This is a genomic window from uncultured Ralstonia sp. (assembly GCA_913056305.1).
Lineage (GTDB): Bacteria > Pseudomonadota > Gammaproteobacteria > Burkholderiales > Burkholderiaceae > Ralstonia.
Map to the genome: position 1 here is coordinate 1 of CAJXMR010000007.1, position 55,166 is coordinate 55,166.

Here is a 55,166-nt window from a genome sequence, read left to right on the forward strand (position 1 = left end):
TGCTGCCGAAGGCCGACCCGGTGCACAAGGTCACGATCATGCCGCGCGGCTGGGCCGGTGGCCTGACCTGGCAGCTGCCGGAGCATGACAAGCACTACGCCTACAAGGACACGATGCTCGAAGAGATCGCCATCCTGTTCGGCGGCCGTGCTGCGGAAGAGGTGTTCCTGGGTGCGATGAGCACCGGTGCTTCCAATGACTTCGAGCGCGCCACCAAGATGGCCCGCGACATGGTGACGCGCTACGGCATGAGCGATTCGCTCGGCACCATGGTCTACGTCGATACCGAACAGGACGGTTTCTTCGGCCGCATGGCGTCGAAGACGGTGTCCGAAGCCACGCAGCAGAAGGTCGATGCGGAAATCCGCCGCATCGTCGACGAGCAATACACGCTGGCCAAGGGCCTGCTGGAAGAGAATCGCGACAAGGTCGAGGCGATGACCGCCGCGCTGCTCGAGTGGGAAACCATCGATGCCGACCAGGTCAACGACATCATGGACGGCAAGCCGCCGCGTCCGCCGCGCTACGGTTCGAGCGGTGGTGGCAGCACGCCGCCCAACGGTGGCACGCCGGCTGGCGTGACGCCGGGCAATGTGCCCGCCACGGCCTGATGCTTGAATGATGGGGTCGTCCGCGAGGACGACGCAGGAGAGCCGGTGCACGCGCACCGGCTTTTTTGTTGGCGCCATTTTCTGGCATGCTTCGGGCGCTGCATTCGGATTTACGTACCTTGTCTGCTTCCATTCCGACCACGACGCACTTTCAGTGCGGCCGCTTTCGCTACGCACGTGACCGGCGCCCGCTGGTGATGGGTATCCTCAACGTCACGCCCGATTCGTTTTCCGATGGCGGCCAGCATGCCACGCGCGACGCCGCGCTGCGCCATGCCGAGCTGCTGATCGCCGAGGGCGTCGACATCATCGACATTGGCGGCGAGTCGAGCCGGCCGGGTGCCGAGCCGCTGAGCCTGCAGGCAGAGCTGGACCGCGTCATGCCGATCGTCGAGGCGCTGCGCGAGTGCGGTCAGCCGCTCTCCATCGACACCTACAAGCCCGAGGTGATGCGCGCCTCGCTTGAGGCAGGTGCTGACCTGATCAACGACATCTGGGGCTTCCGTCGCCCCGGTGCGATCGAGGCGGTGACCAAGGGCGATGCTGGCCTGTGCGTGATGCACATGCAGCGCGACCCGGAAACCATGCAGGAGGCGCCCAGCTACACCGACCTGATGTCGGAAGTGGAAGCGTTCCTGCGGGCGCAGGCCGAAGCGTTGCTGGCGGCAGGCGTCGCGGCCGAACGGATTTCGCTGGACCCAGGATTTGGCTTCGGCAAGACGCCGGATCACAATCTCACCATGCTCAACCGCCTGGAGTGCTTCGAGCGGATTGGGCTGCCGCTGCTGGTGGGGCTGTCGCGCAAATCGACGCTGGGCGCGGTGCTGGGCGGCAAGCCGCCGGCCGAGCGTGTCACGGCGAGCGTGGCGGCAGCGTTGCTGGCGGCGGAGCGGGGCGCCTTCATCGTGCGGGTGCATGATGTGCAGCCGACCGTCGAGGCCATCCAGCTCTGGTGGGCGATGTGCCATGAGCGCGTCGATCCGCCGCTCGCCTGACGCCCGTGCCGGCCTTGCGCGATCAGGGTCAAGCAAACAGATGATTGTCCGGCTGCGGCCGGCGCTTTACAAACGGAAGACCATCCTCTTCAGGAGAGACACGTAATGTCCAGGAAGTATTTCGGCACCGACGGCATCCGTGGCCGTGTGGGCGAGAGCCCGATCACCCCGGACTTCGTGCTGCGGCTCGGCTATGCGGCGGGCCGCGTGCTGGCGCATGGCGGCGAGGCGCACGGGCATGGCCGCCCGACCGTGCTGATCGGCAAGGACACGCGCCTGTCGGGCTACATGCTGGAAGCCGCGCTCGAGGCGGGCTTTACCGCCGCCGGCGTCGATGTGTTGATGAGTGGTCCGTTGCCGACCCCCGGCGTGGCGTACCTCACGCGCGCGCTGCGCCTGTCCGCCGGCGTGGTGATTTCGGCTTCGCACAACCCGTACCACGACAACGGCATCAAGTTCTTCTCCGCCACTGGCGACAAGCTGCCGGACCAAACCGAGTTGCAGATCGAGGCCGAGCTGGAAAAGCCGATGGTGTACGCGGCCTCCGACGCACTGGGCCGTGCCCGCCGCATCGACGATGCCGCCGGCCGCTACATCGAGTTCTGCAAGAGCACGTTCCCGAGCGACCTGAACCTGTTCGACATGAAGATCGTGCTGGACAGCGCGCACGGCGCGGCCTATCACATCGCGCCTCACGTCTTCCACGAACTGGGCGCCGATGTGATTTCGATCGGCAACCAGCCGAACGGTCGCAACATCAACGACGGCTACGGCGCCACCGCGCCCGCCAAGCTGGTTGAGGCGACCCGCGAGCACAACGCCGACATCGGCCTGGCCTTCGATGGCGATGCCGACCGCCTGCAGGTGGTCGACAAAAACGGCCGCCTCTACAACGGCGACGAGCTGCTCTACGTGATGGTGCAAGCGCGCCGCGCGGCCGGCCAGACGGTCCAGGGCGCTGTCGGTACGCTGATGACCAACCTCGCGGTGGAGCTGGCCCTCAAGGCACAGGGCGTCGACTTCGTGCGCGCCAAGGTCGGTGACCGCTACGTGCTGGAAGAGCTCAAGAAGAAGGGCTGGCTGCTGGGCGGCGAGGGCTCGGGCCACCTGCTGTGCCTGGACAAGCACAGCACCGGTGACGGCATCATCTCGGCGCTGCAGGTGCTGGCGGCACTGCGCCGCAGCGGCCAGACGCTGGAGCAGATGCTGGACGGCGTGCACCTGTTCCCGCAAAAGCTGATCAACGTGCGGGTGGCGAAGGGCTTCGACTGGAAGTCGCATGCCGGCCTGCAGGCTGCGCTCAAGGTGAGCGAGGCGGAACTCGACGGCAAGGGGCGCGTGCTGATCCGCCCGTCGGGGACGGAGCCGGTGGTGCGTGTGATGGTTGAGGCACAGGATGCCGAGCTCGCTGCGCGACATGCCGAACGGCTTGCCGCCACGATCCAGTAGGGTTGGCGGCTGATGCGTAACAAAGCGGCGGAAACGCCGCTTTTTTTGTGCATAACAGCCGACATTATGGCGTCCTGAGTGCGCTAGAAGAAGTTTTTGTGTTGTCACGGAACTGTCATCTTCGAGACCTAAAGTTCGGGTGTCAAAAATTTGTCATCGCTCAACCGCTCCTCTGGAGGACACATGAAACTGGTCAAGACCGCGATCGCGGGCGTTGTTTCGCTGGCTATCGCTGGTGTTGCGTTTGCAGCCGACATCACCGGCGCTGGCGCGACCTTCCCGGCACCCGTCTACAACAAGTGGGCCGACGCCTATCAGAAGGCTACCGGCACCAAGGTGAACTACCAAGGTATCGGCTCGTCGGGTGGCATCAAGCAGATCACCGCCAAGACCGTCGACTTCGGCGCATCGGACATGCCGCTGAAGGACGACGAACTGAGCAAGGGCGGCCTGATGCAGTTCCCGACCGTGATCGGCGGCGTGGTGCCGGTGATCAACCTGCCGGGCGTGAAGGCTGGCGAGCTGATGCTGAACGGCCAAGTGCTGGGCGACATCTACCTGGGCAAGGTCAAGAAGTGGAACGACCCGGCCATCGCCAAGCTGAACCCGAAGGCCAAGCTGCCGGACCAGGACATCCTGGTGGTGCGCCGTGCTGACGGTTCGGGCACGTCCTTCATCTTCACGAACTACCTGTCGAAGGTGAACGCCGAGTGGAAGGGCAAGGTTGGTGAAGGCACGACCGTGAACTGGCCGACCGGCACGGGCGGCAAGGGCAACGAAGGCGTGGCTGCATTCGTGCAGCGTCTGGGCGGCGCGATCGGCTACGTCGAGTACGCCTACGCCAAGCAGAACCACATGACCCACATCAATCTGCAGAACGCTTCGGGTGCCGTGGTGCAGCCGACCAGCGAAGCCTTCAAGGCCGCCGCTGCCGGTGCCGACTGGAACAAATCGTTCTACCAGATCCTGACCAACCAGCCGGGCAAGGACGCATGGCCGATCGCCGGCGCCACCTTCATCCTGCTGCACAAGACCCAGGAAAAGCCGGTGCAAGGCACCGAAGTCCTGAAGTTCTTCGACTGGGCCTACAAGAACGGCGGCAAGGACGCCAGCAACCTGGACTACGTGCCGCTGCCGGATCCGGTGCTGAACCAGATCCGCGCGACCTGGAAGTCGAACGTGAAGGATGCATCGGGCAAGGCGATCTACAACTGATCGTCGCTTGATGCAGGTGCGGGCGGCGGATCCTGGATCAGGCCGCCCGCGCTTTTTGAAGACTGACTCGACGGCTGACTGGTTTCCCTATGGCCACGCTTTCCGATTCCTCCGGCGTTCGCGCCCCAAGCCGCACTGGCGACTTGCTGTTCGGCGGTCTGACCCGCTTTGCTGCAATCGTCACGCTCCTGCTGCTGGGCGGCATCATCGTCTCGCTGATCATCAGCGCCTGGCCCTCGCTCCAGAAGTTCGGCCTGTCGTTCCTGTGGAATTCGGAGTGGGATCCGCCCGCCGATATATTCGGTGCCCTGGTGCCGATCTACGGCACGCTGGTCACCTCGCTGATCGCACTCATCATTGCGGTGCCGGTCAGCTTTGGCATTGCCCTGTTTCTCACTGAGCTGTCGCCGGCCTGGCTGCGCCGACCGCTTGGTACCGCCATCGAGCTGCTCGCTGCCGTGCCGTCCATCGTCTACGGCATGTGGGGCTTGCTCGTGTTTGCGCCGATCTTCGGTGAATACTTTCAAAAGCCGCTGGCCGCGACCATCGGCAAGATCCCGTTCGTGGGCGCGCTGTTCCAGGGCGCGCCGATCGGCATCGGCCTGCTGTGCGCCGGGGTGATCCTGGCGATCATGATCATCCCGTACATCTCGGCGGTGATGCGCGACGTGTTCGAGATCACGCCGACGCTGCTCAAGGAATCCGCCTACGGCGTGGGCTGCACGACGTGGGAAGTGATGTGGAACGTGGTGCTGCCATACACCAAGGCCGGTGTGGTCGGTGGTGTGATGCTGGGCCTGGGCCGCGCGCTGGGCGAGACCATGGCCGTCACCTTCGTGATCGGCAACACCAACCTGCTCTCGGACGTGTCGCTGTTCTCGCCGGGCAACAGCATTACGTCTGCGCTGGCAAACGAATTTGCCGAAGCCGGGCAGGGCCTGCATACCGCCGCGCTGATGGAGCTGGGCCTGATCCTGTTCGTCATCACGTTCTTCGTGCTGGCTGCATCCAAGCTGTTGCTGCTGCGCCTGCAGAAGGGTGAGGGTCAAAAGTGAACCAACGTCAGTCGCCCGACGCCATGAGACCTAATACCATGCGTACGCAATCGATTCCTGCCGTCCGCGCCGATTCCGAACAGACCAAATCGCGCCTGCAGGCTCGTCGCCGCAACGTCAACCGCCTTGCGCTGACGCTGTCGCTCGCCGCCATGGGCTTCGGCCTGGTGTGGCTGGCGTGGATCCTGTGGACCACGCTCACGCTGGGCATCGGCGGTCTGTCGCTGTCGCTCTTCACAGAGATGACGCCGCCTGCGAACACGCCGGGGGGCGGTCTGGCTAACGCCATTGCCGGCTCGTTCCTGCTGGTGGGCCTGGCCACGCTGATCGGCACGCCGCTGGGCATCCTGGCCGGCATCTACTTGGCCGAGTACGGCAAGACCTCGCCGCTCGCGAGCACCACGCGCTTCATCAACGACATCCTGCTGTCGGCGCCGTCCATCGTGATCGGCCTGTTCGTCTACGCCATCGTGGTGGCCCGCGTGCAGCACTTCTCGGGCGTCGCGGGTGTGGTTGCGCTGGCGCTGCTGCAGATTCCGATCGTGGTGCGCACCACCGAGAACATGCTGAACCTGGTGCCCAACGCGATGCGTGAAGCGGCCATGGCACTCGGCACGCCCAAGTGGAAGATGGTGCTGTCGATCACGCTCAAAGCCTCGTATGCGGGTGTGATCACCGGTGTGCTGCTGGCCATCGCGCGCATTGCCGGCGAGACCGCACCGCTGCTCTTCACCGCGCTGAACAACCAGTTCTGGAGCCTGGATCTGAATCAGCCGATCGCCACGTTGCCAACCGTGATCTTCAAGTTTGCGATGCAGCCGGATACCCATCTGCAGCAATTGGCTTGGGCCGGCGTCTTCCTAATTACGCTGGGTGTGCTGGGGCTGAATGTCCTCGCGCGTGCCTTGTTCACCAGAAAATGATCATGACTGCTACGTCTCTCGACATCCGCGTGCAAAGCCCGAAGATCGATGTGCGCGATCTGAACTTCTACTACGGCAAGTTCCACGCGCTGAAGAACATCACGCTGCAGATTCCGGAGAAGCAGGTGACGGCCTTCATCGGCCCGTCGGGCTGCGGCAAGTCGACGCTGCTGCGCACCTTCAACAAGATGTACGCGCTGTACCCCGAGCAGCGCGCTGAAGGTGCGATCAACATGGACGGCGAGAACCTGCTGACGTCGAACATGGACATCGCCCTGCTGCGCGCCAAGGTGGGCATGGTGTTCCAGAAGCCGACGCCGTTCCCGATGTCGATCTACGACAACATCGCGTTTGGCGTGAAGCTGTTCGAGCGCCTGTCGCGCTCCGAGATGGACGACCGGGTGGAATGGGCGCTGACCAAGGCGGCGCTGTGGGGCGAAGTGAAGGACAAGCTCAACCAGTCTGGCTACGGCCTGTCGGGCGGTCAGCAGCAGCGTCTGTGCATCGCGCGCGGCATCGCCATCCGTCCGGAAGTGCTGCTGCTGGACGAGCCGTGCTCCGCGCTGGACCCGATTTCCACCGGCAAGATCGAAGAGCTGATCGCCGAGCTGAAGGACGATTACACGGTTGTCATCGTCACGCATAACATGCAACAGGCGGCGCGCTGTTCCGACTACACCGCCTACATGTACCTGGGCGATCTGATCGAATTCGGCGAGACCGAAAAGATCTTCATCAAGCCCCGCCGCAAAGAGACGGAAGACTACATTACCGGCCGCTTCGGCTGATTGGCGCAACGCACTGAAGCGACAAGGAGAAAGCGATGTCCGATAAACATCTGTCGACGCAATTCGATACCGACCTGACCTCGATCAGCACCAAGGTGCTGCAGATGGGCGGCCTGGTGGAAGCGCAGATCGCGCGTGCCATGCGCGCGCTGGCCAACTTCGACGCCGAGCTGTGCGACCAGGTACTGGCCGTGGAGCTGGAAGTCAACGCGCTGGAAATCGAGATCGACGGCGACTGCAACAACATCATCGCGCGCCGCCAGCCGACCGCGCGTGACCTGCGTCTGGTGATGGCGATCTCGAAGACGATCACCAACCTGGAGCGCGCCGGCGACGAGGCCGAGAAGATCGCCAAGCGCACCAAGCGGCTCATGCAGGATCCGCTGGCCCACTCGCTCAACTACGCCGACGTGAAGCGCTCGGGCGAGATGGCCGCCACCATCCTGCGCCATGCGCTGGACGCGTTCGCCCGCCTGGACACCGTTGAAGCCGTGTCGATCCTGAAGGAAGACAAGGCCATCGACGAGGAATTCCGCGGCTTCATGCGCGAGCTGATCACCTACATGATGGAGAACCCGCGCACCATCTCGGTGGCGCTGGACCTGCTCTTCATTGCCAAGGCCATCGAGCGGATCGGCGACCACGCCAAGAACATCGCTGAATTCATCATCTACATCGTCAAGGGAACCGACGTCCGGCACGCTTCGCGCGAGGCGCTGGAGCGCGAGATTCTCGGCGAATAACCAGCAAGGACTGGAGACGTGAGCATGCCGAGCAGCATTCTGGTAGTGGAAGACGAGCCGGCGATCGCCGAGCTGATCGCCGTCAACCTGCAGCACGCGGGTCACTACCCGATTCGCGCCTACAACGCTGAACAAGCACTTTCGCTGATGAGCGATGTGCTGCCCGACCTCGTCCTGCTGGACTGGATGCTGCCCGGCAAGTCGGGCGTGATGTTCGCCAAGGAGCTGCGCGCCAACGAGCGCACGCGCCAGATCCCGATCATCATGCTGACCGCCCGCAGCGAAGAGCAGGACAAGATCATGGGCCTGGACAGCGGCGCCGACGATTACGTCACCAAGCCGTTCTCGCCCAAGGAATTGCTGGCTCGCATCAAGGCCGTGCTGCGTCGCCGTGCGCCGCAGCTGACCGACGATGTGGTCGCCATCAACGGCCTCAAGCTGGACCCGGCCACGCACCGCGTGACTGCGCTGTCGACCGAAGCAGAAAACCCGATCAAGCTGGACCTGGGCCCGACCGAGTTTCGCCTGCTGCACTTCCTGATGACGCATCCGGAGCGCGTGCATAGCCGTTCGCAGCTGCTCGACCAGGTGTGGGGCGACCACGTATTCGTCGAAGAGCGCACCGTCGACGTGCACATCAAGCGCCTGCGCGCCGCGCTCGCCCCAGGCGGCTACAGCAACATGATCGAAACCGTGCGCGGCAGCGGCTACCGCCTGGCGCGCAACCCTGGCCAGTAACCCGGCATCGCCGTATCGATTCGTTAGGCACACCCCGCGTCCGTCATTGCGGGGCCTGTTCCGCCCCCGCAGGTCCAGCGCTTAGAATGCCCTTATGAATGTCTTCTGGACCCGCTTTGCCTTCACGCTCGCCCTCATGGGGGGAGTCGCTGGGGTGCTGTATGCCTTCGCCAACCACGTCGTTGCGCTGGCCGTGTTCAGCGCGATGCTGCTGGCGTTGCTGCTGTATTACGTCTACCAGATCCAACGTCTGTGGCGCGTGCTCGACTCGCCGGCCTATGGCGAGATCCCCAGCGCGCTTGGCCTGTGGGGCGAGGTCTACTACCGCCTGCACCGGCTGATGAAGGGCTGGCGCACCCAGGTGCTCCAGGTCGAGCAGCAGCACAGCCGCTTCATCCAGGCCATCCAGGCGTCTCCCAACGGCGTGCTGATGCTCGACGCCGAAGACCAGATCGAATGGTGCAACGCCGTCGCTGAAGAACACTTCGGCCTGTCCGCCAAGCGTGACCTGCGCCAACGCATTACCCACCTGATCCGCCGACCGGAGTTCGTGCGCTACCTGGCGCGCGGCGAGTTCGAGGAGCCGCTCACCATGCATGACGTGGGCCCCCACAAGCAAAGCATCGTCTCCGCCCAAGTCCTGCCATATGGCGAGGACCGCAAACTGCTGGTGTCGCAGGACATCACCAAGCTGGAGAACACCGAGGCGATGCGCCGCGACTTCGTCGCCAACGTCTCGCATGAGCTGAAGACGCCGCTGACGGTGCTCTCGGGCTTTCTGGAGACCGTGCGCGACCTCCCGCTGCCCGAGGAAGACAAGAAGCGCTACCTGGACATGATGCACGTACAGGCCATGCGCATGCAGCATCTGGTGGAAGACCTGCTGGCGCTGGCCACGCTCGAGGGCAACTCCGAGCCGCCGTCGGTCACGCCGGTGCCGATGCAGCGCATGATGCTGCAGCTCCAGCACGATATCGAGGCGCTCTCGGCCGGCCGTCACACGGTCAGCATGACGTGCGATGCGGCGGTGAGCGTGTGCGGGGCGGAGCTGGAGTTGCTGTCGGCATTCAGCAACCTGGCGTCCAATGCGGTGCGCTACACCCCCGATGGCGGCAGGATCAGCCTGGACTGGAGCGTGAAGGACGGTCACGGCGTGTTCTCCGTGACCGATACCGGCATCGGCATCGCGCCCGAGCACATTCCGCGCCTGACCGAGCGTTTCTATCGCGTCGACCGCAGCCGTTCGCGTGACACCGGCGGCACCGGGCTGGGGCTGGCCATCGTCAAGCACGTGCTGTCGCGACATGGCGCAGAGCTGCAGGTGACGAGCGAGCGCGGCAAGGGCAGCACCTTCAGCGCGAGCTTCCCGCCCGAGCGCACGGTCGTGCGCAGCGCACCCGTTTCCGACGTCGAACGCGCAGCCTGATCGGCGTCGCCCAAACAAAAAGCGCACGCCAGGGAGCGTGCGCTTTTTGTTTTCCGAGTCAGGCGTGGTCAGCCCGCCTGGATCTCCGCTGCAAGTTTGGCCGTGGCTTCTGCCGCGGTTGCCGCTGCCACCGCGGCGGCTGTCTCCGCCGCTGCCGCGGCTTGCGGCGAGAAGTGGTTCAGCAGATCCATCTGGCTCACGCGCACGTGCTTGGCGCGGGTCTGGCGCCGCGTGTACGAACCATCGTCCTGCATCACCCAGGCCGAGGTGTTGTCGCGCAGATGCACCTGCAGGCTCTCCTTGATGACGCGCGCCTTGAGCTTGCGGTCGAGCACCGGGAAGGCCACCTCCACGCGGCGGAACAGGTTGCGGTCCATCCAGTCGGCGCTCGACAGGTAGACGACTTCTTCGCCGCCAGCATGGAAGTAGTAGACGCGGTGGTGCTCCAGGAAGCGTCCGACGATCGAGCGCACGCTGATGTTCTCCGACAGCCCCGGCACGCCCGGCTTGAGCGCGCACACGCCGCGCACGATCAGGTCGATCTTCACGCCGGCGCGCGAGGCCTTGTACAGCTCCTCGATGATGGTCGGCTCGAGCAGCGCATTCATCTTGCCGATGATGCGCGCACGCCGGCCGCCGCGTGCCGCGCGCGCCTCGGCGCGGATGTGCTCGATCAGGTTGGCGTGCATGGTGAACGGCGAGTGCCACAGGTGGTGCAGCTTGACCTGCGCGCCGGTGCCGGTCAGCAGCTGGAACACGTGGTGCACGTCTTCGCAGATCTGCTCGTTGGTCGTCATCAGGCCGAAATCGGTGTAGAGGCGGGCGGTCTTGGGGTGATAGTTGCCGGTGCCCAGGTGTGCATAGCGGCGCAGGCTGACGGTCTTGCTCTTGCCACCCGTTGCCTCGCGGCGCACCACCAGCAGCATCTTGGCGTGGCACTTGTGGCCGACCACGCCGTACACCACGTGTGCGCCGGCCGATTCCAACTGGTCGGCCCAGTTGATGTTCGTTTCTTCGTCAAAGCGCGCCAGCAGCTCGACCACCACGGTCACTTCCTTGCCGTTGCGCGCGGCCTTGATCAGCGCTTCCATCACCGGCGACTCATTGCCGGTGCGGTATACGGTCTGCTTGATGGCGACCACGTCAGGATCGCGCGCGGCCTGCTGCAACAGCTCCAGCACGGGCGTGAAGCTCTCGTACGGATGGTGCAGCAGGATGTCGCCCTGGCGAATCGCATCGAAAACGTTGGCGCTGGCGCTGATGGCCTTGACCGCAGCGGGCGTGTGCGGCGGATATTTCAGCACCGGCCGGTCGACCAGGTCGGGCACCTGCAGCAGGCGCACCAGGTTCACCGGCCCCTGCACGCGATAGCAGTCGGCTTCGGTCAGGCCAAACTCTTCGAGCAGCCGGCGCGCCAGGGCCGGCGACGTATCGTGCGCGATCTCCAGCCGGACCGCGTCACCAAAGTGACGCGTCGACAGTTCGCCCTGCAGCGCCTCGCGCAGGTCGGTGATTTCGTCTTCCGACACGAACAGGTCGGAGTTGCGCGTGACGCGGAACTGGTAGCAGCCGTGCACGTCGATCTGCGGAAACAGCTCGTGCACAAAACCCTGCATGAACGACGACAGCAGCACAAAGCCGTACGGGTACCCCGACAGCTCCGGTGGCATCTGCACCAGGCGGGGCAGGGCGCGCGGCGCCTGCACGATGGCCAACTCCGCCTCGCGGCCGAACGCATCCTTGCCCGAAAGCTCGATGATGAAGTTCAGGCTCTTGTTGAGCACGCGCGGGAAGGGGTGCGCCGGGTCCAGTGCCATCGGCGTCAGGATCGGCACCAGCTCGCGCTGGAAGAAGCCACGGCACCACGCGCGCTGGGCGTCATTCCAGTTGGTGGTCATGTGGAAGAACACGCCTTCCTTCTCGAGCAGCGGCAGGATCTCGTCCTGCAGCATGGCATACTGTTGCGCCACAAGCTGCCGCACCCGCCCGGTCACCATGCTGAATGCCTGCTGGACCGACAAGCCATCGGGCGTGATGGCCGAAGGGTTGTCGCGCATCTGTTCCTTCAACCCTGCGATGCGGATCTCGAAGAACTCATCCAGATTGCTCGATACGATGCAGATGAACTTGAGCCGTTCCATGAGCGGAACGGCCGGATCGGCGGCCTGCGCGAGCACGCGTGCATTGAACTCGAGAATGCCGACTTCTCGATTGAGCAGGTCGCCGGTCGGCAATGTCGACATGGTAATTTCTTGCAAATGACGGTCCGGCCACTTTTTCATAGTCTGGTGTCAAACTTGTGACACATTAAAATTGTCACGTTCGGGACACAATAAAGACATATTTTGTTGCCCAACGTAAAGAACAGCAATCCCCCCGCGTCTTATTCCGCATTTCATACATGAACGCCACCCCCCGTCTGCTGGCTGCTGTCGATATGGGTTCCAACAGCTTCCGGCTGATGATCGGCCGCGTTGACGAAACCGTCACCGCGAGCGGCAACAGCAGCAGCCAGATCTTCCAGGTGGACGCACTGCGCGAACCGGTACGCCTGGCAGCAGGGCTTACGCAAGATAAATACCTGGACCAGCCCGCGCGCCGTCGTGGTGTCGATGCGCTGCGCCGCTTCGGCGACCGGCTGCGCGATTTTTCGCCGGATCACGTGCGCGCGGTGGCCACCAACACGCTGCGTGTGGCCAAGAACGCGCAGGAGTTCCTGATCGAGGCGGAGGCCGCGCTCGGTTTCCCCATCGAGGTGATTGCGGGCCGCGAAGAGGCGCGCCTGATCTATCTTGGTGCATCGCATGACGCGCCCGCGTGCCAGGGCAACCGGCTCGTGGTCGACATCGGCGGTGGTTCGACCGAGTTCATCATCGGCAACGGCTACAAGCCCAAGCTGATGGAGTCGCTCTACATCGGCTGCGTTTCGCACAGCCGCCATTTCTTCCCCAATGGCAACGTCGACGATTACGCGATGAAGCAGGCCGAGCTGGCCGCGCGTCGTGAGATCCAGGTGCTGGTGCAGCACTACCGCACGGCGGGGTGGAACCAGGCGGTCGGCTCGTCCGGCACGGCGCGTGCGCTGGCGGAGTTGATCGAACTCAACGGCTTCAACGACAAGAGCAACGAGCACGGCATCACGCGTGAAGGGCTGGAGCGCCTCAAGCGCGCGCTGGTCAAGGCCGAGAACACCAACCGCCTGAAGCTCACGGGCCTGAAGGCCGATCGCATCCCGGTGTTGCCGGGCGGCTTGTCGATCATGCTCGGCGTGTTTGCCGAGCTCGATATCGATCGCATGGACGTGACCGACGGCGCGCTGCGCCTGGGCGTGCTGTACGACCTGCTCGGCCGCAGCCATCATGAGGACATGCGCACGGTGACGATCGAGCAGTTCATGCGCCGCTACAACGTCGACCGCTCACAGGCGCACCGCGTGCGCGATGCGGCAATGGCGCTGCTCGCACAGTTTCCCGATCCGCCCGATGAACGCCGCGACGACAACCTCGCGCTGCTCGGCTGGGCCGCGAGCCTGCATGAGATCGGCATGAGCATCTCGCATAGCGGCTATCACAAGCATTCGGCCTACATCGCCAGCCATGCCGACATGCCGGGCTTCTCGAAGACCGATCAGGCTCGCCTGGCGACGCTGCTGCTCGGCCATGCGGGCAAGCTGGGCAAGCTTTCGGGCGGCGGCAAGTTCCTGGATTGGAGGATGCTGTTCAGCCTGCGCCTGGCCTTCGTGCTGTGCCGCCGGCGTGGTGCGATCCAGCTGCCGGGTCTGCGCGTGCGCCACAGCGAAGGTGAGCTCAACGAAGGCGGCTTCGAGGTGGAGCTGCCGAAGAGCTGGATCGAGCAAAACCCGCTGGTCGAGTACAGCCTCGCGCAGGAGGCCGACGAGTGGCAGCGCATCGGCCGCCGTTACAAGGTGGTCTACGTGTAGGCGTGTCGCTGCGGCGATGCAAACAAAACGGCCCGGTCTTGCGATCCGGGCCGTTTTGCTTTGATGCGGTTTCGCGTCACGCGCGCAGGAAGTGGCGAGCGTAACGCGAGTTGATATCCGACAGGCGCAGCAGCGTGAGGAAGTCGGCGACGTTGAAGTCGGGGTCCCAGGCGGGGGCGCCGCAGATGCGGGCGCCCAGGCGCAGGTAGCCCTTGACCAGCGCGGGCGGCTCGACTTCCAGGTGCTGGTTCAGCTCGTCCACCGGCAGGGCCACGCGCGGGAAGGCGTGGTACTCGATCGGGGCCAGCGAGCCGTCTTCCACGAAGCTGCGATAGAGGCTGGCAGCAAAGTGGCCGCCGTCGCCCATCGACACGCTCGCGCAGCCCAGCATCGATTCGAAGCCGTAGCGCTGCATGTACTCACCCAGGCCCGCCCACAGCGCCATGATGACGCTGCCCGAGCGGTAGTCACGGTGCACGCACGAGCGGCCCAGTTCGACCATCTTCGGGCGCAGGTGCGTCAGGCGCACGAGGTCGAACTCCGATTCCGAATACAGGCAGCCGATCTGCTTGGCGGCGTCCGGGCGCAGCACGCGGTAGGTGCCGACCACGCGCAGCGTTTTCTGGTCGCGCACGATCAGGTGATCGCACACGGCGTCGAACATGTCGACGTCCAGTTCAGCATGGGCCGAGGCGAGGCGGGCGCCCATTTCCTCGGCAAAGACCTTGTAGCGCAGGCGCTGCGCCTCGGTTACTTCATCCTGGTGGCGCGCCCACGAAACGGCCAGAACAGGCTTGTCACGCGTCGGAACAGCGTCCGGTCCGCGATGAAGACCCCTCCGTGAGTTGGCCTGGCCGAGATTCGCCAGATTCAGGCTCGGCAGTGCATCGATCAACGGCTGGGTGGGCGTCGGCAGGTCTCGCATTCGGATCCCCAAGGGTGGATTTCGAGGCGATTCTAGAGACGCTCCATGACAGATCGGCGACAAAAGCGTGTCAATCGTGACTGTTACATGAAATTTCGGTAACGATTCGATGACGGCGCGGCTTGCCACGTGTTCAGAGCATGTCCGGATTCATCACCGCGCGCAGCACCGTCTGCGCTTCGTCTTCGCGCACGCGCCGCGACAACCACCACACGCCGGCCTTCTTCACGCTCCAATCCATCTCCGTGCCGGCGATCAGCAGGCTGGCCAGGCGGCCGATCCAAGGCTGGTGGCCGACCAGCACCAGGTTCGCGTTCGACGGCCAGTCCAACGCAGAGAGGATCTCGCTCACGTCCGCCCCCGGGGCGAGGGCAGGCAGGGTCTGGAATTGCTCGGTGAGGGCGCGTGCGGTCTGCTGCGTGCGCACGGCGGGGCTGGCGAGGACGAGTGTGCCTTCGGGCAGGCGCGGGCGCAGCCATGCGGCCATCTTGTCGGCTTGCTTGTGTCCGCGCGGGGTCAGCTCACGCTGCAGGTCGGTTGCGCGCTGGATGCGCAACGGGGAGGCCACGTCTTCGGCTTCGGCGTGGCGCCACAGGATCAGGTTCATAGATGGGGTCGGTGAGGGGTGAGGCTTCGCATCCTTTATATCACCGCGCCATGACGCTGGATCGCATTCCAATGGGCGGCTGCGTTATGCGCACCGGCGGTGATGATTGTGCTCGGCGCTGCGCCAGTTTGACCGCCGTGTTACAGAAGCGGTACAATCGCCGGCTCGGGGCGTAGCGCAGCCTGGTAGCGCATCTGATTTGGGATCAGAGGGTCGCATGTTCGAATCATGTCGCCCCGACCAGAATTTGGCTTGAAAGCAAAACGGCTTACGTGATGAACGTAAGCCGTTTTTCTTTGCCTGCGCCGATTGCTCAAGCCAGCGTACGCACGATCAACCCGATCGCCACCACGCCAGCAAACACAGCGAAGCCTTGCTGCAGGGCCGGCCCTGCCAGTCGGTGCGCGAAGCCCCGCCCGACCAGCATGCCCGCCAGCGCACCACCGGCAAACGGCGCAGCGATGTGCCAATCGACATGGCCGCCGATGGCCGAGGCGACCACGCCGCCGGTCGACACCAGCGCGATCACCGCCAGCGAGGTGGCCACAATGGTCTGCATCGGCAGATCGGTGGAGCGGCGCAAGGCCGGCACGAAGATGAAGCCGCCGCCCACGCCCAGCAACCCCGACAGAAACCCGGCAAACGCGCCCCAGGCCGACAGTGCCCGCGCGCACGGCAGCGTCCAGATCAGTTTGCCGCGCACGGTATCGAGGTGGCAGGGCGGCCCCGCACCGATCGAAGCCGGCGCAGCGCTGGCGACGCCGCGTGCCTGCCGGAACATCCGCACCGCCACATAGGCGAGCACCGCCGCAAATACCAGCGTCAGCGGCGTATTCGGCACACGGTGCGAGACCCAGATGCCAAGCGGCGACAGCGCAATGCCGCAGAGCGCCATCAGCCCCGCCGCCTTGTAGCGGACCCGCCCCTCGCGCAGTCCAAGCATCGAACCCAGCCCCGCCGATAGGCCCACCGCCAGCAACGCCACCGGCGCCGCCTGCGACACCGACAGATGCAGCCCGAAGATCAGCAGCGGCACCGCCACGATGGCGCCGCCTGCCCCCGTGAGCGCGAGGATCAACCCCACCACCGAGCCCAGCCCCGCGCTGATCAGCCAGCCGATTTCGAGCGGTGTCATGGTTCAGCGCTCCTGCGGCGCGCTCGGACGCGCGAGCCATTCGCGGCCCTTGAGCAGCCCGTTCCAGTAGACCCACGGCAACACGGTCGTCTTCAGCCACCAGGCCGATTTGCGCGCCACCGTCGGCACCAGCGGGAAGGTCGGCAGCAGTTTGCCGCCGTAGCCGAATTCAGCCAGCACGACCTTGCCGCGTTCGACCGTCAGCGGGCAGCCGCCGTAGCCGTCGTAGCGCGTGGGCAGCGGCTGGCCGGCGCGGTGGGCGAGCAGGTTCTCGGCGACCGTCAAGGCCTGCTTGCGCACGGCGGCGGCCGTCTTGGCGTTGGGCGTCGAGCACGCATCGCCGAGCGAGAACACGTCGGCATGGCGCACGTGCTGCAGCGTGGCCGGATCGACCTCGCACCAGCCGGCGGCATCGCCCAGGCCGCTGTCGGCGATAAAGGCGGGTGGAACCTGCGGCGGCACCACGTGCAGCATGTCGAAGCGCTTGGCAGTGCGGATGACCTCGCCAGCCGCGTTCTTGCTCTCGAACCACGCGGTGCGCGCCTGCCCGTCGACGGCCACCAGCGTGGAGCCGAACGCCAGCTTGGCGCGGTAGCGCTCCACATAGCGCATCAGCGGCGGCACGAAGGCCTCGACGCCGAACAGCGCGGTGCCCGTCAGGTTGAATTCGACGTCGATGCGGTCGAGCACGCCGGTGCGGCGCCAGTGGTCGCACGCCAAGTACATCGCCTTCTGCGGCGCACCCGCGCACTTGATCGGCATGGCCGGCTGCGTAAACAGCGCGCGCCCCGAACGCAGGCTGCGCACCAGTGACCACGTGTAGGGCGCCAGATCGAACCGGTAGTTGGAGGTGACGCCGTGCTGGCCGAGCGCGGCCTCCAGGCCTTCGATGCGCTCCCATGCGAGGCGCAAGCCGGGGCAGACGATCAATTGGCCGTAGCGCACCACGCGGCCGTCGTCGAGCGCCACCTGATGCGCGTGCGCATCGACGTGCGTGGCGCGCGCGCGGATGCGCTCCACGCCGGCGGGGATCAACGCGTCAGTCTGGCGCACGGTGTCCTCGGCATCGAACGCGCCGCCGCCGACCAGCGTCCAGGCCGGCTGGTTGTAGTGCACATCGCTCGGCTCAATGATCGTGATGGCGAGTTGCGGCCGGCGGCGGCGCAGGCTGGCCGCCACGCCGATGCCGGCGGCACCGCCGCCGATGATCAGCACATCGGCCTGCAGGGCGGGGGCGGGTGTTGGGGTGAATGCAAGGGGCATGTTGGACGGTTTGGACTCTTGTTGGTCGGCCAAGGTATTCGGCCGGTCCTTCGATGGAAGCTGCCACGGCAACGCGCCGCAAGGCAGGCGCGGCATACCGCAACACAAAATGACCGCGGGGGCGCGGCGTTCTAACCTTCTAAGATTGAGCGAGAACCTTGCCGCAATACAGCGACGACAACGTCTGCATGATCTGGATGACCTCGAAGCTGGCCAGCCGGTAATAGATGTACTTGCCTTCGCGGCGCGTGGCGACCAGGCCTTCGTCGCGCAGCACGCCCAGGTGTTGCGACAGGCTGGGCTGGTGCAGGCCCACCAGCGCTTCGAGTTCGCCGACGTTGCGCTCGCCCTGCGTCAACTGGCACAGCAGCAACAGGCGGTCTTCGTGGGCCATGGCCTTGAGCACCGCGCAAGCCTGGGCAGCGGAATCGCGCAGCATGGCGATGGCGTGCTCGGGCAGCGGGGTAATGGCGGCCGGATCGGGGGCGGTGGTCGGTTCGGACATGATGGGGCGCGGCAGATGAAACGCTCTATTGGCAGACAGAATGTCTACGGATATTCTATAAAAATATAGATTGTTTGTGGAAGCCTGACCATGCAAGCCCAGATCGAATCGTTCTTCGACCCCGACACGTGCACCATGACCTACGTGGTCCACTCCGGGCCCGGCACGAAGTGCGCCGTGATCGACTCGGTGCTCGACTACGAGCCCAAATCCGGCCGCACGTGCACCCGATCGGTGGACCGTGTGGCCACCTTCATCGAGACCGAGCATCTGCAGGTCGAATGGCTGCTGGAGACCCACGCGCATGCCGATCACCTGTCGGCGGCGCCGTATCTGCGCGGCAGGTTCGGCGGGAAGATCGCCATCGGCGAGCGCATCCAGGTGGTGCAGGGCGTGTTCAAACCGATCTTCAACCTGGAGCCATCGTTCCGGCTCGACGGCTCGCAGTTTGACCACCTGTTCGCGCCGGATGAGGTCTTCCACATCGGCACGCTGGAAGCGCGCGCGCTGGCCGTGCCCGGCCACACGCCGGCCGACATGGCCTATCAGGTGGGTGACGCGGTGTTCGTGGGCGACACGCTGTTCATGCCGGACGTCGGCACCGCCCGCTGCGATTTCCCCGGCGGCGATGCGCGCACGCTATACCACTCGATCCGGCGCCTGCTGGACCTGCCGTCCCACACGCACCTCTACATGTGCCACGACTACCCGCCGGCCGGTCGCGACGCCGCCTGCCAGACCACCGTGGCCGAGCAGCGTCGTGCCAACATCCACGTGCGCGATGGCGTGACCGAAGACGATTTCGTGCAGATGCGCACCAGACGCGACGCCACGCTTGGCATGCCGACGCTGATGCTGCCGTCCATCCAGGTCAACATCCGCGCGGGTGCATTGCCGCCGGCTGAACCGAACGGGGTGCGATATCTGAAGATTCCGTTGAATGCGCTGTGAGCCGGAGTTGGCTGGCGCGTAGAGGAGGGTGGTGCCTGGGCGCAAAGACTTCGCGCGCCTATATCTTGATGTCGCGCTGGCGTGGCGCGTTCATGAAATTGCCGTTTACAGCTGTGTGAAACCGCTTCACGAGCGAAAGGCAGAGCGCCCTCGGTAGGGCGCTCTGCCTATGCGTTAAACCAACTTAGTGGGACGACTGCAGGATATTCTCGAACCTTCCAGTGCTGTCCATTTCACGGTTTCTTGCCCGGGCGGTCAGCACCACCATCATGGCAAATCCGCCTGCGACGAGGAAGGGATAGGCAGCCAGCAATTGAAGCAACGAGTATTTCCAAGCCAGCGGCCGGCCGACGCCCAGCATGGCGGCATAGAACCAGGATACGGCAGAGACCGCGCCGGAGAAGATTGCCAACATACGTGCACTGAACGTCAGATCAAGCAGCGAACCGACGCGCTTCAAGGCGGGCATCACTGCGGCATGCAATGCAAAACCATTCAGCGTGAGCAGCACAACCATGCCGATCTTGGCTTGAATTTTCGGATTGCCGAAATACGAGAGGCCCTTGGCGGAGACGTCAATCCAGATCAGTGCGGCACCCGTGATCCACAGCACAATCAAGGCTTTTGAAATCGTGGATTGCAGGGAGCTGATGTGGTCCGCGTCATGTTGGCTTGCATAGTCTCCGGTAATGAGTTGCCTGATGATCGCTAGATCACTGGTCAACACCAATCCAATCGCTACGCAGCACGCGATAAGGTGAACGTACACAACGCTGAGGCGTATGAATTCCATTGAAATTTCCTCCTTGAAAGCCGCCTGATACGGCTCGGAATATTTAACGAAATGAATCGTATGAGGTCTTGTCTAGGCTATTGAAAGCAAGTTGACGAAGATGGCGGGGAGCTGCCTGGGCATTTGCACGCACAAGCAGACGCCGGACGGCGAGGCAGGCGCAACCGTGTGCTGTGGTAGCAAAGGCGCCCGGGCTCAAACGGGGTGGGACGATCTTATGAGTTCGCGCTGCGCAGCGTCCAGCCCGCTAACATGGCCTTACATGTGACCCGCCAGCGCGGCACTTCAGTGCGGACAAGTGATTGCCGCTTGCAGGGTTTTTCGTCACATGCGTTGAAAGTGCGCCATAAGCGGGAGCCTAGGCAGCCATTTCGACGAGGCGGCTGTGGCAAATTCCATCGGCGCAGGTGTCTGCGTCCAGATGGATGTGCGTGGCACCGACATGCGGAGATGTTGCCTACGCAGTGACAACGTGCAGGCGGGCAAGCGATGGGAGATCGCGCCCCCCTTTGATGTGGTTGGCCTGCCCAGAGGGATTCGAACCCCCGACCGTCGGCTTAGAAGGCCGATGCTCTATCCAACTGAGCTATGGGCAGACAGCGCGCAATGCGATGCCCTGGCAGGCGCGCCGGCATTGCGGCTCCCGCAGATGGGAGGCCGCGATTCTATCAGATGGGTTGCCGGAAACGGTGTCAGCCCTGGCCCGGCAAGCCCGGTGTGAAGCGGGTTGGCGGTGGCAGAGCCGCCGGCCGCAATCGGACCCCCTCCAAAGCGTCGCGCCGGCGCATCACCCAAAAGTTTCATTACGAAATGGATACCCCCCATCGGGGGTATTTTTTGCTACATTTCATGACGGTCGGGTAGTGAAATAAGAATACGTTTCAACTCGAAATTCCGCGCTATGACGCGGAACGCCGTGCCTACGCGCGCCTACGGGCGTGACGGAAGCCTTTGCGGTTCCGACCAGACGGGAAATCAGGGGAGTCTTGTTTGGGCAGCCTTGCGCTGCAGCGATCTCGCCGGCGACAGGGGGCCAGGCGGGGCGTCAGCCACGGCCATGAGGGGAAGTTGAAATGAGCACACGTTACGCACGACGCCCGGCAGGGGCGTCCCGGTCTACCTATATCCGCAACGCCCAAAGCGGGCGCATCGGCGATCGTTCCAATGTGTCCGAGCATCGCCTGCCGCCCAGCGGCGTGCCGCGTCTGTTGCTGTGGCTGCTGGGGGCAACGGTGCTCTTTGCGGTGGTGAACTACACCTTCCGATTTTTCGGCTGAGGTTACAGCACCTTCCCCGGATTCATCAGCCCGCGCGGGTCAAGCGCCTGCTTGATCGCGCGCATGGCCGCCAGCTCCACCGGGCTCTTGTAGCGCGCATTGTCTTCGCGCTTGAGCTGGCCGATGCCATGCTCGGCCGAGATCGATCCGCCGTGCGCATGCACGCTGTCGTGCACGATGCGGTTGATGCCGTCCTGATGGGTCAGGAATGCCTCGTGCTCGTGCCCCTCGGGCGGTGACACGTTGTAGTGCAGGTTGCCGTCGCCCAGGTGCCCGAAGGTGACCATGCGGATATCGGGGTAAGCCGCCGCCAGCGCGCGGTCGGTCACCTCGATAAAGTCTGCAATGCGCGAGATCGGCACGGCGATGTCGTGCTTGATGTTCTTGCCTTCGTCGGCCTGGGCGAGCGGGATGTGCTCGCGCAGGTTCCAGAAGTCGCGCGACTGGGCGACCGACTCGGCCACTGCCGCATCCTCGATCACGCCGCGCGCGAGCGCCTCTTCCATCAGCGCTTCGAACAGCGCGCGGGCGTGCGCTTCGCTTTCCAGATCCGAGAGCTCCAATAGCACGTATTGCGCATACGTCTGCCCGAACGGCACGCGCAGTTGCGGGTAATGCTTGCGCACCAGCTCCAGGCAGAACGCCGACATCAGCTCGAAGCCCGTCAGCAGCGTACCCGCATGGCTCTGCGCAAGCGACAGGAATGCCAGCGCCTGGCGCGGCGATTGCAGCGCCGCCAGCGCCGTCACCTTGGCGCGCGGCTGCGGAAACAACTTCAGCATCGCCCCGGTGATGATGCCCAGCGTGCCTTCCGCGCCGATCAGCAGGTCGCGCAGGTCGTAGCCGGTGTTGTCCTTGCGCAGGCCGCGCAGGCCGTCCCAGAGCTCGCCGTTGGGCAGCACGGCTTCCACGCCCAGGCACAGTTCGCGTGCATTGCCGTAGCGCAGGACCGCCGTGCCGCCGGCATTCGTCGCCAGGTTGCCGCCGATGGTGCAGCTGCCTTCCGCGGCCAGGCTGAGCGGGAAGAGGCGGTCGGACGCCGCTGCGGCTTGCTGGACGCTCGCCAGGATGCAGCCGGCATCGACGGTGATGGTGTTGTTGATCGGATCGACCGCGCGCACGCGTTGCATGCGCTGCAGGGAGACCACCACCGCGTTGCCTTCCATGTCGGGCGTGGCGCCGCCACACAGGCCGGTGTTGCCGCCTTGCGGGACGATCGGCACGCCGTGTTCTCCGCACAGGCGGACCAGCGCGGCGACCTGCGCCGCATCGGTCGGGCGCAGCACGGCACGCGCGCGGCCGGTGAAGCGCTTGCGCCAATCCGTCAGATAGGGCGCCTGGTCTTCCGGTGCGGTGACGACATAAGCGGCGCCGATGGCATCAACGCAGGCCTGCAGGAACGCATCGTGGGTCATGGCGATGGAGGTCAGGCGTCCTGCTTGGCGCGCGCCTTGGCTGCACGCTTGAACGGACGCAGGTAGAAGATGGTGGCGAAGAAGAACACCAGGCTGAGCGCGACTTCCACCCAGGCCAGCGAGCGCGACAGGCTGGCATCAGACGTCGCGCGCACGATGCCTTCGGTAAAGAACAGCAGGATGAACATCGACGCCCACTGCATCGTGTAGCGGTTCCGGCGCAGCACGCCCGGCAGCGGCCACGCGAGCAGCAGCGCTTTCAGTGCCAGCCACGAGCCACCCGGGCGCAGCGGCGCGAGCCACAGCTCCCATGCCGCGCACAGGGCGATCAACGCGATCAGGCTGCCGGCGCTGAGCAGGTGCAGCGCGCGCGAATGCGGAACCGGGGCGTCGATGGAGGTCATGCGGCGAGCTTGAGGGCGGTCTGGGCCAGCCGACGCCCCATCGCCACGGCGAGGGTGCGTTCGGCGGCGGTGAGCGGGGCGGTGTCGCCGCGATGCGCGACATGTGACGGCCCATACGGCGTGCCGCCGGCATCGGTCGACATCAGTTCACTCTGCTGATACGGCAGGCCCAGCACGACCATGCCGTGGTGCAGGAGCGGCATCATCATCGACAGCAGCGTGGTTTCCTGCCCGCCGTGCATGCTGCCGGTGGAGGTGAACACGCAGGCCGGTTTGCCGGCCAGTGCACCAGAGAGCCACTGTGGGGTGGTGCCGTCCAGGAAGTATTTGAGCGGCGCGGCCATGTTGCCGAAGCGCGTGGGCGAGCCCAGCGCCAGCCCCACGCATTCCTCTAGGTCGCGCACTTCCACGTAAGGCGGGCCGCTGTCGGGCACGTCGGGCTGGGTGGCTTCGCACACCGCCGACACGGCAGGCACGGTGCGCACGCGCGCCTGCGCACCGTCCACGCTCTCGATGCCCTGTGCGATGGCTTCGGCCAAGGCCCGCGTGCTGCCATGGCGGCTGTAGTACAGGACGAGGATATCTTTCATAACAATGCGGTAAAAGGGTCGCGGTATTATAGTTGCGGCCCCCATCTTCGTTTCACCCGCTCCCCGCCTTGTTCTTCATGCATATCGACACCCGTGCGCTTCGTCAATGGAATGTGCCCAAGCTGCGTGCGCTGCTGCGCTACGCATCGCGGCGCGCGGGCGACGACGGCCTGCCGCAGGTGGCCGGCAGCCTGACCTTCACCACGGTGCTGTCGCTGGTGCCGATCCTGACGGTGGCGTTTGCGCTGTTTACGGCGTTTCCGATGTTCCAGAGCTTCCGCTCGGCCATCGAGAGCTACCTGTTCAGCAACCTCGTTCCGGAGAACATCAGCCGCTCGATCCTGACCTACCTGAACCAGTTCTCGCGCAATGCTAAAGGGCTCACCGCCGCCGGCCTGATCGGCCTGGTCGTGACCTCGGTCATGACCATGCTCACGGTCGAGAACGCGCTCAACGCCATCTGGCGCGTGCGGCAACGTCGGCCCATGGCGCAGCGGGTGATGGTGTTCTGGGCGCTGGTCTCGTTCGGGCCGGTGCTGATCGGTGCGAGCCTGTCGGTCAGCTCCTATCTGGTGTCGATCTCGGCCGGCTATGTGCACAAGCTGCCGTTCGGGCTGGGCGTGCTGGTGGGCGTGGTGCCGATCCTGCTGTCGGCCGTGGCCTTTGCCATGCTGTACGTGTTCGTGCCCAACACCAACGTGGCGTGGCGCGACGCGTTCGTGGCCGGTCTGGTCGCTGCCATCGCCTTTGAAATCGCCAAGCGCGGCTTCGGCTATTACGTGGCGCGCTTCCCGACCTACACGGCGGTGTACGGCGCCTTTGCCGCGCTGCCGATCTTCCTGGTGTGGATCTATGTGAGTTGGCTGGTGACGCTGGTCGGCGCGACCATTGCGTCGGCGCTGCCCATCATCCGCCAGGGCTACTGGCAGCGCCGCTCATTCCCGGGCAGCGAGTTCTTCGATGCGTTGGGCATTCTGTTACTGCTGTACCGCGCGCGCGAGCATGCGCCGCGTACGCTCGGCGAGCTGGACATCGGCCGGAGCCTGAGGCTGGAGGCGGACTACGTGGCCGACCTGCTGGTCAAGCTCAAGCACCTGCATCTGGTTGGCAAGCTGCAGCAGGATCGCGGCCAGTCGCACTGGGCGCTGCTGTGCGATGCACATTCGACCACGTTGCGGCCGCTGTACGAGAAGCTTGTGCTGAACCTGCCGCGGCTGTCGCGCACGTCCTTTGCGCGCCAGCTCGGCGATACGCAATTGCTGCGGGACCAACTGCACAACCCGGCGCTGGACTGCACGCTGGAAGCCATCTTCGCCTCGGGCGAGCATGGTGTGAAAGCCGCCGCCGAGGCGGCCTCCATGCCCGTGCCGGGTGCCGCACGCATGGCAGCGACCGGCGCCTGATTCGCCTTAGAACGGAATCTTGCCGACCCAGATATCGCGGTACATCACCCAATCGCCCATCAGGCTGTAGAGCGGGTGGCGGAAGGTGGCCGGGCGGTTCTTCTCGAAACCGAAGTGCCCGACCCAGGCAAAGGCATAGCCGCTCACGGCCGCGCCGAGCAGCCACCACAGGCTGCCCGTGAAGACCAACTGGATCAGGCACACCAGCGCCAGCGTCGACCCCGCAAAGTGCAAGCGTCGGCAGGTGCGATTCTGATGCTCGCCCAGGTAGAACGGATAGAACTCGGCGAAGCTGCCGAAGTGACGCGTGTCGGTGGTGGCCATGGTCGTCTCCTGTGCGGAACGCCTACGCGGTGACAGGCTCGCGCTCGCGCGCGAAGGCGATCAGCGCATCGAGCGTGCCATCCGGACATTCTCCCATGACGGCATGCCCACAGGGCAGGGCGACCACGCGGCTGCCGGCGATCCCGGCGGCGACCTGCCGGCCGACCTTGGCCGGTGTCATCTGGTCTTTCTCACCGACGATCACGAGTGATGGGCACTGCACCGCCGCCATCGCTTCCGCGCCGCGTGCATAGGCGTTGCAGGCGGAGAAATCCGTATGGAATACCGGTGCCTCCGAGCCGCGTGCCACACGCTCCATCAGCCGCTGGCTGCCGCCATGCATCCAGAAACCCGGGCCGGGCGCAGAGGGTTTGTTGGCGAGGCTGGAGTGCGACCAGATGTTGACCATGTCGATGGCCGCCGGTGTGTTGTTCAACGCGGCATCGAGCAACGCATCCGACACCTTCATCGGCCAGGCGGTTGCTACCAGCGCGATGCGGCGCACGCGATCGGCGTAGCGCGAGGCGCATTCCAGCGCAATCAGCGAGCCCATGCTGTGCCCGACCACCATCACCGGCTGCGTGACGCCTGCCGCCTGCACGAGCGCCATGACCCAGTCGGCCATTGCCTCGACGGTTTGCAGGGGCGCGCCGCCGCTGCGGCCGTGCGCGGGCAGGTCGACCGCCAGCACGCTAAAGCCATGGTGTGCAAACCAGCGCGTCTGCAGGCCCCACACGGAATGATCGTTCTGCGCGCCATGCACGAAGACGACGCACGGCAGCGCCGAGTCAAACGGTTTGCCGCCGGTGTAGGCGTAGGCACGCTGGCCTTGTACGGTCCATTCCATCAGCGAGCTCCGGTTGCGTTGGGTGCGGTCTTGCCGGCGGATGCGCCAGATGAGGCCGACATGGCACGTTCAGCAGCCTTCAGACCGCGCTTGAGATCGTCGATCAGGTCGTCGGCATCTTCCAGACCGATCGACAGGCGGATCGTGCCTTCGCCGATGCCGGCGGCGGCCAGCGCGGTGGCGTCCATGCGGAAGTGCGTGGTCGACGCCGGGTGGATGACCAGCGAGCGTGCATCGCCCACGTTGGCCAAGTGCGAGAACAGGCCGAGCGATTCGATGAATTGCTGGCCGGCGCGCCGGTCGCCGCGCAGGTCGAAGCTGAACACGGCGCCGCAGCCGCGCGGCAGCAGGCGCTTGGCCAGGGCGTGGTCGGGGTGCGATTCCAGCTCGGGGTAGGCCACCGATGCCACCATCGGTTGGCTGGCCAGGAAGGCGACGATGCGGCGGGTGTTCTCGACATGTCGCGCCATGCGCAGCGGTAGCGTTTCGATGCCCTGCAGCAATTGCCATGCCGCCATCGGGTTCATGCAGGCGCCGAAGTCGCGCAGGCCCTCGCGGCGGGCGCGCAGCAGAAAGGGCGCGACGGTGCTTTCCTCGGCAAACACCATGTCGTGGAAGCCCGGGTAGGGCTCGGTCAGCTCGGGGTGCTTGCCGCCGGCCACGTAGTCGAAGGTGCCGCCATCCACCAGCACGCCGCCGATGGTGGTGCCATGCCCGCCGAGAAACTTGGTGGCGGAGTGGTAGAGCAGGTCGGCGCCAAGCGCGAACGGCTGCAACAGCCACGGCGTGGTGAAGGTCGAATCGACCAGCAGCGGCACGCCCGCGTCATGCGCGATCGACGCCACGGTCGGGATGTCGAGCACGTCGAGCCCCGGGTTGCCGAGCGTCTCGCCAAACAGCAGCCGCGTATTCGGACGAATGGCCGCACGCCAACCGTCAATGTCGCCGGGCTTGACGAAGGTCGTCTCGATGCCGAAACGGCGCAGCGTGTAGTGCAGCAGATTGTGTGAGCCGCCATACAGCGCAGAGGATGCGACGATGTGCGAGCCGGCGCCCATCAACGTGACGATGGCCAGGTGCAGCGCGGCTTGGCCCGAGGCCGTGGCGATCGCCCCGACGCCGTTTTCCAGCGAGGCCATGCGCTCTTCAAACACGGCGACGGTCGGGTTGGAGATGCGCGAATAAACGTGGCCCGCGCGCTCCATGTTGAACAGCGAGGCGGCGTGTTCGCTGTCGCGGAAGACGAACGACGTGGTGAGGTGGATGGGCGTGGCGCGCGCGCCGGTGGCCGGGTCGGGCGCGGCACCGGCATGCAGCGCCAGCGTATCGAAGCGGGCTTTGGACATGGTTTCAAGCACCGAAGTCGGATGGAGACGGCGCATGCTAGCACCGCTCCCTGTTGCGGTGCATTCCGGGCAAACGCCGAGCGGGCGCGGTTTTTGACGCTATTTTTCTGCGCCGCGTGCTTGTCGAAGCCCATCGGTTTGGGCTAGGATCGAAACACAACCATAACCACAACCCGCGCGCGGTCGCCGCCCCGGCCGACCGGCACCCCGACCTGGGAGACGCAACATGAAAGTCAGCGACATCCTTCACGTGAAGGGCAACACGCTCTACACCGTGGCCCCGGAAACCAAACTCCAGGTGGCGGTGCAGACGATGGCCGAATATGACATCGGCTCGCTGGTGGTGATGGAATACGGCGAACTGGTCGGCATGCTGACCTTCCGTGAAGTCATCCAGGTGCTCGCCAAGCACCGCGGCTCGGTGGGCGAAGGCACCACCATCCGCAAGGTGATGGATGACCACCCGCTTACCTGCACGCCGGAAACTGACGTGAACGAAGTGCGCCGCATGATGCTGGAGCGCCATGCCCGCTACCTGCCGGTGCTCGACAACCGCACGCTGATGGGCGTGATCTCGTTCTACGACGTCGCCCGCGCCGTGTTCGAGGAGCAGAACTTCGAGAACAAGATGCTCAAGGCCTACATCCGCGACTGGCCGGAAGAGAAGGCCAACGAAGACTGATCCGCATCACGTCTTCACCGCTGCCCTGAAACCCGCCCGCCGTTGCGAGCGGGTTTTTTGTTGAACCCCGAACATCTCCGTCGATGAGCCAATCGAGCCAGTTTTCCCTGCTGAAGCAACGCCGCTTTGCCCCGTTCTTCTGGACCCAGTTCCTGGGGGCCATGAACGACAACGTATTCAAGGTCGCGTTCTCCTCGCTGGTCACCTACCACGCCGCACTGTTTGGCAATGCGGACCCGGCGTCGGCGGCATTCCTCATCTCGGCCATCTTCATTGCGCCGTTCGTGCTGCTGTCGGCCACCAGCGGCCAGATTGCCGACCGCATGGACAAGGCCCGGCTGATCCGCCTGGTGAAGACGCTGGAGATCGGCATCATGGTGATCGGCTGTGCGGGGTTTGCCCTGCACCGCGTCGAGCTGCTCTATCTTGGCACCTTCCTGATGGGCGTGCATTCGACGCTGTTCGGGCCGGTCAAGTACGCTTACCTGCCGCAGCATCTGCAGTCATCCGAACTGGTGGGCGGCAATGGCATGGTGGAGATGGGCACCTTCGTCGCCATCCTGATCGGCACCATCGGCGGCGGCGAGCTGGCCAATCTCACGCGCGGCGATGAACTGATCGGGCCGACGCTGACCGGAATTGCCTGCATCGTGATTGCCGTATCCGGCTGGCTGACGGCGCGCGGCGTGCCGGTGTCGCCAGCCTCGCAGCCGGATCTGCGCATCAATTGGAACCCGATCTCCGAGACCTGGCGCAACCTGAAGCTCGCGAGCAACCAGCGTGCGGTGTTCCTGAGCCTGCTGGGCATCTCGTGGCTGTGGTTCGTCGGCGCGACCTTCCTCACGTCGTTCTTTGCCTTTGCGCGCAACGTGCTTGGCGGCGACCAGAACGTGGTCACGCTGCTGCTGGCGGTGTTCTCGATCGGCATCGGGCTGGGCTCGGTGCTGTGCGAAAAACTCTCGGGACGGCAGGTGGAGATCGGCCTGGTGCCGTTCGGCTCGATTGGCATGACGGTGTTCGCCGTCGATCTGTACTTCGCCTCGCACGCGGAGGCATTGGTCGCGCACGATGTGCTGACGGGCATCGGCGGCTTCCTGCAGAACCATCGCCACTGGCGCGTGCTGGCCGATCTGTTCCTGCTGGCGATGTTCGGCGGCTTCTACAGCGTGCCGCTGTACGCGATGATCCAGAGCCGCTGCGAGCCGACGCACCGCGCGCGCATCATTGCGGCCAACAACATCCTCAATGCGCTTTTCATGATTGGCTCGTCGGTGCTGGCGATGGTTCTGACGCATGCCGGCTTCACGATCCCGCAGCTGTTCCTGGTTACGGGCATCCTCAACGCGGTGGTGGCGATCTACATCTACACGCTGGTGCCGGAATTCCTGATCCGCTTCGTGATGTGGTTGCTGCTCCATACCGTCTACCGTGTGAGGGTGGAGGGCGCCGACCAGATTCCCGACGAGGGCCCGTGCCTGCTGGTGTGCAACCACGTGAGTTTTGTCGACGCGGTGGTGGTGGGCGCCTTCGTGCGCCGCCCGGTGCGCTTTGTGATGGACCACCGGATCTTCAAGGTGCCGGTGCTGTCGTGGTTCTTCCGCACGGTCAAGGCGATTCCCATTGCGTCGATGCATGAGGACCCGGAGATGCTCACGCGCGCCTATGACACCATCGCCGCCGCGCTGGCCGAAGGCGAGGTGGTCTGCATCTTCCCCGAGGGCAAGATCACGGCCACCGGCGAGATGAACCCGTTCAAGGAAGGCGTGCGCCGCATCGTCGAGCGCACCCCGGTGCCGGTGGTGCCGATGGCGCTGCGCGGGCTGTGGGGCAGCTTCTTCTCGCGCCAGGGCGGGGCGGCGATGACGCGCCCGTTCCGTCGCGGCTTCCTCAACAAGCTGGAGCTGTGCATCGGCGCGCCGGTGCCGGCGCAGTCGGTGTCGCCTGAGGGGCTCCAGCAGGCCGTGCTGGCCCTGCGCGGCGAATGGCGCTAGGCGCCGGTTGAGTCCGATACACTGCCGATTGGCTTGTTGTCCGATACCCTGATCAACTCTTCTCGCATCCAACCATGAAACGCATTTCCCTGCTGCTGTGCACCACCTCGTTGACCGTCGCTGCCTATACCGCTCCGGCATCCGCAGCGGCGCAGACTGAAACCTTGCCCTCGGGCGTGGTTGTCCAGCACCTGACCAAGGGCACGGGCCCGTCGCCCAAGGCCACCGATTCGGTCAAAGTGCACTATCGCGGCACGCTCACCGATGGCAAGGAGTTCGACAGCTCGTACAAGCGCGGCCAGCCGATTTCGTTCCCGCTGAACCGCGTGATCCCGTGCTGGACCGAAGGCGTGCAGAAGATGCAGGTAGGCGGCAAGGCCAAGCTGACCTGCCCGGCGGCTACTGCTTACGGCCCGCAGGGCGTGCCCGGCACGATTCCGCCCAACGCCACCCTGAACTTCGAGGTCGAGCTGCTCGGCATCGGTGGCTGATCCGGCGGATCGCCTGGCGATACAATAGCGGTTTCCCCCGATGTCCCGTGCCGCCGGCCTGGCGGCACTTTCCCGAGCACGATCATGTCTGGCAATACCCTGGGCCTGCTGTTTTCCGTCACCACCTTCGGCGAGTCGCATGGCCCGGCCATCGGCGCGGTCATCGACGGCTGCCCGCCGGGCATGACGCTCTCTGCTGAAGACATCCAGCCCGACCTGGATCGCCGCAAGCCCGGCACCTCGCGCCATGTCACGCAGCGCAAGGAAGAGGACCTGGTCGAGATCCTCTCCGGCGTGTACGAGGGCAAGACCACCGGCACGCCCATCTGCCTGCTGATCCGCAACACCGACCAGCGCAGCAAGGACTACAGCAACATCGCCGAGACTTTCCGCCCGGGCCACGCCGACTACACCTACTGGCACAAGTACGGCATCCGCGATCCGCGTGGCGGCGGCCGTTCGTCGGCACGGTTGACGGCACCGGTGGTGGCCGCAGGCGCGGTGGCCAAGAAGTGGCTGCGTGAAAAGTTTGGCGTGGAAATCCACGGTTTCATGTCGCAGCTCGGCGAGATCCAGATCCCGTTCATCGACTGGAACGAGGTACCGAACAACCCGTTCTTCGCGCCCAATGCCGAGATCGTCCCCGAGCTGGAAACCTACATGGATGCGTTGCGCAAGGATGGCGATTCCGTCGGCGCGCGCATCGAAGTGGTGGCCACTGGCGTGCCGGTCGGCTGGGGCGAGCCGCTGTTCGACCGCCTGGACGCCGACATCGCCCACGCGATGATGGGCCTGAATGCGGTGAAGGGCGTGGAGATCGGCGCGGGTTTCCACGCGGTTGTCCAGCGTGGTTCGGAGCACGGTGATGAGCTGACGCCGGAGGGCTTCGTCGGCAACAACGCCGGCGGCATCCTGGGCGGCATCTCGACGGGGCAAGACATCTCCGCGTCGCTGGCGATCAAGCCGACCTCGAGCATCCGCACGCCGCGCCGCTCGATCGACAAGGCGGGCGATCCGGCCATGGTGGAGACCTTCGGTCGCCACGACCCGTGCGTCGGTATCCGCGCCACGCCGATCGCCGAGGCGCTGCTGGCGCTGGTGCTGATCGACCACGCGCTGCGCCACCGCGCGCAATGCGGCGACGTGTCGGTGGCGACGCCGGCGATTGCGGCGAAAACGTCGTAATTTCGCCAACTGCGCGATCCGCGCAGGCAACAAAAAAGACGGCTCCAAGCCGTCTTTTTTGTTGGTCGCTCGCCGATCACATGCCGACGTAGTTCGGCCCGCCGCCACCTTCCGGCGTGACCCATACGATGTTCTGCGTCGGGTCCTTGATGTCGCAGGTCTTGCAGTGCACGCAGTTCTGCGCGTTGATCTGCAGGCGTTCGGCACCATCGTCGCTCTTGACGAACTCGTACACGCCGGCCGGGCAGTAGCGCGATTCCGGGCCTGCAAACTGCATCCAGTTGATGCGTACGGGGACGGTCGGGTCCTTCAGCGTCAGGTGGGCCGGCTGGTTTTCTTCGTGGTTGGTGTTCGAGATGAACACCGACGAGAGGCGGTCGAAGGTCAGCTTGCCGTCCGGCTTCGGATACTCGATCTTGGTGCAGTCGGCTGCCGGCTTGAGCGAGACGTTGTCCGGCTTCGTGCCGTGCAGCGTCCAGGGCGGGTTCTTCACGCCGACCTTGGGCAGCAGCCATTGCTCGATGCCGGTCATGATCTTGCCCAGCGTCGGGCTCTTCTTGAACCACAGCTTGAAGTTGCGCGACTGGTCCAGTTCTTCCTTCAGCCAGCTCTGCTCGAAGGCGGCGGGGTAGGCGGTCAGTTCGTCGGCAGCGCGGCCGGCGGTCACGGCGTCGAACACCGCGTCACCGCACATCATGCCGCTCTTGATGGCCGCATGGCTGCCCTTGATGCGTGCGGCGTTCAGGTAGCCGGCGTCGCAGCCCACCAGCGCGCCGCCCGGGAACACCGTCTTGGGCAGCGCCTGCGGCGTGCCGTTGTTGATGGCGCGGGCACCGTAGCCGATACGCTTGCCGCCTTCGATGTGCGCGCGGATGGCCGGGTGGGTCTTCCAGCGCTGCATCTCCTCGAACGGGCTCAGCCAAGGGTTCTTGTAGTCGAGACCGATGACGAAACCGAGCGTGACCTTGTTGTCTTCCAGGTGATACAGGAAGCCGCCGCCGAAGGTGTCGTCCTGCATCGGCCAGCCGGCCGTGTGGACCACCAGGCCGGGCTTGGCCTTGGCTGGGTCGATTTCCCACAGTTCCTTGATGCCGATGGCGAAGGTCTGCGGGTCCTTGCCGGCGTTGAGCTTGAACTGGTCGAGCAGTTGGCGGCCCAGGTGGCCGCGCGCGCCTTCGGCGAAGATGGTGTACTTGCCCAGCAGCTCCATGCCGAGCTGGAAGTTCTCAGTCGGCTCGCCGTCCTTGCCGATGCCCATGTTGCCGGTGGCGACGCCGCGCACCGCGCCCGGGTTTCCTGCGTCATCCTTGTCGTACAGCACCTCGGCGGCGGCAAAGCCCGGGAAGATTTCCACGCCCAGCGCTTCGGCCTGCGTCGCCATCCATTTGACGACGTTGGACAGCGAGATGACGTAGCAGCCGTGGTTATGGAAGTTGCGCGGCACCAGCCAGTCGGGCGTGCGCTTGACGCCGGTTTCGCTCAGGAACAGCACGTCGTCGCCGGTGACGAGCTGGTTGAGCGGGGCGCCGTCTTGCTTCCAGTTGGGCAGCAGCTCGTCGATCGCACGCGGGTCCATCACGGCGCCCGACAGGATGTGCGCGCCCGGCTCGGAGCCCTTTTCCAGCACGACGACGGAGACGTCCTTGCCGGTCTCGGCCGCGCGCTGCTTGATGCGGATCGCCGTCGCCAGGCCCGCCGGCCCGCCGCCGACGATCACGACGTCATACTCCATGGATTCACGGGGACCGTACTGTTCGAGGAGCTGCTGCTGGTTCATAAATGTCTCTTCGCTTGTAGGGCGTTTGCTTATTGGTATGGCGGATTGCTGCATTAGAATTTTCGGCATTGTCGGGGAGGCGCCCGATTGCGGCAAGTGGAATTTTTGAACGGTCGTTCGATTTTTTGCTAAGCTGCCCCTCCGTCACATGCCGCGTGCCAGACCTGCGCTCAAGCGGGCCGGTGCACGCTACACCAACATACTGGGACGAAGCATCATGGGTTTGTCGATCAATCTGGAAGGCAAGGTCGCGCTGATCACCGGCGCATCCAGCGGCCTCGGGGCGCGTTTTGCGCATACGCTTGCGGCTGCCGGCGCCAAGGTCGTGCTGGCTTCGCGCCGCGTCGAGCGCTTGAAGGAGCTGCGCGCCGATATCGAATCGAAGGGCGGCAGCGCCCACGTCGTGCGCCTGGACGTGACGGACCCGGACAGCATCCGCGCCGCCATCGCCCATGCCGAGACTGAGGCCGGCACCATCGATATCCTCGTCAACAACTCGGGCGTCTCGACCACGCAGCGCATGGTGGACGTCACGCCGGACGACTTCGATTTCGTCTTCGACACCAACACGCGCGGCGCCTTCTTCGTGGCGCAGGAAACCGCCAAGCGCATGATTGCGCGGGCCAAGGGCGCGGAGAAGAACGGCTCACCGCTGCCGCAGTCGCGCATCATCAACATCGCCTCGGTGGCGGGTCTGAAGGTGCTGTCGCAGATCGGCGTGTACTGCATGAGCAAGGCGGCCGTGGTGCACATGACGCGAGCCATGGCGCTGGAGTGGGGCCGTCACGGCATCAACACCAACGCCATCTGCCCAGGCTATATCGATACCGAAATCAATCACCACCACTGGGAAACCGAAGCCGGCCAGAAGCTCGTGCAGATGCTGCCGCGCAAGCGCGTCGGCAAGCCAGAAGACCTGGATGGGCTGATCTTGCTGCTGGCGTCCGATCAGTCGGACTTCATCAACGGCGCCGTCATCAACGCCGACGACGGGATGGTTTGACGGAGCGGGGCGGTCCTCAATGCCCCATCAGCCGCTGCACCAGTTCCAGCGAGGTGCCGGCGGCGTACTTCTTCATCAGCCGCGCGCGGTAGATTTCCACCGTGCGCGGGCTGATCTCCAGCTGCTTGCCGATCTGCTTGCTGGTCTTGCCTTCCACCAGCTGTGCGGCGATGTCGCGTTCGCGCGGCGTGAGCGCCGCCGTCACCGGCCGGTGCGCCGACAAATCCTCGAACGTCCAGATGCCTTCGCCCAGCGGCTTGGTGCGCTCCAGTGCCCGGCCAGTGACGTGGCACCAGAAGAGTTCACCGTTTGCGCGCTTCATGATGCGCTCGTCCGAATAGCTGCCGCGTGCGTTCATGATGGGGACGATGCGCGCGCCGGTGCGTTCGTACTCGTCGTGTGTCGGATAGAGCAGCTCAAACGATTGCCCGATCATCGCCGTGCGCGGATGGCCGAAGATGCGGGCGGCCTCGTCATTGCAATCGAGCATGACGCGCTCACGGGACATCACCATGCCGACCGGGGCGAGCTGGAAAGCGGTCTGGTAATCGAGTGCGGGCATGGCGGTTTGCGATTAGGTTGAGGCCTTATGTAGTCGTACGTATTGCTGCGTTGCGTGACGCTTGCGTATTCTCGCCGGATTGTACCGTTACAATTTTCTGGCGCCGCGCCGCACATATTCTGCCTGTGCGACCGGTCAAAACCCTGCCGGATTCGTTGGACCACCAAGGAAGGAGCACGCATGAACAAAATCTACCCCAGCGCCAAAGAGGCGCTCGCGGGCGTCGTCCAGGACGGCCAGACCATCGCCGTGGGCGGCTTCGGCCTGTGCGGCATTCCCGAGGCGCTGATCGGTGCGCTGCGTGATTCGGGCGCGCGCGGCCTGACCTGCATCTCCAACAACGCGGGCGTCGACGGGTTCGGCCTGGGCCTGCTGCTGGAAACCCGCCAGATCAAGAAGATGATCTCGTCCTACGTGGGCGAGAACAAGGAGTTCGAGCGCCAGTACCTGGCCGGCGAACTGGAGCTGGAATTCACCCCGCAAGGGACGCTGGCCGAGAAGCTGCGCGCCGGCGGCGCCGGCATTCCGGCGTTCTTCACCAAGACCGGCGTCGGCACACAAGTGGCCGAGGGCAAGGAGCTGCGCGAGTTCGACGGCGAAACCTACGTCATGGAGCGCGCGCTCGTGCCCGACGTGGCGCTGGTCAAGGCCCAGGTGGCCGACAAGTCCGGCAATCTGCGCTTCAACCTGACGGCGCGCAACTTCAATCCGGCCGCGGCGACCGCCGGCAAGGTCTGCATCGTCGAGGTTGAGGAGATCGTCGAGGTGGGCGAGCTTGCGCCGGATGACATCCACCTGCCCGGCATCTACGTGCACCGCATCGTGCTCAATGCCACGCCCGAGAAGCGCATCGAAAAGCGCACCACGCGCGCTGCCAACTAAGGAGACCGACATGGCCTGGACGCAAGATCAGATGGCGGCACGTGCCGCCCAGGAGCTGGAAGACGGTTTCTACGTCAACCTCGGCATTGGCATTCCGACACTGGTGGCCAACCACACCGGCGACAAGGAAGTCTGGCTGCAGAGCGAGAACGGCATGCTCGGCATCGGCCCGTTTCCCACCGAGGACGAGGTGGACGCCGACCTCATCAATGCCGGCAAGCAGACTGTGACCACACTGCCAGGCAGCGCGATCTTCGGCAGTGACCAGAGCTTTGCGATGATCCGCGGCGGCAAGATCAACCTGTCGATTCTTGGCGCGATGCAGGTCAGCGAATACGGTGACCTGGCCAACTGGATGATCCCCGGCAAGATGGTCAAGGGCATGGGCGGCGCGATGGACCTCGTTGCCGGCGTCAAGCGCGTGATCGTGCTGATGGAGCACACCGCCAAGAAGAAGGACGGCACCGAAGACCTGAAGATCCTCGCCAAGTGCACCCTGCCGCTGACAGGCGTGGGCGTGGTCGACCGCATCATTACCGACCTCGGCGTGATCGACGTGACCGAGCAGGGCCTGAAGCTGGTCGAAACCGCGCCGGGTGTGTCGCGCGAAGAGATCCAGGCCAAGACTGGCGTCAACCTGATCTGACCAGGAGACCGCGATGCTGCAAGGAAAAACCGCCCTAGTCACGGGCTCGACCAGCGGGATCGGTCTGGGCATCGCCTGCGCGCTGGCCGCGCAGGGCGCCAACATCATCATGAACGGCTTCGGCGACGTGGAGGGGCCCAAGGCTCAGATCACTGAAGCTGGCAAGCGCGCCATCCGCGTCGGCTACCACGGCGCCGACATGAGCAAGCCGGCCGAGATCGAAGCGATGTTCGCCTATGCCGATGCCGAATTCGGCGGCGTCGACATCCTGGTGAACAACGCCGGCATCCAGTACGTGGCCAACGTGGAGGACTTCCCGACCGAGCGTTGGGATGCCATCATCGCCATCAACCTGACCTCGGCGTTCCACACCACGCGGCTGGCCGTCCCCGGCATGAAGCAGAAGAACTGGGGGCGGATCATCAACATCGCCTCGGCGCATGGGCTGGTGGCTTCGGCGCAGAAGTCGGCGTACGTGGCGGCCAAGCACGGCATCGTCGGCTTCACCAAGTCGGTGGCGCTGGAGACCGCGCAGATGGGTATCACGTCCAACGCGATCTGCCCGGGCTGGGTGCTGACACCGCTGGTGCAGAAGCAGATCGACGCGCGTGCCGAGAAGGAAGGCATCTCCGCACTATTGGCCAAGAAGGAACTGCTGATGGAAAAGCAGCCGTCCGGCGAGTTCGTCACGCCCGACCAGCTTGGTGCGCTGGCGGTGTTCCTGTGCAGCGATGCCGCGGAGCAGGTGCGCGGCGTGGCCTGGAACATGGATGGCGGTTGGGTCGCGCAGTAGGGCGGTCCTCACTCCGGAGGGAAGCCCCGCACGCGCGGGGCTTTTTTTCTTTCCGGCCTTTCTTTCCGGCGATATGCCATTGCCTGCTGCATTGCCGCACCGCACCTGGGCCGGCGTACAATCAGGCTTCGTTTTCTCCCCGCCGTTCACGTGTAGGAGTTGTTCATGCCCGTTTCGCCGCGCCTTGCGTTCGTGCAGTGTTTGAGTCCGTCCGGTCTGCACCGGATGGCTTATCACGAGTGGGGCGATCCGCAGAATCCGCGCGTGCTGGTCTGCGTGCACGGCCTCACCCGCACTGGGCGTGACTTCGACGTGCTGGCGCAGGCGCTGTGCAACGACTACCGCGTGATCTGCCCGGACGTGGTCGGCCGCGGCCGCTCCGACTGGCTGGTCGATCCGAAGGGCTACGTGCTGCCGCAGTACGTGGCCGACATGGTCACGCTGGTGGCGCGGCTGAACGTGGAGTCGGTCGACTGGTTCGGCACGTCGATGGGCGGGCTGATCGGCATGAGCCTGGCTGGCCTGCCGAAGTCGCCGATCCGCAAGATGCTGATCAACGACGTCGGCCCGCGCGTGACGGAATCTTCCGTGTCGCGCATCGGCTCGTACCTGGGGCTGGACGTCCGCTTCAAGACCTTCGACGAAGGGCTGGCTTACCTGAAGACCATCAGCGCATCGTTCGGGCCGCACACGCCCGAGCAATGGCGCGAGCTGAATACGGCCATCCTGAAACCGCGAGGCGGCGAATGGATCCTGCACTACGATCCGCGCATGGCCGAGCCGTTCAAGAGCACTACGCCCGAGCTGATCGCCGCTGGCGAAACCGCACTGTGGAAGCTGTTTGAGGCCAACACCGGCGAGGTGCTGGTGGTGCGTGGCGCACAGTCCGACCTGCTCACGCGCGAGACCCTCGACGAGATGATCCAGCGTGGCCAGCAGGTCAGCACGGTGGAGATCCCCGACGTGGGCCACGCGCCGACCTTCATCCAGCCGGACCAGGTGGCGATCGCCCGCAAGTTCTTCCTCGGTCAATGACCGCGACGACCATTTTCCCGATTCGATTTGCAAGATGAGCACTGAACTGAAGCGTTACAACGTCGAACATCGCTATTCCGACGCGGCCGTCTACAACGGCGTCGTCTACGTGGCCGGCCAGGTGCCGGAGACCACGCTGGACGCCGGCATCGCCGAGCAGACCGCCGAGGTGCTCGCCATCATCGACCGCGTGCTGGCAGCCAATGGCAGCGACAAGACGCGCATCCTGATGTGCCAGATCTTCCTGAAGGACATCACGGAGATCGGCGAGATGAACACCGTGTGGGACCAGTGGGTCGCCGCCGAGTCGAAGAACTCGCCGCCGCGCGCCACGGTGGAGGCCGCGCTGGCCAACCCGAAGTACCGCATCGAGATCGTCGTGACCGCTGCGCAGAAGGGCTGACGCGGCGCACGTTTGCAAGACGCACCATGAACAGCAAGACCGACCAGCCCGCCAACGGCGCCGGGACGACGGCAGAGCAGGGCGCGCAGCACGCAGAGGTGGTGCGGGCACTTGACTACCTGGCGGCCCATGCCGGCGACAACCTCACGCTGACCGGCGAGTCGCTGGAGTCGCACGCGCGCGGCACGGTGACAATTCTCGAAGGGCTGCGCGTCGATACGCCGGCATTGCAGGCAGCGTCGCTATTTCTGCTGCCCACGCTCGCCATGGACAACGAGCATGCGCTCGAGCCGGCGTTCGGCGCCGAGGTGGTCAAGCTCGTGCACGACGTCCGGCAACTGCTGCGCATTGGCGCCATCGCCGGTCTGGTCAGCCCGACCGACCCCGGCATCACCCGCAAGAACGAAGCCGAGGCGCGGCGCGCGCAGGTCGAGGCGCTGCGCAAGATGCTGCTGGCGTTCGCGCAGGACATCCGCGTGGTGCTGATACGGCTGGCGTCGCGCTTGCAGTCGCTGCGCTGGCTGGCACAGACCAAGCGCCCCGCGCCCGAGGGCATGGCGCGCGAGACGCTCGATATCTACGCGCCGCTGGCTAACCGCCTCGGCATCTGGCAACTGAAGTGGGAGCTGGAAGACCTAGGCTTCCGCTTCGACGAGCCCGATACCTACAAGCGCATCGCCCGCCTGCTGGACGAAAAGCGCATCGAGCGCGAGAAGTTCATCGGCGAGGCCATCGCCCAGTTGCAGAAGACGCTGCACGACGCCGGCATCCAGGCGGAAGTCACCGGCCGCCCCAAGCATATCTACAGCATCTGGAAGAAGATGCGCGGCAAGGAACTCGACTTTGCCGACCTGTACGACGTGCGCGCCTTCCGCGTCATCGTCGACGACATCAAAGATTGCTACACCGTGCTCGGCTTCGTGCACCACATGTGGCAGCCGATCCCGAAGGAATTCGACGACTACATCTCGCGCCCGAAAGCCAACGGCTACATGTCGCTGCACACGGTGGTGATTGGCGACGACGGCCGCGCGCTGGAGGTGCAGATCCGCACGCGCGAGATGCACCACTTTGCCGAGTACGGCGTGGCCGCGCACTGGCGCTACAAGGAGGCCGGCAGCAAGGGCTACGCCGGCCAGTTCTCGGCCAGCGAGCGCTACGACGAGAAGATCGCCTGGCTGCGCCAGCTCCTGGCCTGGAAGGACGACGCCGAGCACACCGTCGCGCACGAGGATTCCCCGTGGGAACAGCTCAAGCACACCGAGCTGGACGACCACATCTACGTGCTGACGCCACAGGCACGCGTGGTCGCGCTGCCGCAGGGCGCCACGCCGGTCGACTTTGCCTACTACCTGCACAGCGATCTCGGACACCGCTGCCGTGGTGCGCGCGTCGACGGCACGATGGTGCCGCTCAATACGCCGCTCAAGAACGGGCAGACGGTGGAGATCGTCACCGTCAAGCAGGGCGGGCCGTCGCGCGATTGGCTGAACACCGAGCTGCACTATCTGGTGAGCCAGCGGGCGCGTGCCAAGGTGCGCGCGTGGTTCAACGCGCTGGAGCTGGAAGAGACGCTCGCGCAAGGCCGCGCACTGATCGATAAGACGTTGCAGCGTGAAGGCAAGACCGCTGTCAACCTGGAAGAGCTGGCGGCCAAGCTCGGCTACAAATCGCCGGAAGATCTGTACGCCGTCGTCGCCAAGGACGAGCTGAGCCTGCGCCGCGTCGAGGCCGTGCTGCGGGCGGACGGCGCACCGCAGCCCGCGCCGGTCGACGACGAAGCGGCGATCACCAAGAAGAGCCGCGCCACCAGCGTGGCCCGCGGCGCCAAGAGCGGTGTGCTGGTGGTCGGTGTCGATTCGCTGCTCACGCAGATGTCGCGCTGCTGCAAGCCGGCGCCGCCGGACCCGATCGTCGGTTTCGTCACGCGCGGGCGCGGGGTGTCGATCCACCGGCAGAACTGCGCGACCTTCCAGCAGTTGGCGTCGCGCGCACCCGGACGCGTGATCCAGACGGAGTGGGGCAAGCGCAGCGATTCGGTCTATCCGGTCGATATCCACGTCGAGGCACTGGACCGCCAGGGCTTGCTGCGCGACATCTCGGAAATCCTCTCGCGCGAGAAGATCAACGTGACCGGTGTGCGTACGGTGTCGAGCAAGGGCATCGCCAAGATGCAGTTCACGGCCGAGGTGGCGGAAGCGACGCAATTGCAACGTGCACTGACATTAATCGAAGAAGTGACGGGGGTGTTGACAGCGCGGCGGAAGTGACGGTATAGTTTCGTCTTTCGGCAGGCTCGTAGCTCAGCTGGTTAGAGCACCACCTTGACATGGTGGGGGTCGTTGGTTCGAGTCCAATCGAGCCTACCAACGCATTTAGCAGGGCGCGTCGGGTAGGATGTCCAAGCCGTCATCCTCGCAATCCCGGGATTTGTCCCGTATGAAGTACACAGGGGAAAACATGATTCAGGCACCGCGAACTACAACCGCTTCGGAGCGACAGTAGTCAAGGTGTGGTTTTCACCTTGCGGTCTGCCCAAGCGGTAGACAGCGCAAATGGAAACGCGGCCTTGGCCGCGTTTTTTTTCGTCCGCGTTTTTGTGTCACGCGTGGCGATCAAGCTGAAGGCGCTTCGAAGCATCCAATTCGACAACCTGCCACGCCCAAGCGGCGCGGCGCACGACAGAATGACGACCGCCCGCGTGCCCCAAGACGCGCGGCGGTGACTCCACAGGAGCAAGCATGATCGCGATTACGCTGCCGGACGGTTCCCGGCGTGAGTTTCCCGGCCCGGTGACGGTGGCTGAAGTGGCGCAGAGCATCGGCGCCGGCCTGGCCAAGGCCGCGCTGGCCGGTCGCATCGACGGCCAACTGGTCGATACGAGCTTCAAGATCGAGCAGGACGTCGGTCTCGCCATCATCACGGACAGGGACGCCGACGGCGTCGACGTGATCCGCCACTCGACCGCGCACTTGTTGGCCTATGCCGTCAAGGAGCTGTACCCGGACGCCCAGGTCACGATCGGCCCGGTCATCGAGAACGGCTTCTACTATGACTTCGCCTACAAGCGTCCCTTCACGCCGGAAGACCTCGTCGCCATCGAGAAGAAGATGGCCGAGCTCGTCAAGAAGGACGAGAAGGTCACGCGCGAAGTCTGGAGCCGCGACGATGCCGTCAAGCTGTTCGAGGGCATGGGCGAGAAGTACAAGGCGGAGATCATCGCCTCGATTCCGCAAGACCAGGAGATCGGCCTGTACCGAGAGGGCAACTTCGTCGACCTGTGCCGCGGCCCGCACGTGCCGTCCACGGGCAAGCTCAAGGTCTTCAAGCTGATGAAGGTGGCCGGCGCCTACTGGCGCGGCGACCACAACAACGAGATGCTCCAGCGCATCTACGGTACGGCCTGGGCCAAGAAGGAAGACCAGGATGCCTACCTGCACATGCTGGAAGAGGCCGAGAAGCGCGACCACCGCAGGCTCGGCCGTGAGCTCGACCTGTTCCACATCGACGAGCACTCGCCGGGCACGGTGTTCTGGCACCCCAAGGGCTGGACGCTGTGGCAGGAAGTCGAGCAGTACATGCGCCGCGTCTATCGCGAGAACGGCTACCAGGAGGTGAAGGGGCCGCAGATTCTCGACAAGTCGCTGTGGGAAAAGACCGGCCACTGGGACAAGTACCGCGAGAACATGTTCGTCACGGAATCGGAAAAGCGCGAATACGCGCTCAAGCCGATGAACTGCCCTGGCCACATCCTGATCTACAAGCACGGCATCAAGAGCTACCGCGATCTGCCGCTGCGCTTTGGCGAATTCGGCGCCTGCCACCGCAACGAGCCCTCCGGCGGCCTGCACGGCATCATGCGCGTGCGCGGCTTCACGCAGGACGACGGCCATATCTTCTGCACCGAAGACATGATCCAGGCCGAGGTGCAGGCGTTCACCACGCTGCTGCAGAAGGTCTACAAGGACTTCGGCTTTGCCGACATCCAGTACAAGCTGTCCACGCGCCCGGATAAGCGCATCGGCACCGAAGAAAGCTGGGACCGCGCCGAGGCCGCGCTGGCCGAGGGCCTGCGCGCCTCGGGCTGCGAGTTCGAATACCTACCGGGCGAAGGGGCGTTCTACGGCCCTAAGATCGAGTATGTGCTCAAGGATGCACTTGGTCGCCCCTGGCAGTGCGGCACGATGCAGGTCGATCCGAACCTGCCGGAGCGGCTGGATGCCGAGTACGTTGGCGAGGATGGCGCGCGCCACCGCCCGATCATGCTGCACCGCGCCATCGTGGGCAGCCTGGAGCGCTTTATCGGTATCTTGATCGAGCAATATGCCGGTGCGTTGCCGATGTGGCTTTCGCCGGTGCAGGTTGCGGTGCTCAGCATCACTGACGCGCACGCCGAGTACGCACAATCCGTTGCGCAATCCCTGCAAAAACAAGGATTTAGGGCAGTCGTCGATTTGCGGAATGAGAAGATTGGGTATAAAATCCGCGAGCATTCCGTGCAGAAGGTCCCCTATCAGGTTGTGGTGGGCGACAAAGAGCGGGATGAAAATCAGGTGGCCGTGCGTGCCCGTGGCAACGTCGATCTAGGCTCCATGCCGGTGTCGGCGTTCGTTGAGCGACTGCAGAACGATCTCGCCAACAAGTCATGAGCTGGGCACGGCTTGTTTTTTTGAATCTTTGAGGACATCAACATCGCTACTGAGAAATCTCACCGCATCAACCGCGAGATCAGCGCACCGGAAATCCGGCTGACCGGGGTTGAGGGAGAAGCGCTCGGCATCGTCAAACTGTTCGACGCACTGCGTCTGGCAGAAGAGAAGGACGTCGACCTGGTCGAGATCGCGCCGACCGCGCAGCCGCCCGTCTGCCGCCTGATGGACTATGGCAAGTTCAAGTACTCGGAGCAGAAGAAGGCTCACGAGGCCAAGCTGAAGCAGAAGGTCATCCTGGTGAAGGAAGTCAAATTCCGTCCTGGTACTGACGACGGTGACTACAATGTCAAGCTCCGCAATGCTCAGCGTTTTCTGGACGAGGATGGGGATCGTGTCAAGGTCACCCTGCGTTTCCGGGGCCGTGAGATGGCTCACCAGGAACTTGGCATGCGCATGCTGGAGCGAATCAGGACTGACCTGGAGCCATTCGCTCAGGTTGAGCAGATGCCGAAGATGGAAGGTCGCCAGGCAGTGATGATGTTGGCACCCAAGAAGAAAAAGTAATGCAGTGGCGGCCGGACGATTCCGGCTGCGCTGAGTAGGTTCCAGACGGAAACGTCGGAAAACGCGGCGAGCGTCAAAGCCTGCCGCGATACAACAAGTGAGTCCGGGTCTTGCAAGTGTCGGCGTCAGCCGTCCACCTGGCTTCATGTCAAAAGCGGAGTTGTTCCATGCCGAAGATGAAGACGAAGAAAAGCGCCTCGAAGCGCTTTACTGCCCGTCCTGGTGGCACGATCAAACGTGGCCAAGCCTTCAAGCGTCACATCCTGACCAAGAAGACCACCAAGAACAAGCGTCACCTGCGCGGTACCGAGGGCGTCCATGAGACGAACCTGAAGTCCGTTCGCGCGATGATGCCGTACGCCTAACCCTAACTAACTACGAAAGGAGCATTCCATGCCTCGAGTAAAACGTGGGGTCACAGCGCGGGCCCGTCATAAGAAGGTTATCAGCGCAGCCAAGGGTTACCGCGGCCGCCGCAATAACGTCTATCGCATCGCCAAGCAGGCGGTCATGCGTGCTGGCCAGTACGCCTACCGCGATCGTCGCAACAAGAAGCGCGTGTTCCGCGCCCTCTGGATTGCACGTATCAACGCTGGTGCACGCGAGCACGGTCTGTCGTACAGCAAGTTCATGAACGGCCTGAAGAAGGCGTCCATCGAGCTGGACCGCAAGGTGCTGTCGGACATGGCCATTCACGACAAGGTGGCATTTGCCGCCATCGTGAACCAGGTGAAAGCCAACGTCGCCTGAGTTGGATTGGCCGGGCAGGCCGCTGGAATTGCCCAATAGCTTGCCGGCCGATCACCCTGACGGGGCTCTCACCGAGCCCCGTTTTTTATTCCGCATTTCCGAATCACCCGAATTTTCACGCTCGCCTTCCCATGTCACTGGATCTGGATCAAGTCGTCGCCGATGCCCAAACCGCGTTCGCCTCTGTGGAGGACAACGCTTCGCTGGAAAACGAGAAGGCACGCTTTCTCGGCAAGTCTGGCGTACTGACCGACTTGCTCAAGGGCCTCGGCAAGCTCGATCCGGAGACGCGCAAATCGGAAGGCGCGCGCATCAACCAGGCCAAGAGCCGCGTTGAAGACGCCCTGAACGCCCGTCGCCAGGCTCTGGCCGATGCGCTGATGAACGCGCGCCTGGCCGCCGAGGCGATCGACGTGACGCTGCCCGGCCGCGATGTGGCGGAAGGCAGCCTGCACCCGGTGATGAACACCTGGGAGCGCGTTGCCCAGATCTTCGGCTCGATCGGCTTCGATGTGGCCGACGGCCCCGAGATCGAAACCGACTGGATGAACTTCACGGCGCTGAACAACCCGGACAACCATCCGGCGCGCTCGATGCAGGACACCTTCTACATCGACGGCCGCGACAGCGAAGACAAGCTCCTGCTGCTGCGCACGCACACCAGCCCGATGCAGGTGCGCTACGCCCGCATGCACGTCGAGAAGTACAAGCACCTCGATCGCATCCCCCCGATCAAGGTGATCGCCCCGGGTCGCACGTACCGCGTCGACAGCGACGCCACGCACTCGCCGATGTTCCACCAGGTCGAAGGCCTCTGGATTGCCGACAACATCAGCTTTGCCGACCTCAAGGGCGTCTATACCGATTTCCTGCGCAATTTCTTCGAGCGCGACGACATCAACGTGCGTTTCCGCCCGTCGTACTTCCCGTTCACCGAGCCGTCGGCCGAGATCGACATGGCCTTCGGTAACGGCAAATGGCTGGAGATTTCCGGTTCCGGCCAGGTGCACCCGACCGTGGTGCGCAACATGGGCCTGGACCCGGAGCGCTACATCGGCTTTGCGTTCGGCTCCGGCCTCGAGCGCCTGACGATGCTGCGCTATGGCATCAACGACCTGCGCCTGTTCTTCGAGGGCGACGTGCGGTTCCTGCGCCAGTTCGCGTAAGACGCGTCCGTCCGCAGCTTCGTCACCTTGCCCCGTTAATCGAATTCTCTTTCCTGTCGCGCCATGCAATTTCCGGAATCCTGGCTTCGCAGTTTCGTCAATCCGTCGATCACCACCGATGAACTCTCCCACAGCCTGACGATGGCCGGGCTCGAGGTGGAAGAGGTCGACCCCGTTGCGCCGCCGTTCTCGCAGATCGTTGTCGGCCATGTGGTCGAGGTGAACAAGCACCCGGACGCCGATCGCCTGAACGTCTGCAAGGTCGACGCGGGCACGGGCGAGCTGCTGCAGATCGTCTGCGGCGCGCCGAACGTATCGGTGGGCATCAAGGTGCCGTGCGCAATGGTGGGCGCCGAGCTGCCGCCGGGCGAAGACGGCAAGCCGTTCAAGATCAAGATCGGCAAGCTGCGCGGCGTGGAGAGCTACGGCATGCTGTGCTCGGCGCGCGAGCTGAAGCTGTCGGAAGACCATGGCGGCCTGCTGATCCTGCCGGAAAACACGCCGGTGGGCGAAGACATCCGCAAGGTGCTGGACCTCGACGACCAGATCTTCGTCATCAAGCTCACGCCCAATAAGGCGGACTGCCTGTCGATCCACGGCGTGGCGCGCGAAGTGTCCGCGCTGACGGGCGCGCCGATTACGCTGCCGTCGATGGCCCCCGTGGCCGTGACGTTGGCCGACAAGCTGCCGGTCAAGGTGGACGCGCCGGACCTGTGCGGCCGCTTCTCGGGCCGCATCATCCGTGGCGTGAACGCGCACGCAAAGACGCCGGCATGGATGGTCTCGCGTATCGAGCGCGCGGGTATGCGCAGTGTGTCGGCGCTGGTCGATATCTCCAACTACGTCATGCTGGAGCTGGGCCGTCCGTCGCACGTGTTCGACCTGGACAAGATCCACGGCGGCCTGACAGTGCGCTGGGGCAAGGCCGGTGAAGAACTGAAGCTGCTCAACGGCGACACCATCGCTGTCGATGAGAAGGTTGGCGTGATCTCGGACGAGCAGGCCATCGAAAGCCTGGCCGGCATCATGGGCGGCGACAAGACCGCCGTCACGCTCGACACGCAGAACATCTACCTCGAAGCCGCATTCTGGTGGCCCGCTGCCATCCAGGGCCGCGCGCGCCGCTATAACTTTTCGACCGATGCGGGCCATCGCTTCGAGCGCGGCGTCGATTACGCGACCACGGTCGAACACATCGAGCGCATCAGCGCGCTGATCCTCGAGATCTGCGGCGGCCAGGCCGGCCCGATCGACGACCACATCGTCAACCTGCCGACGCGCACGCCGGTGCGCATGCGTGTGGCACGTGCCGCGCGTGTGCTCGGCATTCCGCTGTCGCACGAAGTCGTGGCGGACGTGTTCAAGCGCCTGGGCCTCACGTTCAGCGTGGAAGGCGATGTGTTCGTGGTCGAGCCGCCGTCGTATCGCTTCGACATCGAGATTGAGGAAGACCTGATCGAAGAGGTCGCCCGCATCTACGGTTTCGAGCAGATCCCGGCCAAGCCGCCGGTGGCCGAGAACGCAATGCGCCCGACCAACGAGGCACGCCGCACCATGCACGACGTGCGCCACGCCGTGGCCGCGCGCGACTACCACGAGGTCGTCAACTTCGCCTTCGTCGAGACCGAATGGGAAGCCGACTTTGCTGGTAATACCAACCCGATTCCGCTGCTGAACCCGATCGCCAGCCAATACTCGGTGATGCGCAGCACGCTGATCGGCGGCCTGCTCGACAAGGTGCGCTACAACCTGAACCGCAAGGCTGCGCGCGTGCGCATGTTCGAAGTGGGCCGCGTGTTCCATCGCGATGCGAGCGTTGCTGATGGCGGCCTGTCGGTGGCGGGCTACGCGCAGCCGATGATGGCCGGCGGCATCGCCTACGGCCCCGCCAAGGAAGAACAGTGGGGCGTGCCGTCGCGTGCTGTCGATTTCTTCGACGTGAAGGGCGATGTGGAATCGCTGCTGTGGCCGCTGCAGGTGCGCTTCGAGCGCGTTGAACATCCGGCGCTGCATCCGGGCCGCTCTGCACGCGTGGTGCTGAACGGCCGCGCCATCGGCTGGATTGGCGAGCTGCATCCGCGTTGGCTGCAGAAGTACGACCTGCCGACGGCGCCGGTGGTGTGGGAGCTGGAGCTCGACGCCATCACTGCAGTCGGTCTGCCGACCTACAGCGAAGTGCCCCGCGTGCCGGCCGTGACGCGCGACATCGCGCTGGTCGTGCGCCAGGACGTGACCGTGCAGGACCTGGTCGATACGTTTGAGAAGACGGCTGTCGGCACACCGTGGCAACGCTATCTGCAAGGCGTCGTGCTGTTCGATGAGTTCCGTCCGAAGGCCGCGACGGCCGCGATTGGCGCGCAGGAGAAAAGCCTTGCCTTCAGAATTACGTTGCAAGATACTGACAGCACCCTTCAGGACGAGATCGTCGAAGCCGCCACCCAGCAACTGATTCGTGCGGCCGGCGATGCATTCGGCGCGCGCCTGCGTGCCTGACGTCCACGCCAGCGCCTAGAACGCTCGAACGAACCTCCACATTCGGATCGAATACGCCAAGCGAATCCTATGAACGATCAACACGCGCCCGCGTTGGCGGCATCCTTGGGCGACTCGCTCGGTTCTTCTTCGGCACTGGCTGACGCGCGTGATGCGCGCGGCCAGGAAGTGCCGACGCTCACCAAGGCCGAGCTCGCCGAGATGCTGTTCGAGCAGGTTGGCTTGAACAAGCGTGAATCGAAGGACATGGTCGAGGCGTTCTTCGACGTGATTCGCGAGGCGCTCGAGCAGGGTGATAGCGTCAAGCTGTCCGGCTTCGGCAACTTCCAGTTGCGTGACAAGCCGCAGCGCCCGGGCCGCAACCCGAAGACCGGCGAGATCATTCCCATCACGGCGCGCCGCGTCGTCACCTTCCACGCCAGCCAGAAGCTCAAGGCGCTCGTCGAAGAGCGCGTTGAGCCGCTGCCGGCCAGCGCTGCGTAATCCCGTCTCTTTCGCCAGCCCTCCATGGCCGCCGATAAACATACGGAGCGGGTCAACCTGCCGCCGATTCCTGCCAAGCGCTACTTCACCATCGGTGAGGTGAGCGATCTGTGCGCCGTCAAGCCGCACGTGCTGCGTTACTGGGAGCAGGAATTCACGCAGCTCAAGCCGGTCAAGCGACGCGGCAATCGCCGTTACTACCAGCATCATGAAGTGCTGCTGATCCGGCGGATTCGCGAGTTGCTGTACGAGCAGGGCTTCACGATCAACGGCGCGCGCAACCGGCTGGATGAACTGCGGCATGGCGCGGGTAGTGTGCCGATGGAGACGGCACCCGAGGCCGAAGCTCCAGTGTCGGCGCCGATGGTGACGAGCGGCGCAGTCGATGTGCCGGCCTTGCGTCGTGCGTTGCAATCGGTGCTCGACGTTCTGCGTGCGGACAAATCGCAGGGCTGACGGCGACCCACTAGTCAGCAAGGGCGCGGCTCTGTTATACTTTTGTGCTTTCGGGGCGTAGCGCAGCCTGGTAGCGTACCTGCATGGGGTGCAGGTGGTCGGAGGTTCAAATCCTCTCGCCCCGACCAGGAAATTGAAGGACTTACGGCGATGAGCCGTAAGTCCTTTTTGTTTTCTACGGGCAGATCCTTGTTGGCCCGACAGACGCCGCGCAATCGACTCGTTCGCGTACCCGCCCAGACGCTCCTCAGGTCATGAGCCCATTCCGCTACAGCGACAGTGACATCGATGCCGTCTACCGCGTCATTCGCGAGCGGCGCGACATGCGGCATTTTCGGCCGGCCCCGCTCGACACCGCGCTTCTGACGCGGTTGCTGCAGGCCGCGCATCTTGCCCCCAGCGTCGGCTTCATGCAGCCCTGGCGCTTCATCCACATTACCGATCGAGGCTTGCGAGCGCGCGTGCACGCGCTGGTCGAGGCAGAGCGTCAGCGCACTGCCGCTGCCCTGGGCGAGCGGCAGGACGATTTCATGCGCCTCAAGGTGGAAGGCATTCTGGAGTGTGGGGATGTCCTGGTGGCCGCTCTGATGGACGATCGCGAGCGGCACATCTTCGGGCGGCGCACGCTGCCGGAGATGGACCTGGCGTCGGTTGCCTGCGCCATCCAGAATCTCTGGCTGGCCGCTCGGGCCGAAGGGATCGGCATGGGGTGGGTGTCCCTGTTCGATCCCGGACAGCTTGGTCAACTCCTTCAACTGCCGCCGGGTGCCAAGCCGGTGGCCGTGCTGTGCCTCGGTCATGTCGACCACTTCTATGACAAGCCTATGCTGGAGCAGGAGCGGTGGGCCGGACGGCAGCCGCTTCGCGAAATGCTGTTCGAAAATGGCTGGGGCAATCCTAGCCTTCTTGATGTGGATCGGGACCGTTCACCGGCCTCCGACGACGCTTCGGGCAGTCCCGTCTGAGACATTCGATCGGCGGTATCCGCGTGGCTCACGCATCTGCTTGCGGCTCGCTCGTCGCGCGCCGGTACCGGGCTGGCGTCATTCCCAACTGCTGCCGGAACGCCTTGCCGAACGCCGCTTCGGATTGGTAGCCGACACGCGCGGCGATCTCGCCAACACTGTGCCGCGTATGCAGCAGCTGATCGCACGCGAGCGTCATGCGCACGCGCGTGAGGAAATCCCACACCGTCATGCCGGCACGCGCCTTGAACTGGCGCGCGTAGGTGGCGCGCGACATGGCGGCCAGGTCGGCGAGGGTGTCGATGGTCCAGGCATGCTCGGGCGTGGACAGCATCGCCTGCACCGAGGGCCCAAGCCGCGCATCGGCCAGCAAGGTAAGCGTGCCGGGATCGGCACCTTCGCGCTGGCCATGTACGCGTAACGCGAGTGTCAGCAGCGCCTGACTCAACGCTGTGACGATCGCCAGGGCGCCCGGTGCGCGGGCTGCGGCTTCGTCGCGCATCAGGCCGATGACGGCTTGCAGCGCCGCGAAGGAACCGCAGTCGCGCAGCGACACATGCAGTGGGTCGGGCAGGGTGCGGATCAGCAGCGTGGTCGAGCCGGGTTCATGCACGAAGCGCCCGCATAGCAGATCGACGTCGGCGGCGCCGCGGCCGGTTTGGCGCAGCGGCAGCATGCCATCGTGCGAGGTGCGCGGCCGGCGCTGCGGGGTGTCGGCATCGCTGGCAGGGTCGTGGATGGTGTGTGCGTGGCCGCGGGGGAAGAGGATGAAATCACCCGGATGCAGGGTCAGGCGCTGACCGCTCGTTTCCACCACGCAGGTGCCTGCCAGCACCAGATGAAACGGCACCTGCCCATCCGGCTCCGGGTCATGCGGAATCGAGAACGGCCCCTGGAACAGGCAGCGCAGGTCGAGGCTGGCCTGCGGCCGCGTGAGCTGGACGAACTGGCTCAAGGCATCCATTGAGACGATCTCGCTAAAGATTGCGCAAATCAAGTATTCATCGGATCGCCTCCAAAGACAATACTGTTCCCAACGGCAAAGGCATCGGGCCCGCGCCAGATTGGGAGCACATCATGGAAAACTGGGTCGAGTATCGGAAGGAACTGATGGGGCGGATCGGTGAGGTCGGCAAGCTCTCGCCGGACACGCTCAAGGGCTATCAGATGCTGTCGGCTGCAGGCCAGAAGACAGGTCAGTTGGATGCGAAGACGCGCGAACTGATCGCGCTGGCGGTGTCGGTGACGACGCGTTGCGACGGCTGTATCACCGTGCACACCGCCGAGGCACTCAAGCATGGCGCCACGCGTGAGGAGATTGCGGAGGCGCTGGGCGTGGCGGTGGCGCTGAACGCCGGGGCCGCGCTGGTGTACTCGGCGCGCGTGATGGACGCGACCGAGGCGTATCAGTCGGTGTCAGCTTCGCCTTCAGTCTGACGCGCCCGGGTGGGCGATGCGCAGCCGGCAGGTGGCGTGCCGCGTGTCGCCCGGGGCCAGGAGGTGCAGGCCCTCGCCATGGTGGATGGCATTGGGCAACCCCATCCAGGGTTCCACGCAGTAGAAGTCGGAGGTGTCGGCTTCCGTCCAGGTGGTGATGGCGTGCCACGGCATCAGCGCACCGTCGACTTCGATGCGGATGCGCCGGCCCAGCGGGGCGTTGGTGTGCGGCGGGATGTCGAGCACCGCCGCGCCCGCGCCGTCGAGCAGGTGGTAGCGGTCCTGCAGCGCCGGGTTGTCGAGCGTGTACATCGCATGGCCGGGTTCGTGCGCGTCCAGGCTGCCATCGGCCAGCTGGCGCGAGAGCCGTGACGGCGGCATCTGCAGTGTGGTCGCGTGTCGGACCACGCTGGGCAGCGCGAAATAGAAATGGTGGCCGGCGTAGAAGGGCATCGGCGCATGCGCATCGCCCTCGGCGGTATGCGTGATCGAGAACGTCGCCTCCAGCCCGTCGGCGAGCAACCGGTAGCCGATGCGGAATTCGAAGGCGTATGGATACCCTGAGCGCGTCTGCGGACCGTCGCGCAACAGCATGACGATGTGCGTGTCGTCCGCGCTTTCCACTTCAAACGGCAGGTCGCGCGCGAAGCCATGCTGCGGCAGCGCGTGGATGCGGCCATTGGCGTCGCGCCAGCGCCCGGGTTCCCCGTCGGCAAAATGCCGGCCGATGAACGGAAACAACAACGGATTGCCGCCGCGGATCTTGGCCGGATTCGACCAGTCGGCCGGGTTGGGCCAGTACAGGATCTCTTCGCCCTGGTGGCGCCAGCGCACCAGCCGCCCGCCCGCCTCGGGTGCGAGCAACAGCAGGGAGCCATCGGCGCGGTCATTGCCGATGCGGACAAGGGTGCGTTCTTGGAAGTGGGCGGTCGGAAGGTCGTACATGAGGAAAGCGGGGTTGCCTTGTTGGCTTGAACAGCGCGTACTAGATTGTCAATGCGTTTTGCCTGGAGGGAAACCATGTCCGCCAATCGAGCCTGCCAGCCGCGCATCTCAACACGGCCTGGGCACACGGTGCCACCGCCCGACGAGCCCGCGCCGCCGGGCATCCCCCCAGACCTGCCATCGCCCGACGAGGTCCCCCCGCCGGTCGAGCCGCCGGAGGCCTGGTCGGTGTCATCCGCTGTTACCAATCGTCACAGCTTTGCGGGAAGCCGTTTGTAAGATAGCGCGAGTTTCCGCGCGCCCTGCGCATTTCTACAACGACAACACGAGCCAAGACATGTCGATTTTTCCGCGTTTGACCCTGTGCGCTGTGCTGGTGGCCTCCATGGCCGGCTGCGTGGTGGCCCCGCCGCCGCAAACACGCACGGTGGTGGTGCGCGAGCCCGCCCCGGCCCCGGCCCCGGTTGACCCGCGCGCCCGCTTCGAGCAAGTGGAAGGCCGCATCGCGGAAGAATTCCATCGCATCGATGTGCGTCAACAGCAGGGCTATGTGGATCCGTACCGCGCCGACGGCCTGCGTGATCGCCTGCGCCGCATCCGCCAGGAAGCCGGCGATATGGCCAGCCAGCACTACGGCGGCCTGTCCGGCGATGAACAGCGCGCCCTGAACGACGAGCTGGGCGCCCTGGGCCGCGACATCAACCGCTAAGCCCGGCCGAAGTCCCGTCCATTCGCTGATGCTGCATCGCGGCATCGGCGAAACGCAGTGTTGCGCATCGTTGCGTGCGCACCCGGTGGAAGCTGGTACGCTTGCGTTCCTCCTGAATGCCTGCCAGCCCGACGCGGCCCCGCCGTGCGAAAGATCATCCACTGCGACTGCGATTGTTTTTACGCCGCCATCGAGATGCGCGATGATCCGCGCCTGCGTGGCAAGCCGCTCGCCGTGGGTGGGCGGCCGGAGCGTCGCGGGGTGGTCGCCACCTGCAACTACGAAGCCCGCAAGTTCGGCATCCATTCAGCGATGCCCATGGCGCAGGCCGTCAAGCGCTGCCCGGATCTGCTGATCGTGCCCCCGGCCATGGACAAGTACCGCCAGGTCGCGCGCCAGATCTTTGCCATCTATCACAGCTACACCCCGCTGGTGGAGCCGCTCTCGCTGGATGAGGCCTACCTCGACGTGAGCGACAGCCCGATGCTCGCCGGCAGCGGCACGCGCATCGCCGAGGACATCCGCCGCCGCGTGCGCGAGGAGGTCGGCATCACGGTGTCGGCGGGCGTGGCGCCCAACAAGTTCATCGCCAAGATCGCCAGCGACTGGAACAAGCCCGACGGCCTGTTCGTGGTGCGGCCCGAGCAGGTCGATGCCTTCGTGGCCGCGTTACCGGTCGACCGCCTGTTTGGCGTGGGCAAGGTGACGGCCGCCAAGCTGCGCCGCCTGGGCGCCGAGACCTGCGGCGACCTGCGCGCTTGGGGCGCGGACAGGCTGCAGCAGCATTTCGGCGTGTTTGGCTTTCGCCTGCATGACCTCTGCCGTGGCATTGACCATCGCCAGGTGCAGCCCTCGCAAGTGCGCAAATCCGTCAGCGTGGAAGAGACGTATGCGACCGACTTGCGCACGCTGGACGACTGCCAGCGCGAGCTGACCATCCTTGTCGACCAGCTCGCCGCCCGTGTCGAGCGCGCCCGCGCCGGCAACATGATTCACAAGACCTACGTCAAGCTGCGCTTTGCGGATTTTCGAGGCACAACAGTGGAATGCGTCTATCCGCAAGTCGCGCTGCCGGTATTCGCCAAGCTGCTGGCGCAGGGGTTTGAGCGGCGGCGCATTCCCGTGCGTTTGCTGGGCGTGGGCGTGCGCCTGCATGAGACCGACGCGCATGCGCGCCAGCAAACGCTGTTCTCCGAAGACGCTGACCCGGCACGCTGAGCGGTCGATTGTTGCCGAGCGCTGTCGTGTATGCCGGTCGGATCTGAATTGTCCTATTTTCCTGTCTGCATCAAGGTGATAGAAGGGCGGACGTCACCACCCGGGTAAAATGCCCGCTTTTTTGCAAATTCCGCCGCCGCGCGCCACACGTGCGCGACAGTGCGCTCCGCCACATCCGGACGCGCACGCAGACAGGAGACGCAGTCAATG

The 55,166-nt window shown here is 64.7% G+C and carries 54 protein-coding genes, 4 tRNA genes and 1 pseudogene (1 of these 59 running past the window's edge); 41 read left to right on the forward strand and 18 right to left on the reverse strand.

The annotated features are described in order from the left end of the window. The 10 genes and pseudogenes from QZ609_RS02245 to phoR form a co-directional block, all read left to right on the forward strand. Positions 1 to 611 (forward strand): annotated as a pseudogene (locus QZ609_RS02245) (cell division protein FtsH); the annotation flags it as partial. A gap of 131 nt (positions 612 to 742) precedes the next feature. Continuing rightward, positions 743 to 1,606, forward strand: a complete 864-nt coding sequence (folP, locus tag QZ609_RS02250) for a dihydropteroate synthase (RefSeq protein WP_295490673.1) — start codon at positions 743 to 745, stop codon at positions 1,604 to 1,606. Positions 1,607 to 1,711: 105 nt separating this feature from the next. Next, positions 1,712 to 3,055: a phosphoglucosamine mutase gene (gene glmM / locus QZ609_RS02255; RefSeq protein WP_295490495.1), complete on the forward strand. Its 1,344-nt coding sequence runs from the start codon at positions 1,712 to 1,714 to the stop codon at positions 3,053 to 3,055. Between the two features lie 183 nt (positions 3,056 to 3,238). Then, entirely contained in the window at positions 3,239 to 4,270 is a 1,032-nt protein-coding gene (pstS, locus tag QZ609_RS02260) for a phosphate ABC transporter substrate-binding protein PstS (protein WP_295490498.1), read from the forward strand. An 89-nt stretch (positions 4,271 to 4,359) separates the two neighbouring features. Then, positions 4,360 to 5,325 (forward strand): phosphate ABC transporter permease PstC, encoded by a 966-nt coding sequence (gene pstC / locus QZ609_RS02265; protein ID WP_295490500.1) that lies wholly within the window; start codon positions 4,360 to 4,362, stop codon positions 5,323 to 5,325. Between the two features lie 38 nt (positions 5,326 to 5,363). Further along, complete coding sequence (pstA, locus tag QZ609_RS02270) at positions 5,364 to 6,248, forward strand: phosphate ABC transporter permease PstA (RefSeq protein ID WP_295490504.1); 885 nt, start codon at positions 5,364 to 5,366, stop codon at positions 6,246 to 6,248. Further along, positions 6,245 to 7,036, forward strand: coding sequence for a phosphate ABC transporter ATP-binding protein PstB (pstB, locus tag QZ609_RS02275; protein WP_295490507.1), 792 nt, complete (start codon positions 6,245 to 6,247; stop codon positions 7,034 to 7,036). The genes pstA and pstB overlap by 4 nt, the downstream gene beginning before the upstream one ends. A 35-nt stretch (positions 7,037 to 7,071) precedes the next feature. After that, positions 7,072 to 7,779, forward strand: a complete 708-nt coding sequence (gene phoU, locus QZ609_RS02280; protein ID WP_295490510.1) for a phosphate signaling complex protein PhoU — start codon at positions 7,072 to 7,074, stop codon at positions 7,777 to 7,779. A gap of 24 nt (positions 7,780 to 7,803) precedes the next feature. After that, complete coding sequence (gene phoB, locus QZ609_RS02285; RefSeq protein ID WP_295490512.1) at positions 7,804 to 8,517, forward strand: phosphate regulon transcriptional regulator PhoB; 714 nt, start codon at positions 7,804 to 7,806, stop codon at positions 8,515 to 8,517. A 94-nt stretch (positions 8,518 to 8,611) separates the two neighbouring features. Next, positions 8,612 to 9,943, forward strand: a complete 1,332-nt coding sequence (gene phoR / locus QZ609_RS02290) for a phosphate regulon sensor histidine kinase PhoR (RefSeq protein WP_295490515.1) — start codon at positions 8,612 to 8,614, stop codon at positions 9,941 to 9,943. A gap of 68 nt (positions 9,944 to 10,011) precedes the next feature. On the opposite strand, the gene ppk1 is transcribed toward phoR, so the two are convergent. Continuing rightward, positions 10,012 to 12,186, reverse strand: coding sequence for a polyphosphate kinase 1 (gene ppk1, locus QZ609_RS02295; RefSeq protein WP_295490518.1), 2,175 nt, complete (start codon positions 12,184 to 12,186; stop codon positions 10,012 to 10,014). A 158-nt stretch (positions 12,187 to 12,344) separates the two neighbouring features. On the opposite strand from ppk1, the gene ppx reads away from it, so the two are divergent. Continuing rightward, positions 12,345 to 13,883: an exopolyphosphatase gene (gene ppx / locus QZ609_RS02300; protein WP_295490521.1), complete on the forward strand. Its 1,539-nt coding sequence runs from the start codon at positions 12,345 to 12,347 to the stop codon at positions 13,881 to 13,883. Between the two features lie 76 nt (positions 13,884 to 13,959). Here ppx and QZ609_RS02305 read toward each other — a convergent pair whose 3' ends face one another. Next, positions 13,960 to 14,808 (reverse strand): GNAT family N-acetyltransferase, encoded by an 849-nt coding sequence (locus QZ609_RS02305; RefSeq protein WP_295490524.1) that lies wholly within the window; start codon positions 14,806 to 14,808, stop codon positions 13,960 to 13,962. 133 nt (positions 14,809 to 14,941) lie between these two features. Beyond that, positions 14,942 to 15,415: a phosphohistidine phosphatase SixA gene (sixA, locus tag QZ609_RS02310; protein ID WP_295490527.1), complete on the reverse strand. Its 474-nt coding sequence runs from the start codon at positions 15,413 to 15,415 to the stop codon at positions 14,942 to 14,944. Positions 15,416 to 15,581: 166 nt separating this feature from the next. Between sixA and QZ609_RS02315 the strand changes: the two genes are divergently transcribed. Further along, positions 15,582 to 15,658, forward strand: a tRNA-Pro gene (locus QZ609_RS02315). 70 nt (positions 15,659 to 15,728) lie between these two features. Here QZ609_RS02315 and QZ609_RS02320 read toward each other — a convergent pair. The 3 genes from QZ609_RS02320 to QZ609_RS02330 all read right to left on the reverse strand — a co-directional run bounded on the left by QZ609_RS02320 (position 15,729) and on the right by QZ609_RS02330 (position 18,318). Next, on the reverse strand, positions 15,729 to 16,550 hold the full coding sequence (locus QZ609_RS02320) for a sulfite exporter TauE/SafE family protein (RefSeq protein WP_295490530.1): 822 nt from the start codon (positions 16,548 to 16,550) through the stop codon (positions 15,729 to 15,731). A 3-nt stretch (positions 16,551 to 16,553) separates the two neighbouring features. Then, positions 16,554 to 17,813 (reverse strand): FAD/NAD(P)-binding oxidoreductase, encoded by a 1,260-nt coding sequence (locus tag QZ609_RS02325; RefSeq protein WP_295490533.1) that lies wholly within the window; start codon positions 17,811 to 17,813, stop codon positions 16,554 to 16,556. Between the two features lie 139 nt (positions 17,814 to 17,952). Next, entirely contained in the window at positions 17,953 to 18,318 is a 366-nt protein-coding gene (locus QZ609_RS02330; protein WP_295490536.1) for a metalloregulator ArsR/SmtB family transcription factor, read from the reverse strand. 90 nt (positions 18,319 to 18,408) lie between these two features. Here QZ609_RS02330 and QZ609_RS02335 point away from each other — a divergent pair, with 90 nt between their 5' ends. Next, complete coding sequence (locus QZ609_RS02335; protein WP_295490538.1) at positions 18,409 to 19,269, forward strand: MBL fold metallo-hydrolase; 861 nt, start codon at positions 18,409 to 18,411, stop codon at positions 19,267 to 19,269. A gap of 184 nt (positions 19,270 to 19,453) precedes the next feature. On the opposite strand, the gene QZ609_RS02340 is transcribed toward QZ609_RS02335, so the two are convergent. Together QZ609_RS02340 and QZ609_RS02345 are read right to left on the reverse strand one after the other, a co-directional pair. After that, positions 19,454 to 20,062: a hypothetical protein gene (locus QZ609_RS02340; RefSeq protein ID WP_295490541.1), complete on the reverse strand. Its 609-nt coding sequence runs from the start codon at positions 20,060 to 20,062 to the stop codon at positions 19,454 to 19,456. 519 nt (positions 20,063 to 20,581) lie between these two features. Further along, a tRNA-Arg gene (locus tag QZ609_RS02345) sits at positions 20,582 to 20,658 on the reverse strand. A gap of 477 nt (positions 20,659 to 21,135) precedes the next feature. Between QZ609_RS02345 and QZ609_RS02350 the strand changes: the two genes are divergently transcribed. After that, a complete protein-coding gene (locus tag QZ609_RS02350; RefSeq protein WP_295490543.1) occupies positions 21,136 to 21,339 on the forward strand; it encodes a hypothetical protein in 204 nt (67 codons plus the stop codon). A gap of 2 nt (positions 21,340 to 21,341) precedes the next feature. On the opposite strand, the gene QZ609_RS02355 is transcribed toward QZ609_RS02350, so the two are convergent. The 3 genes from QZ609_RS02355 to wrbA are packed head-to-tail and all read right to left on the reverse strand — an operon-like array spanning position 21,342 to position 23,748. After that, entirely contained in the window at positions 21,342 to 22,754 is a 1,413-nt protein-coding gene (locus tag QZ609_RS02355) for an FAD-binding oxidoreductase (RefSeq protein ID WP_295490545.1), read from the reverse strand. An 11-nt stretch (positions 22,755 to 22,765) separates the two neighbouring features. Next, positions 22,766 to 23,158 (reverse strand): DUF2069 domain-containing protein, encoded by a 393-nt coding sequence (locus QZ609_RS02360; protein WP_295490548.1) that lies wholly within the window; start codon positions 23,156 to 23,158, stop codon positions 22,766 to 22,768. Beyond that, complete coding sequence (gene wrbA / locus QZ609_RS02365) at positions 23,155 to 23,748, reverse strand: NAD(P)H:quinone oxidoreductase (protein WP_295490551.1); 594 nt, start codon at positions 23,746 to 23,748, stop codon at positions 23,155 to 23,157. Before wrbA ends, QZ609_RS02360 begins: the two co-directional genes overlap by 4 nt. A 77-nt stretch (positions 23,749 to 23,825) precedes the next feature. Here wrbA and QZ609_RS02370 point away from each other — a divergent pair, with 77 nt between their 5' ends. Then, positions 23,826 to 25,151 (forward strand): YihY family inner membrane protein, encoded by a 1,326-nt coding sequence (locus QZ609_RS02370; RefSeq protein WP_295490554.1) that lies wholly within the window; start codon positions 23,826 to 23,828, stop codon positions 25,149 to 25,151. 6 nt (positions 25,152 to 25,157) lie between these two features. Here QZ609_RS02370 and QZ609_RS02375 read toward each other — a convergent pair whose 3' ends face one another. The 3 genes from QZ609_RS02375 to QZ609_RS02385 are packed head-to-tail and all read right to left on the reverse strand — an operon-like array spanning position 25,158 to position 27,668. Then, positions 25,158 to 25,475 (reverse strand): Mpo1-like protein, encoded by a 318-nt coding sequence (locus tag QZ609_RS02375; RefSeq protein ID WP_295490558.1) that lies wholly within the window; start codon positions 25,473 to 25,475, stop codon positions 25,158 to 25,160. 22 nt (positions 25,476 to 25,497) lie between these two features. Continuing rightward, positions 25,498 to 26,322: an alpha/beta hydrolase gene (locus QZ609_RS02380; RefSeq protein ID WP_295490561.1), complete on the reverse strand. Its 825-nt coding sequence runs from the start codon at positions 26,320 to 26,322 to the stop codon at positions 25,498 to 25,500. Next, positions 26,322 to 27,668: an O-acetylhomoserine aminocarboxypropyltransferase gene (locus tag QZ609_RS02385; RefSeq protein WP_295490564.1), complete on the reverse strand. Its 1,347-nt coding sequence runs from the start codon at positions 27,666 to 27,668 to the stop codon at positions 26,322 to 26,324. The genes QZ609_RS02380 and QZ609_RS02385 overlap by 1 nt, the downstream gene beginning before the upstream one ends. A gap of 226 nt (positions 27,669 to 27,894) precedes the next feature. On the opposite strand from QZ609_RS02385, the gene QZ609_RS02390 reads away from it, so the two are divergent. The 4 genes from QZ609_RS02390 (at position 27,895) to aroC (ending at position 32,017) form a co-directional block, all read left to right on the forward strand. Then, positions 27,895 to 28,350: a CBS domain-containing protein gene (locus QZ609_RS02390; RefSeq protein WP_295490566.1), complete on the forward strand. Its 456-nt coding sequence runs from the start codon at positions 27,895 to 27,897 to the stop codon at positions 28,348 to 28,350. Between the two features lie 83 nt (positions 28,351 to 28,433). Continuing rightward, positions 28,434 to 30,341 (forward strand): MFS transporter, encoded by a 1,908-nt coding sequence (locus QZ609_RS02395; protein ID WP_295490568.1) that lies wholly within the window; start codon positions 28,434 to 28,436, stop codon positions 30,339 to 30,341. A 74-nt stretch (positions 30,342 to 30,415) separates the two neighbouring features. Next, on the forward strand, positions 30,416 to 30,832 hold the full coding sequence (locus QZ609_RS02400) for an FKBP-type peptidyl-prolyl cis-trans isomerase (protein WP_295490570.1): 417 nt from the start codon (positions 30,416 to 30,418) through the stop codon (positions 30,830 to 30,832). Between the two features lie 84 nt (positions 30,833 to 30,916). Beyond that, entirely contained in the window at positions 30,917 to 32,017 is a 1,101-nt protein-coding gene (gene aroC, locus QZ609_RS02405; RefSeq protein WP_295490572.1) for a chorismate synthase, read from the forward strand. Between the two features lie 76 nt (positions 32,018 to 32,093). Here aroC and QZ609_RS02410 read toward each other — a convergent pair whose 3' ends face one another. Beyond that, positions 32,094 to 33,794 carry an electron transfer flavoprotein-ubiquinone oxidoreductase gene (locus tag QZ609_RS02410; RefSeq protein ID WP_295490575.1) on the reverse strand — a complete coding sequence of 567 codons (1,701 nt, stop codon included), beginning with the start codon at positions 33,792 to 33,794 and terminating at the stop codon, positions 32,094 to 32,096. Between the two features lie 217 nt (positions 33,795 to 34,011). Between QZ609_RS02410 and QZ609_RS02415 the strand changes: the two genes are divergently transcribed. After that, a complete protein-coding gene (locus QZ609_RS02415) occupies positions 34,012 to 34,797 on the forward strand; it encodes an SDR family oxidoreductase (RefSeq protein WP_295490578.1) in 786 nt (261 codons plus the stop codon). 16 nt (positions 34,798 to 34,813) lie between these two features. Here the strand turns inward: QZ609_RS02415 and QZ609_RS02420 are convergent, their stop codons facing one another. Then, on the reverse strand, positions 34,814 to 35,359 hold the full coding sequence (locus QZ609_RS02420) for a LuxR C-terminal-related transcriptional regulator (protein ID WP_295490581.1): 546 nt from the start codon (positions 35,357 to 35,359) through the stop codon (positions 34,814 to 34,816). 180 nt (positions 35,360 to 35,539) lie between these two features. Here QZ609_RS02420 and QZ609_RS02425 point away from each other — a divergent pair, with 180 nt between their 5' ends. The 17 genes from QZ609_RS02425 to bluB all read left to right on the forward strand — a co-directional run bounded on the left by QZ609_RS02425 (position 35,540) and on the right by bluB (position 50,647). Then, on the forward strand, positions 35,540 to 36,241 hold the full coding sequence (locus QZ609_RS02425) for a CoA transferase subunit A (protein WP_295490584.1): 702 nt from the start codon (positions 35,540 to 35,542) through the stop codon (positions 36,239 to 36,241). Between the two features lie 10 nt (positions 36,242 to 36,251). Continuing rightward, the gene (locus tag QZ609_RS02430) at positions 36,252 to 36,887 is read left to right on the forward strand and encodes a CoA transferase subunit B (RefSeq protein WP_295490587.1); all 636 of its coding nucleotides are present in this window, start codon (positions 36,252 to 36,254) and stop codon (positions 36,885 to 36,887) included. 13 nt (positions 36,888 to 36,900) lie between these two features. Next, on the forward strand, positions 36,901 to 37,680 hold the full coding sequence (locus tag QZ609_RS02435; protein WP_295490588.1) for a 3-hydroxybutyrate dehydrogenase: 780 nt from the start codon (positions 36,901 to 36,903) through the stop codon (positions 37,678 to 37,680). A gap of 165 nt (positions 37,681 to 37,845) precedes the next feature. Next, positions 37,846 to 38,715, forward strand: coding sequence for an alpha/beta hydrolase (locus tag QZ609_RS02440; protein WP_295490590.1), 870 nt, complete (start codon positions 37,846 to 37,848; stop codon positions 38,713 to 38,715). A gap of 34 nt (positions 38,716 to 38,749) precedes the next feature. Continuing rightward, positions 38,750 to 39,118 carry a RidA family protein gene (locus QZ609_RS02445; RefSeq protein WP_295490592.1) on the forward strand — a complete coding sequence of 123 codons (369 nt, stop codon included), beginning with the start codon at positions 38,750 to 38,752 and terminating at the stop codon, positions 39,116 to 39,118. Positions 39,119 to 39,144: 26 nt separating this feature from the next. Continuing rightward, complete coding sequence (locus QZ609_RS02450; protein WP_295490594.1) at positions 39,145 to 41,388, forward strand: bifunctional (p)ppGpp synthetase/guanosine-3',5'-bis(diphosphate) 3'-pyrophosphohydrolase; 2,244 nt, start codon at positions 39,145 to 39,147, stop codon at positions 41,386 to 41,388. 22 nt (positions 41,389 to 41,410) lie between these two features. Further along, a tRNA-Val gene (locus QZ609_RS02455) sits at positions 41,411 to 41,487 on the forward strand. A 372-nt stretch (positions 41,488 to 41,859) separates the two neighbouring features. Further along, the gene (gene thrS / locus QZ609_RS02460) at positions 41,860 to 43,767 is read left to right on the forward strand and encodes a threonine--tRNA ligase (RefSeq protein ID WP_295490597.1); all 1,908 of its coding nucleotides are present in this window, start codon (positions 41,860 to 41,862) and stop codon (positions 43,765 to 43,767) included. A 24-nt stretch (positions 43,768 to 43,791) separates the two neighbouring features. Beyond that, positions 43,792 to 44,334: a translation initiation factor IF-3 gene (gene infC, locus QZ609_RS02465; protein ID WP_295490676.1), complete on the forward strand. Its 543-nt coding sequence runs from the start codon at positions 43,792 to 43,794 to the stop codon at positions 44,332 to 44,334. 167 nt (positions 44,335 to 44,501) lie between these two features. Beyond that, positions 44,502 to 44,699 (forward strand): 50S ribosomal protein L35, encoded by a 198-nt coding sequence (gene rpmI / locus QZ609_RS02470; RefSeq protein ID WP_004636003.1) that lies wholly within the window; start codon positions 44,502 to 44,504, stop codon positions 44,697 to 44,699. A 28-nt stretch (positions 44,700 to 44,727) separates the two neighbouring features. Continuing rightward, positions 44,728 to 45,084, forward strand: coding sequence for a 50S ribosomal protein L20 (gene rplT, locus QZ609_RS02475; RefSeq protein ID WP_295490608.1), 357 nt, complete (start codon positions 44,728 to 44,730; stop codon positions 45,082 to 45,084). Positions 45,085 to 45,215: 131 nt separating this feature from the next. Continuing rightward, positions 45,216 to 46,250, forward strand: a complete 1,035-nt coding sequence (gene pheS, locus QZ609_RS02480; protein WP_295490610.1) for a phenylalanine--tRNA ligase subunit alpha — start codon at positions 45,216 to 45,218, stop codon at positions 46,248 to 46,250. 63 nt (positions 46,251 to 46,313) lie between these two features. Further along, on the forward strand, positions 46,314 to 48,743 hold the full coding sequence (gene pheT, locus QZ609_RS02485) for a phenylalanine--tRNA ligase subunit beta (RefSeq protein ID WP_295490613.1): 2,430 nt from the start codon (positions 46,314 to 46,316) through the stop codon (positions 48,741 to 48,743). Positions 48,744 to 48,812: 69 nt separating this feature from the next. Then, entirely contained in the window at positions 48,813 to 49,226 is a 414-nt protein-coding gene (locus tag QZ609_RS02490) for an integration host factor subunit alpha (protein WP_295490615.1), read from the forward strand. Between the two features lie 24 nt (positions 49,227 to 49,250). After that, positions 49,251 to 49,682, forward strand: coding sequence for a MerR family transcriptional regulator (locus tag QZ609_RS02495; RefSeq protein ID WP_295490618.1), 432 nt, complete (start codon positions 49,251 to 49,253; stop codon positions 49,680 to 49,682). Positions 49,683 to 49,733: 51 nt separating this feature from the next. Beyond that, a tRNA-Pro gene (locus QZ609_RS02500) sits at positions 49,734 to 49,810 on the forward strand. Positions 49,811 to 49,936: 126 nt separating this feature from the next. Beyond that, positions 49,937 to 50,647, forward strand: a complete 711-nt coding sequence (bluB, locus tag QZ609_RS02505; protein ID WP_295490622.1) for a 5,6-dimethylbenzimidazole synthase — start codon at positions 49,937 to 49,939, stop codon at positions 50,645 to 50,647. A gap of 28 nt (positions 50,648 to 50,675) precedes the next feature. Here the strand turns inward: bluB and QZ609_RS02510 are convergent, their stop codons facing one another. Beyond that, complete coding sequence (locus tag QZ609_RS02510) at positions 50,676 to 51,611, reverse strand: AraC family transcriptional regulator (RefSeq protein ID WP_295490625.1); 936 nt, start codon at positions 51,609 to 51,611, stop codon at positions 50,676 to 50,678. A gap of 113 nt (positions 51,612 to 51,724) precedes the next feature. On the opposite strand from QZ609_RS02510, the gene QZ609_RS02515 reads away from it, so the two are divergent. Beyond that, the gene (locus QZ609_RS02515; protein ID WP_295490628.1) at positions 51,725 to 52,084 is read left to right on the forward strand and encodes a carboxymuconolactone decarboxylase family protein; all 360 of its coding nucleotides are present in this window, start codon (positions 51,725 to 51,727) and stop codon (positions 52,082 to 52,084) included. Here QZ609_RS02515 and QZ609_RS02520 read toward each other — a convergent pair. Then, positions 52,076 to 53,029, reverse strand: coding sequence for an aldose epimerase (locus tag QZ609_RS02520; RefSeq protein WP_295490630.1), 954 nt, complete (start codon positions 53,027 to 53,029; stop codon positions 52,076 to 52,078). The two genes, QZ609_RS02515 and QZ609_RS02520, sit on opposite strands and share 9 nt — an antisense overlap. 337 nt (positions 53,030 to 53,366) lie before the next feature. On the opposite strand from QZ609_RS02520, the gene QZ609_RS02525 reads away from it, so the two are divergent. The 3 genes from QZ609_RS02525 to QZ609_RS02535 all read left to right on the forward strand — a co-directional run. Then, a complete protein-coding gene (locus QZ609_RS02525) occupies positions 53,367 to 53,738 on the forward strand; it encodes a hypothetical protein (RefSeq protein WP_295490633.1) in 372 nt (123 codons plus the stop codon). A gap of 144 nt (positions 53,739 to 53,882) precedes the next feature. Continuing rightward, complete coding sequence (gene dinB / locus QZ609_RS02530; protein WP_295490636.1) at positions 53,883 to 54,956, forward strand: DNA polymerase IV; 1,074 nt, start codon at positions 53,883 to 53,885, stop codon at positions 54,954 to 54,956. A 207-nt stretch (positions 54,957 to 55,163) separates the two neighbouring features. Next, positions 55,164 to 55,166: the start of an amino acid permease gene (locus QZ609_RS02535; protein ID WP_295490639.1), read on the forward strand. The gene runs 1,428 nt beyond the window's last position; only the first 3 of its 1,431 coding nucleotides appear in the window; the start codon lies at positions 55,164 to 55,166; the stop codon falls past the right edge of the window.

Excerpts from the sequence above, each read along its gene's own strand:
- QZ609_RS02320 (WP_295490530.1), bottom strand. The coding sequence starts at position 16,550 with ATGACACCGCTCGAAATCGGCTGGCTGATCAGCGCGGGGCTGGGCTCG.
- QZ609_RS02305 (WP_295490524.1), bottom strand. The coding sequence starts at position 14,808 with ATGCGAGACCTGCCGACGCCCACCCAGCCGTTGATCGATGCACTGCCG.
- pstA (WP_295490504.1), top strand. The coding sequence starts at position 5,364 with ATGCGTACGCAATCGATTCCTGCCGTCCGCGCCGATTCCGAACAGACC.
- rpmI (WP_004636003.1), top strand. The coding sequence starts at position 44,502 with ATGCCGAAGATGAAGACGAAGAAAAGCGCCTCGAAGCGCTTTACTGCC.
- glmM (WP_295490495.1), top strand. The coding sequence starts at position 1,712 with ATGTCCAGGAAGTATTTCGGCACCGACGGCATCCGTGGCCGTGTGGGC.
- QZ609_RS02420 (WP_295490581.1), bottom strand. The coding sequence starts at position 35,359 with ATGCCCGCACTCGATTACCAGACCGCTTTCCAGCTCGCCCCGGTCGGC.
- QZ609_RS02430 (WP_295490587.1), top strand. The coding sequence starts at position 36,252 with ATGGCCTGGACGCAAGATCAGATGGCGGCACGTGCCGCCCAGGAGCTG.
- QZ609_RS02490 (WP_295490615.1), top strand. The coding sequence starts at position 48,813 with ATGAACGATCAACACGCGCCCGCGTTGGCGGCATCCTTGGGCGACTCG.
- QZ609_RS02340 (WP_295490541.1), bottom strand. The coding sequence starts at position 20,062 with ATGGAATTCATACGCCTCAGCGTTGTGTACGTTCACCTTATCGCGTGC.
- QZ609_RS02335 (WP_295490538.1), top strand. The coding sequence starts at position 18,409 with ATGCAAGCCCAGATCGAATCGTTCTTCGACCCCGACACGTGCACCATG.
- QZ609_RS02415 (WP_295490578.1), top strand. The coding sequence starts at position 34,012 with ATGGGTTTGTCGATCAATCTGGAAGGCAAGGTCGCGCTGATCACCGGC.
- bluB (WP_295490622.1), top strand. The coding sequence starts at position 49,937 with ATGAGCCCATTCCGCTACAGCGACAGTGACATCGATGCCGTCTACCGC.
- pstC (WP_295490500.1), top strand. The coding sequence starts at position 4,360 with ATGGCCACGCTTTCCGATTCCTCCGGCGTTCGCGCCCCAAGCCGCACT.
- QZ609_RS02375 (WP_295490558.1), bottom strand. The coding sequence starts at position 25,475 with ATGGCCACCACCGACACGCGTCACTTCGGCAGCTTCGCCGAGTTCTAT.
- QZ609_RS02450 (WP_295490594.1), top strand. The coding sequence starts at position 39,145 with ATGAACAGCAAGACCGACCAGCCCGCCAACGGCGCCGGGACGACGGCA.
- QZ609_RS02515 (WP_295490628.1), top strand. The coding sequence starts at position 51,725 with ATGGAAAACTGGGTCGAGTATCGGAAGGAACTGATGGGGCGGATCGGT.
- QZ609_RS02330 (WP_295490536.1), bottom strand. The coding sequence starts at position 18,318 with ATGTCCGAACCGACCACCGCCCCCGATCCGGCCGCCATTACCCCGCTG.
- QZ609_RS02385 (WP_295490564.1), bottom strand. The coding sequence starts at position 27,668 with ATGTCCAAAGCCCGCTTCGATACGCTGGCGCTGCATGCCGGTGCCGCG.
- QZ609_RS02325 (WP_295490533.1), bottom strand. The coding sequence starts at position 17,813 with ATGCCCCTTGCATTCACCCCAACACCCGCCCCCGCCCTGCAGGCCGAT.
- ppk1 (WP_295490518.1), bottom strand. The coding sequence starts at position 12,186 with ATGTCGACATTGCCGACCGGCGACCTGCTCAATCGAGAAGTCGGCATT.
- ppx (WP_295490521.1), top strand. The coding sequence starts at position 12,345 with ATGAACGCCACCCCCCGTCTGCTGGCTGCTGTCGATATGGGTTCCAAC.
- phoB (WP_295490512.1), top strand. The coding sequence starts at position 7,804 with ATGCCGAGCAGCATTCTGGTAGTGGAAGACGAGCCGGCGATCGCCGAG.
- pstS (WP_295490498.1), top strand. The coding sequence starts at position 3,239 with ATGAAACTGGTCAAGACCGCGATCGCGGGCGTTGTTTCGCTGGCTATC.
- QZ609_RS02410 (WP_295490575.1), bottom strand. The coding sequence starts at position 33,794 with ATGAACCAGCAGCAGCTCCTCGAACAGTACGGTCCCCGTGAATCCATG.
- phoR (WP_295490515.1), top strand. The coding sequence starts at position 8,612 with ATGAATGTCTTCTGGACCCGCTTTGCCTTCACGCTCGCCCTCATGGGG.
- thrS (WP_295490597.1), top strand. The coding sequence starts at position 41,860 with ATGATCGCGATTACGCTGCCGGACGGTTCCCGGCGTGAGTTTCCCGGC.
- QZ609_RS02350 (WP_295490543.1), top strand. The coding sequence starts at position 21,136 with ATGAGCACACGTTACGCACGACGCCCGGCAGGGGCGTCCCGGTCTACC.
- QZ609_RS02445 (WP_295490592.1), top strand. The coding sequence starts at position 38,750 with ATGAGCACTGAACTGAAGCGTTACAACGTCGAACATCGCTATTCCGAC.
- pstB (WP_295490507.1), top strand. The coding sequence starts at position 6,245 with ATGATCATGACTGCTACGTCTCTCGACATCCGCGTGCAAAGCCCGAAG.
- QZ609_RS02525 (WP_295490633.1), top strand. The coding sequence starts at position 53,367 with ATGTCGATTTTTCCGCGTTTGACCCTGTGCGCTGTGCTGGTGGCCTCC.
- QZ609_RS02360 (WP_295490548.1), bottom strand. The coding sequence starts at position 23,158 with ATGACCTCCATCGACGCCCCGGTTCCGCATTCGCGCGCGCTGCACCTG.
- pheT (WP_295490613.1), top strand. The coding sequence starts at position 46,314 with ATGCAATTTCCGGAATCCTGGCTTCGCAGTTTCGTCAATCCGTCGATC.
- QZ609_RS02510 (WP_295490625.1), bottom strand. The coding sequence starts at position 51,611 with ATGGATGCCTTGAGCCAGTTCGTCCAGCTCACGCGGCCGCAGGCCAGC.
- QZ609_RS02520 (WP_295490630.1), bottom strand. The coding sequence starts at position 53,029 with ATGTACGACCTTCCGACCGCCCACTTCCAAGAACGCACCCTTGTCCGC.
- phoU (WP_295490510.1), top strand. The coding sequence starts at position 7,072 with ATGTCCGATAAACATCTGTCGACGCAATTCGATACCGACCTGACCTCG.
- QZ609_RS02390 (WP_295490566.1), top strand. The coding sequence starts at position 27,895 with ATGAAAGTCAGCGACATCCTTCACGTGAAGGGCAACACGCTCTACACC.
- aroC (WP_295490572.1), top strand. The coding sequence starts at position 30,917 with ATGTCTGGCAATACCCTGGGCCTGCTGTTTTCCGTCACCACCTTCGGC.
- QZ609_RS02395 (WP_295490568.1), top strand. The coding sequence starts at position 28,434 with ATGAGCCAATCGAGCCAGTTTTCCCTGCTGAAGCAACGCCGCTTTGCC.
- wrbA (WP_295490551.1), bottom strand. The coding sequence starts at position 23,748 with ATGAAAGATATCCTCGTCCTGTACTACAGCCGCCATGGCAGCACGCGG.
- QZ609_RS02400 (WP_295490570.1), top strand. The coding sequence starts at position 30,416 with ATGAAACGCATTTCCCTGCTGCTGTGCACCACCTCGTTGACCGTCGCT.
- QZ609_RS02440 (WP_295490590.1), top strand. The coding sequence starts at position 37,846 with ATGCCCGTTTCGCCGCGCCTTGCGTTCGTGCAGTGTTTGAGTCCGTCC.
- QZ609_RS02495 (WP_295490618.1), top strand. The coding sequence starts at position 49,251 with ATGGCCGCCGATAAACATACGGAGCGGGTCAACCTGCCGCCGATTCCT.
- QZ609_RS02425 (WP_295490584.1), top strand. The coding sequence starts at position 35,540 with ATGAACAAAATCTACCCCAGCGCCAAAGAGGCGCTCGCGGGCGTCGTC.
- sixA (WP_295490527.1), bottom strand. The coding sequence starts at position 15,415 with ATGAACCTGATCCTGTGGCGCCACGCCGAAGCCGAAGACGTGGCCTCC.
- QZ609_RS02380 (WP_295490561.1), bottom strand. The coding sequence starts at position 26,322 with ATGGAATGGACCGTACAAGGCCAGCGTGCCTACGCCTACACCGGCGGC.
- QZ609_RS02355 (WP_295490545.1), bottom strand. The coding sequence starts at position 22,754 with ATGACCCACGATGCGTTCCTGCAGGCCTGCGTTGATGCCATCGGCGCC.
- pheS (WP_295490610.1), top strand. The coding sequence starts at position 45,216 with ATGTCACTGGATCTGGATCAAGTCGTCGCCGATGCCCAAACCGCGTTC.
- QZ609_RS02370 (WP_295490554.1), top strand. The coding sequence starts at position 23,826 with ATGCATATCGACACCCGTGCGCTTCGTCAATGGAATGTGCCCAAGCTG.
- rplT (WP_295490608.1), top strand. The coding sequence starts at position 44,728 with ATGCCTCGAGTAAAACGTGGGGTCACAGCGCGGGCCCGTCATAAGAAG.
- QZ609_RS02435 (WP_295490588.1), top strand. The coding sequence starts at position 36,901 with ATGCTGCAAGGAAAAACCGCCCTAGTCACGGGCTCGACCAGCGGGATC.